The organism is Sulfuriferula sp. (genome assembly GCF_054605375.1).
In genome coordinates this window covers 1-57,671 of sequence record NZ_JBTSEG010000003.1, presented here as the reverse complement: position 1 = coordinate 57,671, position 57,671 = coordinate 1, and the positions used below count along the sequence as shown (strand labels likewise).

Genomic DNA, 57,671 nt, shown 5'->3' with positions numbered 1-57,671 from the left:
GTCGTAATCACGAACTGAATCGGCAAGCCGCGTGCGCCGGGCAAGGGTGGCGGCTGGAAGATGGCATTCTGGGTACCGGCAATTTTGCCCAGATCCTTTTGCACCAAAGGTTGTAACTGATTGGTGGTTCTTGTACGTTCATCCCAGGGTTTGAGCACCATGCCGGTAATCGCCTGCGTCGGCGAATTCAGCTGGAATATATGGCCGGTTTCGGGAAAGCTGTTGAACACATTCCGAACCTGCGCGCCATACATTTCGCGCTGTTTGAGCGTGGCATCGGGCGCATTGAATGAGGCGGAAATCAGGATGCCCTGATCTTCCTGGGGCGCCAGCTCGGACATCGAAGTCGTATAGAGAAAATAGATGCCACCCAACACGATCAGCGCAAATACCGCGATCACGGAAACATAATTGAGCACGCCATGCAGTCTGCGCTGGTAACGCACATGCAGACGCTCAAACTGTTTATCCAGCCATATCACCAGATGATCCTGCCAGTTGCCGCCTTCGAGCTTGGGCGCACGCAACATGCGTGAACACATCATGGGCGAAAGCGTCAGCGCAATGATTGCGGACATCGTCACTGCGCCGACCAGCGTAAATGCAAACTCGGTAAACAACGCACCGGTCAGCCCGCTCATGAAGCCGATCGGCACGTAAACCGCGATCAGCACGATGGTCATCGCGATAATGGGATTGGCCAGCTCTCGTGCGGCTTTAATTGCCGATTCGTATGGCGACAGCCCTTCTTCCAGATGCCGGCTGACGTTTTCCACCACAATAATGGCATCGTCCACCACCAGCCCGATGGCGAGCACCAATGCCAGCAACGTAAGCAGATTGATTGAATAACCCAGCGCCAGCATCACCGTGAATGCCCCGATCAGGGACAGTGGAATCGCAATAATCGGTATCAGAACCGCGCGCAGCGAGCCCAGAAAGACGAATACCACCACCATTACAATCAGGATGGCTTCTACCAAAGTCTTGACCACTTCGTGTATGGATGAATTGACGAATTTGGTCGAGTCGTAAACGATATTGCTATTTAAACCCTGAGGCAATTGCGCCTCGATTTCCGGCATGGCCTTGCGCACGCGTGCAACCACATCCAGCAGGTTTGCTCCAGGTGCAACCTGAATGCCGACATACACTGCCTTTCTGCCATCGAACGACACACTGGATTCATAATCGTCGGCACCCAGCGTGACGTTGGCCACATCGGACAAACGCACCACCGACTCACCCTGCTGCTTGATGATCATCTGTTTGAATGCATCGACCGAATGCAACGCGGTCGATGCATTCAGGTTGATCTGAATCATTTGCCCCTTGGTTTGCCCGCTGGAAGACAGAAAGTTATTCGCCGCCAGGGCGCTATACACATCTGCCGCAGTCAACCCCACCGAAGCGAGCTTTTGCGGATCCAGCCAGGCGCGCAAGGCGAAGTTTTTCGCCCCCAGCAATTCCGCTGTCTGTACACCATCAATCGCCTGCAACTTGGGCTGGACCGAACGTACCAGATAATCCGTCACCTGATTCGGCTTGAGCACATCGCTGTAAAAACCGATGTACATTGCATCAATGGTCTGTCCGATGGCGACTGACATCACCGGTTTTTGCGCTTGCGGCGGCAGCTGGTTGAGCACCGCGTTAACCTTGGTGTTGATTTCAGTCAGCGCCTTGTCCGGATCATAATTGAGGCGCAAGTTGGCGGTGATGGTGCTGACCCCCTGAATACTGCTGGAGGTCATGTAATCAATACCATTCGCCTGGGATACCGCATTTTCCAGCGGCGTGGTGATAAAACTCGCCACCAGATTGGCGTCGGCACCGGGATAGGCTGTGCTCACTGTCACGACCGCATTCTGGGTATAAGGAAACTGCAGCACGGGCAACGACCCCATCGAACGCAAGCCCAGCACCAATATCACCAGACTGATAACCGATGCCAGTACCGGACGTTCGACAAACAGATCGGTGAATTTCCGCATCGTGGTGCTCACGGCGGTACTCATTCGTTGCCCACTTTCGGATCGGGATTGTTCGCTACTGGCACGCTGTTATTTACAAATACGGGCGCACCATTATGCAGTTTAAGCTGACCCGTTGTGACGACCGTTTCACCCGCTTTAATGCCGGTGAGTACCGCCACCTGATCGCCGCGCGTCGCACCGGTCGTCACAAAGCGTTGCTCGACTGACAACTTGGGTTTGCCGTCCTTGTCCTTGCCTGCATCCTTGACGATATAGACCGTACTGCCGTATGAATTGTAGGCTATCGCCGAATTGGGCAAAGTGATGTATTGCCGTTTGCCACCCTCGTCCACCTGAGCTGTTGCAAACAGGCCCGGCAATAGTTCACTTTTTGGATTGGCAATCCGGGCACGTATTTTGAGGTTGCGTGTTGCTGTATCCACCTGCGGCTCTATGGCGGAAATAATGCCGTTGAAAGTCTTGCCCGGCAAGGCACTGGTTTGTACCGTGATTTTGTCGCCCACATGAATCAGGTCTATTTGGCCTTGGGGTACACTAAAGTCCAGATACATGGGGTCCAGTTTCTGCAAGTTGACGATCGTCGTCCCGGCAGCCAGATATTGACCGAGATCTATCTGACGTATGCCCAGTTTTCCGGAGAAAGGCGCACGTATCGATTTCTGGGCAATCGTAGCTTCCTGGGTTGCCACTTGCGCCTGTGCGCTTTTCAGATTGGCTGCATCGGTATCAACTGCTGCCCGGCTGATTGCCTGAACCTTGAGCTGCGCCGAATCGCGTTCGTAATTTTGTCTGGCCAGTGCCGCTGCTGCCTTGAGTTGTTCGAGCTGCGCCTTGAGTGGCCCGGCATTCAATTCCACCAGCAGTTGCCCTGCCTTGACCGTTTTACCCGAATCGAAATGGATTGCCGTGACCAGTCCGCCCACTTCGGCAGCAAGATTGGCACCGCTTGCGGCACGTAAACTGCCGACAGCCTCGATGCTGGGCTGCCATGCCGATGGCTGCGCGACAATCGTCGACACAGCTTGCGGCGGCATGCCTTTTCCACTGATTGCCTTCTGTATCATTTTGTTGCGGAATTGCTGGAAGCCGTATATACCGCCAAATACCAATGCAGCAAACAGCAGCATGATGACCATCCGCTTGGTCGTTCCCTTAGTCATAAAATACTCCGTGCATCAGTGTTGAGTTTGAGACGCGATTGGCATTCAATCAAACGCCGCTTAATCAGCTGCCGTACTGACAGATTTGGGCGTCGTTGCATTCTGATTAACATTCGCCACCCAGCCACCCCCCATGGATTGATAAAGCGCTGCGGTATCAGTCAAACGCTGGGTTTGCGCAGCGATCAGGTTGATACGTGTTTGTTGTGCCTGCTGTTGCGCGGTGAGCAGCTGCAAATAACTTGCACCGCCCAGCTGATATTGTTGTTGCATGAGATCAAGCGCTGTTTGTGCAGCGTCATCGGCAGCGGCCTGCGCCTGCAAAGTTTGCGCATCGTTGTCCAGCGCGCGCAGCACATCGGCCACATTCCGCAAGGCTTGCAGCACTGTCTGCCGGTAATTGGCGGCCGCTGCATCCAATCCGGCCTCGGCGGATTTCACGCCAGCCTTGAGGCCCGCGTTGAATAGCGGTTGCGCTATCTGACCGGCCAACCCCCATATCATTGAGCCGGCGCCAAACAGGCTCGACGCAAGCAATGCTTGTGAGCCCAGCGTTGCGGACAAGTTGATCTGCGGATAACTATTGGAAATCACCACACCGTATTGCGCGCTGGCTGCATGCAGTAACGCCTCTGACGCCTGAATATCCGGGCGCTGGCGTACCAGCTCGGAAGGAATGACGATCGGCAAATCGGCCGGAAGCGTGAAATCGGCAAGGGTGAATTGCGGCACTTCCCCCGCACCGGGCGCCTGTCCTGCCAGCACGGCAAGCAGATGATTGGTTTGATCCAGCTTGTTGCGGATCGGAGGAATACTGGCGCGCGTTTGCTCGACCTGCGTTTGCAAAGTGAGCACCTCGCTACGCGCAATCGCACCCAGCTCAAGCCGTTGCCGGGCGATGCCGAGCTGCTTCTGCTGGGCCGCCAGAATCGCCTCGCTGGCGCTGATTTGCGCGCTGTATTGCGCCTGCATCATGGCAGCCGTGACCACATTTGCAGCCAGCGTCAGTCGCGCGCCTTCAAGCTGATATTGCTGATAATCAGTCTGCGCGGCATAGGCTTCAAGTGCACGGCGGTTACCGCCGAACAGGTCCAGCTTGTAGCTGACTTTCACGCCCGCGTTATACAGCTCGAATACCCGATCGCCTCCGGTCAAACCCATCCCGGAGTTATTGGTGCCGGTCCGTTGCGCGCCCAGGTTCGCATCCACTTGCGGATACAGGCTGGAACCCGCCTGCGCTGCATAGGTTTGCTGGGCCTGGCGCAGCGTCGCTTGAGCGGCTTCCAATGACGGGCTGCTGTGCAATGCCTGTTCAATGAACGTATCGAGCTTGGCAGAACCGAAATTTTTCCACCATGTCGCTGGCACGGCTTGCCCAACCATAAAACGCTGCGATCCGCCCATATTTGTATCGGGTGCCGTCGCAGTTTGAACGGGCAAATTTTGTGTGGTGTAACCATTTACTGCTGGCGCTGGGGGCCGCTTGAAATCCGGGCCGGCACTGGCGCAGCCAAACAGCGCTAAAGTACTGATCGTCAGCAGCAAAGTATGGGCCGGGATTAATCCAGTAAAAACAGAAGTGCGCGTCATAATTCTGGCTTTCATTTCCGATGACTGGATTTGACGCTATCGGTGCATGGCGCACATTCGATAGCTGGATCCGGCACGCCGCTCAAATTGGATATTGAATCCATTAACTTGTACTGCAGCGCTTGCATTTTGCCTTTTTCGGCCAAGCTGAAATCTTTCCAGAGGGCTTGGTAAACCGCCCACTGCCTGGGCATGATCGTTTCAACCAGCTTGGTGCCTGCGTCGGTCAGGCTTAAAACGACTTTGCGTCTGTCGGTTTCATGGCCTTTCCGGCTTACCCAGCCTTTTTTCACCATTTCGTCAGCAAACCGGGTGATATTGGTACGGGAAGACACCACAATGTGGCTCAAATCGCTCGGGTAAATATAACGGCCGGGGCTGGAATACAGCATGATTAATGCAGTCCAGATCGTGTCGTTAATCCCGTAAGGCTGCAGGCTCTGATTCATCAACTCCTGCAATTTCTTGAAGATCATAAACTGCATGCGTGACAGCATTACTTCCTGGCGAGGCTGACCGGATATTTGGCTGTCTATGGCATCCAGACGCTGTTCAAAAACGTTAAGGCATTCCTTAACCATAGTTGTGGACACAAAAATAATAACGTGAAAAATAATAACTTGCGTTATTACTTTTAGTCAACATGACAATTTGGGCTCTCGATCACAAGGGCTGAGAATAATTTATCGGCGGCTGGCGCGGAGGCGTAGATGCTCTCACGCTTTGGTCAGATGCAATGACACATCCAGTCGAGGCTTGTCGGCAAGATGTGCTTGCGGTTTCGTCATGACGGCACATCATTCAGCCGCCACAGGCTCCACTTTGAATTTCACCATCAAAAACCAATCCTTCACCCAGCTGGTTTTTTTCGCCTGCACTGTGCAGTGCATCTCCCATGAGATGATGGATGGTAGAAATACAAATTCACGCGCCAGTCTGTGCCAGGCATACCTGGTCGCGCCCTCCGCGCTTGGCCTCGTACATGGCGGTATCGGCGGCGCGGATCAGATCCTCGGCTGTGGTGCCGTGTTCCGGGAACATGGCAACCCCCATGGAGATGCTCACCGGACCCAGCGGCCGCCCCTGTTGGTTGACCTGCAATTGGTGTACGGCTGTTCGCAATTCCTCGGCGCGCTGGCGGGCGGTTTCGAGAGCTGTATCAGGCAGCAGCAGAACGAATTCCTCGCCGCCGTACGGCAGGCGACATCGCTGCCGCGCATGTGGCTGAGCAGCAACCTGGCCAAACCCTGCAGCACTACGTCACCGGCCTCGTGTCCGAAGGTGTCGTTGAAGCGTTTGAAGTGATCGATATCCAGCATCATGACCGCGAGCGGCAACTGCTTGCGGGCGGCGCGCGACAGCTCGCGCAGCATGGTTTCTTCCAGATAACGCCGATTGTACAGTCCGCTCAAGGGGTCGCGGATCGCCTGCTGCCGAATCGCATCACGCAGTCTGAGGTTGGCGAATACCATGGCCAGCTGTTTGGCAAGCATGGCGGCAAGCACCTGGTCGGAAGCCGGAATCGCATCATCACTTGTCTGTTCATCAGGTGCCGGGAACTCCAGGTAGAGCGTGCCCAGCGTATCGCTTTGGGCCATCATCGGCACACACAGGTAGGGGCGCAGTTCCACGCCCGAACTTTCCACGTGCGGGCAGACCAGCCCGGTGTGCGGATCGACGACGCAATGCAGCTGGCCGCGCCGCATCGCCCAGCATTCCTGGACCGCGAACATCGGTGCCCTGGCCATCGGATCACCCCATGTTGCGACCGCTTCCAGATGGTTGCGCGACGCCTGCAGCAAATAGAGATGTCCTGCCGCAAGGGGAAACAGCTGCTGGCTGAACCTGGGGACGGCCTTGTAGGCCTCTTCAAGCGTGAGGCAGGAAAGCAGGACGTCGCCCATTTCCCGGAGCAGGGAGATTTCCCGGTTGTGCCGCTCGAGCCCGGCGTTGGCGTCGCGCAGTTGTGCGGTGCGTTCGGCGATACGGTGTTCCAGTTCGGCGTTGATCTTGTTGATCGCTGCTTCGGCCTGTTCGCGCTGGCGTATCTCGCTGTGCAAGGCCTGGTTCGTCGTGGCCAGTTCCGTGGTCCGTTGCTCGCGCGTACGGGCCGCTTCCTGCAGCGCGTCGGTCATGTTGTTCAGGGCGTTGGCCAGCGTACCGAATTCGTCGCGGCCGCTGCGCTGCATGCGGCCCTGCAAATCGCCGCGCGCCACGCGCCTGGCGAAATCCACGCATTCCTGCACCGGTTTGGCGATACCACGCGACACCAGCCATGCCACCAGCAGCACGAACAGAATCGCACCCAGGGTGATGCCGATCACGATGCGCTCGGCCATATGCAATGTTTCGTGGGCGCTGTCGCGCTTTGCTTCGTCTATGGCCGCCGCCTCCATGCTCAGATTTTCCAGCAGCGGAACGAACGTTCGCACCGCAGCGAAATACTCATGTTTTTTGCCGTCGATCTGGTGTTTGATCTGCACGTATTTCAGGAACAGGGGCTGGTATTCATCGGCGAGCGCGCGCAGTTCGTTCTTTCGATTGTCGGGCAGCGTGGAATGCGCCAGATCGGTCTTGAACCCGGCTATGGCCTCTTCAATCCGTTGCACATCCACCTCCAGCCCGCGCATGATGTAGTCCTTCTCCGCGCGGCGCATGACCAGCAGATCGAGCATGAGCCGCTCCTGCCGGGTGTCCTTGAGCAGTTTCTCCATCTCGTGCGCGCGGTCGCGGAATTGCCCTTCCAGGCCGGTATCGACGAAACCCAGTTGACCATACAGGTCCACCATATCGAGGAAGGATGATTCGTAGCGATCGACGGCCTGCTCGATGGCCTGCGTTTGTTGCACCATGTCCGGTCTTGTCATGAAACGGCGCATTTCCGCCAGATTCTCGCGCACGTCGGCCAGATCGGTACGCAGCAGGGTCACATAACGCGACCTGGCTTCGTCAAAACCGAATTCCCGATAGAACAGCAGAAAATTTTTCTCGTGGCGGCGCGCATCGAACATTAACGCATCGCTGCGCAAACTCAGCGCCATGATCCGCGCATCGGTGTCGAGCATGCGGTCGGCCACGGTCAGCATCCGGTTCTGGCTCACCAGTGCAATGATACCGACCAGCAGCATCAGGCTCGACACGGCGACGGCTCCGCTCACCAGCATGGCGCGCAGACTCGGCCGGCTTACCCATTGGATCATTCGTTGCGGCACGTTCATGGGTGTCAATCTTCGTAAGGGACGAAGCCGTTTTCCTCGATGAGACCGGTGACCTGCGGAGACAGGGAGAACGCGATGAACGCGCGCGCCAGCCCCTTGGGCAGATCCTTGCTCACCAGGGAAAGCGGGCGCGACAAGGGATAGTTGCCGTTACGCACAGTTTTGCTGGAAGCCGCCACGCCGTTCAGCGCCAGCAGTTTGATGGGCGTGCCGGCCTGCGCCCTGCGCTCCGCTTCACCGAGAGAAACGAAGGTGACGGCATTGGGGTTGCGGGCGACCGCATCGATGGTGGGCTGGTTGTCGCCCGTTGTCATTGCTGCCCGGATATCGCCGTACGCAAACTTGAAGTAGTGGGTGAACAGCTCTGCCTCGCTACGGCCCTGTTCGCGGTTGACGACCACGATCGGCGCATCGCGGCCGCTCAATGCCTTCCAGTTGCCGATCCTGCCGGTGAAAATGTCGGTAACCTGCCGATCGGTGAGCGTGGTTAGCGGGTTGTCCTTGTTGACGATGATGCCCACGCCGTCGCGTGCCATCAGAAAGCCGTTCAGGCCGCGCTCCCTGTCCGTCAGAGCTTGCGACGCCATGCCGATGTCTGCCTTGCCCGCGCGGACATCATGGATGCCGCGGCTGGAGCCGCCTGTCAGTATCTGGATTTGCACGCCCGGATGCTGCGCCCGGAAACGCTCGCTTATGGCCCGCATGAGCGGCGCCATGGTGCTCGATCCGGTCAGCAGGAGCTTGCCGGCCGGATGAACAGAGAACGTGCCGTCAAAGCGTTTTTCCATATGCGCATCGTGCTTGGAGCAAGCCAGCAGCAGGGTGCAGAGTGCGAGCACAAGGACTGGTTTCCAATGCTTAAACATACTTTCTCCTGTGCCGCCCCGGAGGCTGATATTCGGCAGCGGCGTTCCGGCTACGCTTGCCTAACACCGTTTGCATTTTATACCGGTATTGACGCCATTTTGACACAGAATCAGACTTCCGCAGTGCATGACTGGCTATACGCAACTGACAGCTGGCGAGGTGCCCGGGCACATCATTCAGCGACCATTGATTCCACTTTGAATTTTACCGGGGCCAGCACGCCCTTGCGGGCGCGGTGCAGGACGTAATCCTGCAATGCATTCCAGCCCAGCAATTGTTCCGAGCGTTTGCCACCCCTGCCCTGACCGAGAATTTTCACCGTGCCGCCTTCGCGTACCGTGGCGGCGGACAGCATGGTCTCCCCTTCCCCCACGCCCAGCACGATCACGCCCTTGCCGCCTGACAGCACTTTCATTTCGCTGACCGGGAAGGCAAGCAGCTTGCCGTTGCTGCCCAGCGCGGCGATCAACACGCTGTCGCCGGCTTCAACGGGTGGCAACAGGACATCCTTCTCGGCGATGTTCATGAACGCCTTGCCGGCTCTCTGCCGCGACACCAGATCCTTGAGTACGGCGATAAAGCCATAACCGGCCGAGGTGCTGAACAGGTATTGCGTATCCGGCGCCGCCGCACACATGGCGACAATTTTCGCCTTGGCCGGCAAACCCAGCAGGGAAGCCACCGGCACGCCATCGCTGCGGCCGCCCGGAATATCGGACGAGGCAACGGTGTAAGCGCGCCCACCACTATCTAGCAATACCACCGGATGCACGGTGCGCGTCTTGCAGAGCGCAAGCAGATCATCGCCGTCCTTGAAAGTCAGGGTGCCGGCGTCAGTGTCATGGCCGCTGCGCTGGCGGATCCAGCCGTTCTTCGACAGGATTACCGTGCAGGCTTCATCGGGGACAGCGATGGCTTTGGCGGTAATCCGCTCCGCTGCCTCGATCAGCGTGCGCCGCTCATCGCCGAATTTCTTCACGTCGGTCTTGATCTCGCTCACGATCAGGTCGCGCATCACCTTGCGGCTGCCCAGCACCTTGTTCAGGCCGTCTTCTTCCGTCCGCAATTCGCCGATTTCTTTCTCGATGCGGATGGCCTCCAGACGTGCCAATTGCCGCAAGCGGATTTCCAGAATGTCCTCAGCCTGGATTTCACTGAGTTTGAAATGCATCATCAAATCGCTTTTCGGTTCATCCGATTCGCGGATCACGCGGATGACTTCATCGATGTTGAGCAGCACCGCCATCCGGCCTTCCAGGATATGCAGCCGCTTTTGCACCTGAGCCAGGCGCGTCTCGCTTCGGCGCGTGACGGTGGTGTAGCGAAACGCGATCCATTCGGACAATAGATCGAGGATATTCTTCTGGCTCGGCCTGCCATCCAGCCCGATCGCCACCATGTTGGCGGATACGGTTGTCTCCAGGCTGGTATGCGTCAGCAACAGCGTGGTGAATTGCTCCAGCGGCATGCGCGAGGAACGCGGCTCCAGCACGATACGCACGCTGGCATCCTTGCCGGATTCGTCGCGCACCGTTTCCAGCGCATCGAGGAACAACTGCTTCATCGCCTTCTGCTCGGGGCTCAGGTCTTTCTTGCCTGCCTTCACCTGCGGGTCGGTGTATTCGCCGATTTCCTCCAGCACTTTTTTTACCGAGACGCCGTGCGGCAGTTCGTGGATCACCATGCGCCACTGGCCACGTGCCTGCTGTTCGATGGTCCAGCGCGCGCGTACGCGCAAGCTGCCGCGACCGCTGGCATAGGTGTCGCGGATGTCCTTCGGGCTGGAAATGATGTGACCGCCACCGGGGAAATCCGGCCCCTTGATGTGTTCCAGCACGCCATCCACGCTGAGGGCCGGGTCGCGCAACAAGGCCACCGCCGCTGCGCCCACTTCGCGCATGTTGTGCGGCAGGCATTCGGTCGCCATCCCCACCGCGATACCGGATGCGCCATTCAGCAACAGGAACGGCAAGCGCGCCGGTAAGTCCACCGGCTCCTGCTCGGAGCCGTCGTAATTGGGGCGGAAATCCACCGTGCCTGCGCCCACTTCGGACAGCAGCAGCTCGGCATATTTGGTCAGCCGCACTTCGGTGTAACGCATGGCGGCCGCGGAGTCGCCATCGCGCGAACCGAAATTGCCCTGCCCGTCGACCAGCGGATAGCGCAGCACGAAATCCTGCGCCATGCGCACCATGGCTTCATACGAGGCGGAATCGCCATGCGGGTGGTATTTACCGATCACATCGCCGACCACGCGCGCCGATTTCACCGGCTTGGCGCCGGGCATCAGGCCCAATTGGTGCATGGCAAACAGAATCCGGCGCTGCACCGGTTTTTCGCCATCCGATACGGACGGCAAGGCGCGACCCTTCACCACGCTGATGGCATAGCGCAGATACACCTGATGGGTATATTCACCGAGCAGAAAACGCACATCCCCGTCTTCCGGCGGCGCCGCGGATGCGGGCGGCGGCTGATCGCCGTTACCGCCGCCCGCGGAGGCTGCCGGCAAATCACTCATCCCGGAAAATAAATCTGTTGGTTTGTTCATGTTAAGTCCTGATTTACAGCTCGAATAAAGCACGCGCCATGGAGAGCGCTGGGAAAGATAAAACTCAAGCTTAGTGGAGTCCTTGCCTTTTGCCTTTTGCCTTTTGCCTTTTGCCTTTTGCCTTTTGCCTTTTGCCTTTTGCCTTCCCGTTAAATATCTGCCTCGACTTCATTGCCATGCACGGAAATCTGCTCCTTGCGATACGCGGCGTTGGCCTTGCCCATCAAGTTATCAAAGATGCTCAAAGTGCCGGGCAGATCGTCGCCGACCTCGACCCGCACCAGTCTTCTGGTATCCGGGCACAGTGTGGTTTCCCATAGCTGGATCGCATCCATCTCGCCCAGACCCTTGAAGCGCGATACTTGCCATGCGCCTTCCTTGACGCCTTCCTGGCGCAAGCGCGCTTCCAGCACCGTCAGTTCCGTCTCGTCCAGCGCATACAATTTGCGCGGCGGCTTGCCCTTGCCCTGCGCGGGAACGTCGACGCGGAACAGCGGCGGCTGGGCGATGTAGATATGTCCATGCGTGATCAGCTGCGGGAAGTGGCGGAAAAACAGCGTCAGCAACAGCGCCTTGATATGCTCGCCGTCATCATCGGCATCCGCCAGGATGATCACTTTTCCGTAGCGCAGTTCGTTCAGGTCCAGCGTGCTGTCCAGGCTATGCGGGTCGATGGCCAGCGAGACGGCGATGTTATGGATTTCCTGATTGGCGAGGATCTGCGAGCGCTCCACTTCCCAGCTGTTCATGCCCTTGCCGCGCAATGGCAGCACCGCCTGAATCTCCTTGTCGCGGCCGGCCTTGGCCGACCCTCCGGCGGAATCGCCCTCCACCAGAAACAGCTCAGTGATGCGATTGTCGGAGGATTCGGCGTCGCTCAGTTTTCCCGGCAACACCGCCACGCCCGAACTCTTGCGCCGCTCCACCGCCTTCGACGACTTGGTGCGCGCCACCGCCAGCTTGATCGCCTGCTCGGCAATGCGGGTGGCCTCCGCCACATGTTCGTTGAGCCACAGATCGAAGGTGTCCTTGATGGCCGCACCGACCAGCTTGACCGCCTCGCGCGAGGACAGCTTTTCCTTGGTCTGCCCGGCAAAACTCGGATCGACCATGCGCACCGCCAGCACAAAGCGCAGCCTGGCCCACACGTCGTCGGCGGCAAGCTTCACGTTGCGCTGCATCAGCCCGTGCTGTTCGGCGAATATGCGCACGCTGTTGAACACCGTGTCGCGCAAGCCGGCCTCGTGCGTGCCGCCGCCCAGTGTCGGGATGAGGTTGACGTACGATTCCCCGCCGCCCGATCCCGCCACCCACGCCAGCGCCCATTGCACCCCTTCGCCATTGGAAAAGGATTCGCTGCCGCTCAGATAGCGCTCGCCGCAAAATGCCGGTGCGATGGGTTCGTCCTCGGCAATCATCTGGTCGAGATACTGCGCCATGCCGCGTTCGAAATGCCATTCCTTCACATCCGTGCCGGATGCGGTTTCGATGTTGAGCGTGACGCGCACGCCGGGCAGCAGCATGGCCTTGGCGCGCAGCAGGTGTTCCAGCTCGCTGCGCGAAACGCTGGGCGAATCGAAATATTTCGGGTTCGGCCAGATGCGAATTGCCGTGCCGGTGTCTTTCGCCGCACAGTTACCGGTGATGGCCAGCGGTTCGACCACCTCGCCTTCGGCAAAGCTCATGCGGTGCAGCTTGCCTCCGCGTTTGACTTCGACTTCCAGCCGCGAGGACAGCGCATTGGTGACCGAAACCCCCACGCCATGCAGGCCGCCGGTGAATTTATAGCTGCTGTCCGTATCGCCTTTGGCGAATTTCCCGCCGGAATGGATGACGGTAAACACCACCTGCACCGTCGGCACCTTTTCTTCGGGGTGGATGCCGGTTGGAATACCGCGCCCGTCGTCGCGCACCGACACCGAGGCATCGCGATGCAGGGTGACGTCGATATTTTTCGCGTAACCCGCCATTGCCTCATCCACGCCGTTGTCGATGGCCTCCACAATGATGTGGGTAGGATCGTTGGTGCGGGTATACATGCCGGGGCGTAACTGGATCGGCTCCAGTTTGCGCAGTACGCGGATGGAAGATTCGTCGTAATTCTGTTTTGCCATGGGTGTGTTGCCGTATATATTTTATTCAGGAATGCGCTATAGACTAACAAGAATGCGCGCAAGCATAAATCGGTAGATGGTAATTCCCGGGAGGATTATCGTGCAAACCAGTCCGATAAACCTCTTCCTCTTGAAAAATTTTCACTCGCCCCAATTTGATTACCAGCTTTTTTACCCTACTAACCGGAGAATCCACACCATGACCGTAGAGGCACACAAGGAAACCCTTGGCTTCCAGGCTGAAGTCAAGCAGTTGCTGAACCTGATGATCCACTCGCTGTACAGCAACAAGGAAATTTTCCTGCGCGAACTGATTTCCAATGCTTCCGACGCAGCCGACAAGCTGCGCTTCGAAGCGCTGTCGGACGACGCGCTTTGGGAAAACGACCCGGAGCTCAGGATTCGTATCGCTTTCGACAAGGATGCCCGTACCGTCACCATTTCCGACAACGGTATCGGCATGAACCGCCAAGAGGTGATCGAGCATATCGGCACCATTGCCAAATCCGGCACACGCCAGTTTTTCGATGCCTTATCCGGCGACCAGGCCAAAGACTCCCACCTGATCGGCCAGTTCGGCGTGGGCTTCTATTCCGCCTTCCTGGTTGCCGATAAGGTTACCCTGATCACGCGCCGCGCCGGGCTGGGTGCCGAGCATGCGGTGCAGTGGGAATCCGCAGGCGAAGGCGACTACACGCTGGAAACCGTGGAAAAATCCGGCCGCGGCACTGACGTTATCCTGCATCTGCGCGCAGACGAGGATGAACTGCTGTCCAGCTACAAACTGCAATCCATCATCCGCAAATATTCCGACCATATCACCCTGCCCATCGTGATGAAAAAGGAAGAGTGGGACGCGGAGAAAAAAGAAACCGTGGTCAAGGACGAGGAAGAAGCCATTAATCAGGCCTCCGCGCTGTGGGCCCGTCCCAAGAGCGAAATCACGCCGGAACAGTACGAAGAATTCTACAAGCATGTGGCGCACGATTATGAAGCGCCGCTGGCCTATATACATGCCAAGGTGGAAGGCAAACAGGAATACACCCAGCTGCTGTATATCCCCGCACACGCCCCGTTCGATCTGTGGGACCGCGAGCAGCGCCACGGCATCAAGCTCTACGTGCGGCGCGTGTTCATCATGGACGACGCCAAGCAGCTGATGCCGACCTACCTGCGCTTCGTGCGCGGCGTGATCGACTCCAATGACCTGCCGCTCAACGTATCGCGCGAAATACTGCAGGAGAGCAAGGACATCGAAGCCATACGCGGCGGCTCGGTGAAGAAAGTGCTCGGCATGCTGGAAGACCTGGCCCAAAACCAGCCGGAAAAATACGCCGCTTTCTGGAAGGAGTTCGGCCGCGTCATCAAGGAAGGTGTGGGCGAGGATTTCGCCAACAAGGATCGCATCGCCAAGTTGATCCGCTTCTCTTCCACGCACAACGACAGCGAGGAACAAAGCGTCTCACTGGCCGACTACATCAGCCGCATAAAGGAAGGCCAGGACGCGATTTACTTCGTCACTGCCGACAGCTTCGCCGCCGCCAAAAATAGCCCGCACCTGGAAATTTTCCGCGCCAAGGGCGTGGAAGTGCTGTTGCTTGCCGATCGCGTGGACGAATGGATGATTTCCCACCTGACCGAGTTCGACGGCAAGAAACTGCAATCCGTGGCCAAGGGCGACCTCGATCTGGGCAAGCTGGCGGACGAGGAAGAGAAACAGGAACAGGCGCAGCAAGCCGACGCCTTCAAGGACCTCACCGACAAGATCAAGGAAGCGCTGGGCGAACAGGTCAAGGAAGTGCGCGTCACGCACCGCCTGACGACATCCCCGGCCTGCCTGGTGGCGGGCGAACACGACATGGGAGGCAATCTGGAACGCCTGCTCAAGGCGGCAGGACAAAACGTGCCGGGCAGTAAACCCATCCTGGAAATCAACCCCAGGCACGCCCTGGTGCAGCGCCTCAAGGACCAGGCCGACAGCGACAAATTCAGCGACTGGAGCGCCATCCTGTTCGATCAGGCGCTGCTGGCCGAAGGCGGCCAGCTGGAAGACCCGGCAGCTTTTGTGCGACGGTTGAACGGGTTGTGGCTGGCGATGTAATCTTGTACAAACCAATGAAACAGGGCGCGTAGAGGCGCCCTTTTTCATTGGTGTGCGGGATATGCTGCTGAAGACAGCGAAGACTTGAAGGGTGGGGCCGGTATCAGCTATTAACCTTCACTGTTTGTTAAAAAACCAATGCATGGTCACCCGGGAGAGGTTCACGCACGCCCAGCTTCACTGAGTTTTTTGATGCCCACACCCTGCACCGGATCGGCCAGCATGAAGCCTTGAGCTTGTCTGCCGCCGCAACTTTGTCCTTCACTCTGACGCCCGCGCTAGGTACCAAATCTGCAATAGCTTCTCCGCGATTGGTGATGGTAAAGCTTTTGCCGGCTTTGACCTGACGCAGCAATTCAGCGAGCTTTGTTTTTGCTTCATACAAACCAATTTCGATCTTCATGACTTTCTCCTGCAAGGCGAACTTACTGTAGACCAGGGTATAGACCAGCCTACTTAAAATCAACCCAGAAAAGCAGTTGAAGCCACAGAGACCACAGAGACCACGGAGTTGGCGCAGTCTGGAAGACCCGGCGGCTTTCGTGCGGCGGCTGAACCAGCTGTGGCGGGCGATGTAATCAGCGCAGCAGAATAAAAAAAGGACGCGTAGAGACGCCCTTTTATGGGTATCCGGGATATGCTACTGAGGACTGCGAGGAGGTCGAGGGTGGGGCCGGTATGTGCCAGGAGCGGGCGTTCGCCTGTCAGCGCTATTGGTGATGATATTAGGAAGGCGGACAATCAAGATCGTTGCATATCAAAAATATTCAACGCATTATGCAGCCATAATGTTAAAAGGGAGTCATGACATGAAATTGATTGTATCCATGAGAAATCTGATGTTGTCAGCGACGCTTATAGCGTTAACAGGATGTGCCACAAATCAATCACCAGAGATGCTTGCCAAACAAGCAGAGTTTAATCGTACCATTCCGATTTGCACAGATGAAAAAGACTGCAACGCAAAATGGGAAGCAGCTCAACTTTGGGTAATCCATAACGCTGCCTTCAAGATTCAAACAGCCACTAACGTACTAATCGAGACCTACAACGCAACTGATAGCACTCCGAGTATTGCGGCTCGTGTAACGAAAGAACCAATGGGCGGCGGGAAATATCAATTCATAGTCAGCGTTTGGTGTGACAACATATTTGGTTGCCAGCCGAACTCATGGGACGCAGCACTAAACTTCAATCGAACAGTTGGGGCAGTAACTCCCTGAAATAGAAAGACCAGCTCAGAGCCGTTGCACCGCGATAGGATAATCGGCTGCGCCAACAATAGGAGAGCGGCTCACAGCAAGTGGGGATTAAGCAATTGTCCAAGGAAATCGCATGATGAAAATCACTGAGCTATGGCGCTCGACTGACCCACTGGTGTGGGAACAAGCCCTTCAGCGCTATTGGCAGTTTGTTCAGCCTCGGAACATCGAACTGGAGCAGGCATTCGAAGCATTGGACGTGCGAAGACTTCAAAGCCTCAGCCCACAAGGTTGGTACGATTTTCTCCACGATGAGTACTTCCGCTGGAAATACACCGCTCCGTATCGCTACGCTACTACCACTATCCAGCTCAGAAGGTACGTCGACGGTCACGAATTGGATGAATTGGATAATCTTCGACAACAACTCCTCAACCTAGACCTCAACGAGGTTCACGTAGGGCTGAAAACCGCGAAGAAGATACGAGGGTTAGGAACGGCCGGTGCATCGGGATTGCTGGCGCTGATGTACCCCGAACACTTCGCCACCGTCGACCAGTTTGTGGTTAAGGCCCTCTGGCAGGTCGGCGGTCTCCCCGAGGCGGAGGCTCTTTCCAAGATGAAGCCGGAAAATCTGAGTGTCGCTAATGGCGTCCTTCTCAACGGCATTCTCAAGCGAAAAGCAGAGGATAACAATCGCCAGTTTGGTACGACAGCCTGGACACCACGCAAAATAGACATGGTACTTTGGACCTATGGTCGGTGAAATATCCATGTTAAGCAGCCCAGCCTATACTTCCACAAGTACCCCGCAAACCGACTCCATGTACGATTTTTCCGTTTTGTGATCTGACCCCTAGTTGGGGCAACCTTCCGTCCTTGAGTTCAAAGGTTTTCGAGTAAAGGAGAGGCAATGAGCCAGTTGGAAAATGACTTCGAGGCCAGAATTAGAGCCGCGCTTCTTGAATGCCATCGACTTGGGTATCACCCGAGCGACTTTGAGGGAATGCTAGCTAATGCTAGTGCTGCTCATGTCACAGAGAAACTCGTGACGTCTGGAGTGCTACAAGCCGGTTTCAAAAGGCTGGCCAAAATGGGCCGATTGGATTTGTCAGTTGAATTCATCATGCTTGAGCCTCAGTTTGAGTCACTATTCAGCAATAAGCAGCTTCGTGAGGCGGCTCAGTGGCGCCTAAACGAAGTAATACAGCACTGATGGGATGGGTGTCCGCTTTGGAAAAGATCGACTGGCTGTTCCGGGTCGGAGCCGGACGTTCGCGAATGTTGGCATGAGCACCAAAGGTCGCGTCTCGTATCTTGTATTTCCTGGCCGCTTGAAACTCTTGCCTATTTTTGTGGCTGGCGTCACGCTCGATGCCGGTTCATATAGCAGGTTCCCTCTCCCCAGCCCTCCCCTAGTGAAGGGGAAAGGAGTGTTTTGCGCAACCTGTCAGAGAAACCGGTCAAGCAGTTTGCGGCTGGCCTTGTCCAGAGCATTCAGGTCGCGAATCAGGAATTGGATGCCGTGGCTGTCTGCGATCAGCAGGCTGGATGCGCCGAGCCGGCGAATATCGTCCTCGCCTTTCAGCACGAAACTGGTATCGCCGCGGTCTGTTTCCACCGCCCATGTCGATGGTGTGGCAAAGCTGGAGACATGTTGCAACCGGCGAATTTCGGGCACGAATTCTCGGCTGGCCAGCTCTTCTTCCACCAGCATGCGTGCGTCCTCTGGTAAATCAGCCAGCTGCGTTATCCATGCCAGTTCGTGACCCTCCGAACTCAACAAGCTGATGCCTTCCTCCGGTGCGGCGATGGGAAATGCCCGTACCGGCACCACATTTTCATGGACATTGCCATCGGCCGCGGTGAGAACCAGCTGACCGAAGGGATTGCGGCTTATGCTGAAATCGAACATGCGGTCTCCTGCAGGTATCATGATTTGGCCAATCCATCGCTCACCACGATTGCGTTATCTTCATCCACATCGTCCAGATCGGTATCCACGTTACGTGCCTGGGCCTGATACAGACGATAGTAGGCACCTTCGCGGGCCATCAGATCTTCGTGCTTGCCCACCTCGACAATCTGGCCGCGATCCATGACCACCAGCCGGTCGGCACGACGCAAGGTGGATAAGCGATGGGCGATGGCGATCGTGGTGCGCCCGAGCACCAGATTGTCCAGCGCCTTCTGGATTTCCTTTTCGGTTTCGGTATCCACCGAGGAAGTGGCTTCGTCGAGGATGAGTATGCGCGGGTCGATGAGCAGCGCCCGGGCAATCGAGATGCGCTGGCGCTCGCCGCCGGACAGCCCGTGGCCACGCTCGCCGACCAATGAATCGTAGCCTTGCGGCAGCCGTAGAATGAATTCGTGGGCATGGGCGGCGCGCGCTGCGGCAATGATCTGGTCGCGCGAGGCATCCTGTTTGCCGTAGGCGATATTCTCGGCAATGGTGCCGAAGAACAGGAACGGCTCCTGCAGTACCAGGCCGATGTTGCGCCGGAATTCGGCCACCGGCAGAGAACGGATATCCACGCCTTCCAGACGTATCGAGCCTTCGGTCACATCATAGAAACGGCAGATGAGATTGACCAGCGTGCTCTTGCCCGACCCGCTATGCCCTACCAGTCCGATCATCTCGCCGGGTGCGATGGCGAGATTGACGCCGCGAATCACCGCGCGGTTGCCGTAGCGGAAACCCACGTCCTGCAGTTCGATGCTGCCGGCCACCTGCTCCAGATGCACGGGTTTGGCCGGCTCGGGAACGCTGGACACATGATCGAGGATATCGAAAATACGTTTGGACCCGGCGGCGGCTTTCTGCGTTACCGAGACGATGCGGCTCATGCCGTCAAGCCGGGTGTAGAAGCGGCTGATATAGGCCAGAAAAGCGGTCAGCACGCCCACCGTGATCTGATTATTGGAAACCTGCCAGATACCGAATGCCCATACCACCAGCAGACCAATTTCTGTCAGCAGGGTCACGGTCGGCGAGAATAGCGACCAGATCTTGTTGATACGATCGTTGACAATCAGATTATGTTTGTTGGCTTCGCGGAAACGTGCCGCTTCACGTTTTTCCTGGGCGAAAGCCTTGACCACGCGCACGCCGGGAATTGTATCGGCAAGAATGTTGGTGACTTCTGACCAGACGCGGTCGATCTTCTCGAAGCCGGTGCGTAACCTGTCGCGTACCAGATGGATCATCCACGCGATGAACGGCAACGGCACCAGCGTTACCAATGCCAGCCACGGGTTGATCGAAACCAGAATCGCCGTGGTCATGATGATCATCAGGACATCGGTGGCAAAATCCAGCAGGTGCAGCGACAGAAACACGCAGATACGATCGGTCTCCGAACCAATGCGTGCCATCAAATCACCGGTGCGCTTGGCGCCGAAGTATTCCAGCGAAAGTTGCATCAGGTGTTCATAAGTCGCGGTGCGCAAATCGGCACCGATACGCTCGCTGACTCGCGCCAGAATATAAGTGCGCGCCCAGCCCAAGCCCCAGGCGAGCAGCGCCGAACCAAACAGCCCGGCAAGATACAGCGCAACCAGATGCACATCAATTCGCGCACCATTCTGGTAAGGAATCAGCACGTTATCCATCAGCGGCATGGTCAGATAGGGGGGCACCAGGGTCGCCGCAGTCGATGCGAGCGCCAATACAAATCCTGCCAGCAATTGAATCCGGTAGGGTTTGGCAAAACGCCATAAGCGGAACAGCGTCCAGGTTGATGGCGGCACATGCGTGGCTTTGGCACAGATAGCGCATTCACCCTGGCCCGGTTCGAGCGCCGCCTTGCAGTTGGGACAAAGCGCCACAACTTCCCGTTCGACCGGCTGGCCGGATAGATAGCTAGTAAGCTGTAACTCGAATTCGGCGATCAAATGCAATGCAGCCAAATTGCGTGCCAGGGTGTAGCGCCAGCGTGCCAGACGCCCTTGATCATCCCGCAACTCAAGGGTGCCAACACCGGCATGATCATGGTAAGCAAGCATCAGCCCGGCACGATAAGGCCAGCTATCCCATGGACCCGCTCCACCGGAGCTGGCTAGTATCCGCAGATTGGTGACAACAATAAGACCTTGCGAAAACCGTAGCCGGGTATCGAGATCAAGTTCCATCCACGCCAAGACCTTTTCCGTGCTGGTCAGCATCGCAGCGATATCGTCGCGCCAGCGTTCAGGCGGCATGGTTTGCATGGAAGTCACATTTTGTGATCGGCTTGTCATCGTAAAAGTACACTGGAACGTTAATCACGGTGATAAGGCTGGTACGCTAGCAAAATAGGTTGCGCTTTATGCGCACGCTGGGTTGGCGCCATGTTTGGTCGAGTAGAACACAATAAACGTTTAAACTATTAAAATTCCGGACGCAGCAATCGCCTGATGGCCTGCTGATGCCGAAACCGTAAATTATATCCTAGCCTAGAGAATAAACTGGCCGGACTCACCCAAAAACGGCCTGAATCCGACCATATCACCCGGACATGAAAAACAAAGACATTCGGTTCCTCCGCATTACCCATCTGTCCGGCCCGAACATATGGACTTATCGCCCGGTACTGGAAGCCTGGGTCGACATCGGCGATCTCGAAGATTGCCCTTCCAATACCATTCCCGGTTTGTACGAACGGCTGACGGCGTGGTTACCCGGCCTGATTGAGCACCGCTGCGGCGTAGGTGAGCGTGGCGGTTTTCTGCAACGGCTGCGTGAAGGCACCTGGCCGGCCCATATTCTGGAACATATCACGCTGGAACTGCAGAATCTGGCCGGGATGAAAGTCGGCTTTGGAAAGGCACGTGAAACCCCGGTGCGCGGCGTATATAAAGTTGCCGTACGCACCCGCAACGAACAGGTGGGCCGCGCCTGCCTGCAGGATGCACGCGACTTGCTGATGGCCGCCATCGAAGATCGCCCTTTCGATATGGCCGTCACGATAACGCGATTACGCAACCTGGCCGACACGCTTTGCCTGGGACCCAGCACCGCCTGCATTGTCGATGCAGCAACCGAGAGTCACATTCCTTCTATCCGTCTGACCGACGGTAATCTTGTGCAGCTCGGATACGGTGCGCGCCAGCGCCGTATCTGGACTGCAGAAACCGACCAGACAGCGGCCATTGCCGAATCAATCGCGAGTGACAAGGATCTCACCAAAAGCCTGCTGGGTTCATGTGGCGTACCGGTACCCGAAGGGCGCATTGTCGACAGCCCGCAGGATGCCTGGGAAGCAGCCGAAGATATCGGTCTGCCGGTAGCAGTCAAGCCGGTGGACGCCAATCACGGACGCGGCGTATCGCTTGATCTGATGACGCAGGCTCATGTTGAGGCCGCCTATGCAGTTGCCCGGGCGGAAAGCCGCAAAGTAATTGTTGAACGCCACATACCCGGGCACGAGCATCGTTTGCTGGTGGTAGGAGGACGTCTGGTCGCGGCCGCGCGCGGTGAAATGATATGGGTAAAAGGCAATGGCCATTCAACCATCACCGAACTCATCGACACGCAGTTGAATACCGATCCACGCCGCGGCATCGCCGAAGATTTCCCTCTCAGCATCATCCTCATTGACGAAGAACCGGCAATCCGTCTGGAACTCGCGCGCCAGGGCCTTAACCCCGAGTCGATTCCAGCGGCTGGTCAGGAAATCCTGGTCCAGCGTAACGGCAATGTCGCCATTGACGTCACCGACTCAGTCCATCCGGAGGTTTCCGCAATGGCCACCCTCGCCGCCCGTATTGTCGGCCTGGATGTGGCTGGCGTCGATCTCGTGGCCGAGGATATTGCGCGTCCGCTCGATCAGCAACGTGGCGCTATCGTGGAAGTGAATGCGGGCCCGGGCTTGCTCATGCACCTCAAACCCGTGCAAGGCAAACCACGTCCGGTCGGTCGTGCCATTGTCGACCATCTGATTCCGCAGTCTGAAAATGGCCGTATCCCCGTGGTCGGTATCAGCGGCGCCAATGGAACCCTGATCGCCCGACTGGTCGCATCACTGCTACACCTTTCCGGCCGTTATGTCGGGCTTGCCTGCAGCGACGGGCTGTACATGAATCAGCGCCAAGTCGAGCGGGGTGATTGCAGCACATGGCAAACCGGCCAGCGGCTGCTCATGAACCGTGCTGTCGAAGCGGCCGTGTTCGAGCATCCGGCAACCGCCATCCTGCGCGAAGGGTTGCCCTACGACCGTTGCCAGGTTGGCGTGGTGACCGAGGTCAGCGGCGCCGACACCCTTGGGGAGTTCTATATCAGCGAACCCGAGCAACTCTACAACGTGTTGCGCACACAGATGGATGTGGTGCTATCCGATGGTGTCGGCATACTCAATGCAGACGATGCGCGGGTAGTGGAAATGGCCTCCCTGTGCGACGGGGCAGTGATTTACTTCGGGCTGGACCCGCATCAACCTGCCATCACCGGGCACCGGTCAAAAGGGGGCCGGGCAGTATTTGCGCGCAACGGACAAATCATCCTGGCAAGCGGCCCGAACGAAATTGATTTTGCCAGTCTGGCGGTGTTGCCACTGACCCGACCCGGGCAACCGAACCAGCATACGGTCAGCCTGCTGGCGGCGATTGGCGCGGCGCTGGCACTCGGCATTGCACCGGAACTGATCCACGCAGGGATTGAGACATTTGAAATGGGGCAGCCGGTTAAACCGCTGTTCTGATCCATCACACAAATCATTAAACGGCGTCGAAGAACGCCCAAAACTGAAGGAACACCGGTCCATGGAAGTGAAACGCATCCGCGCACTGCGCGGCCCCAACTTGTGGAGCAGGCATACCAGCCTTGAAGCACTGGTCCGATGTGCTTCCGAAGAGTGCCATAGCGCGCAAAAGTCCGGTCTGGAGGCACAACTGCGGGCGCGCTTCCCGGAGATTGGCGCATTACGTTCCTTAGGAGCCGACAACGAGATTTCAGTCGCGCATGCTATCGCCTTCGCCGCCCTTGGATTGCAGGCTCAGGCGGGTTGTCCGGTGACCTTTACGCATATTGCGCCTACGCTGGAGCCCGGCCTTTATCAGGTCGTTGTCGAATATACCGAGGAAGCGGTTGGACGTCTCGCTTTCGAACTCGCCGAGACACTTTGCCGCGCCGCAGCTCAACAATTGCCCTTCGATCTCGCCGCTGCCCTGACGCAATTGCGGGAGCTGGATGAGGATGTCCGCCTCGGGCCCAGTACCGGTGCCATCGTCCAGGCCGCAGTCACGCGCGGCATTCCCTATCGCCGCCTGACCGATGGCAGTCTGGTACAGTTCGGCTGGGGCAGCCGTCAACGCCGTATCCAGGCTGCCGAAACCGATCACACCAGCGCCATTGCGGAATCCATCGCGCAGGATAAGGAACTCACCAAAAAGCTGCTGCAGGCAGCCGGTGTCCCGGTACCCGTTGGCCGCACCGTATCCAACCCTGGCGATGCCTGGGCTGCCGCCTGTGACATCGGACTACCGGTGGTGGTCAAACCGCGCGACGGTAACCAGGGCAAAGGCGTCACCGTCAATATCGTTGCCCGTGACCATCTTGAAATCGCCTATGCTGCCGCCGCTGAAATCAGCGATGAAGTCATGGTGGAGCGTTTCATTCCCGGTCATGATCATCGCCTGTTTGTCGTCGGCAAACACGTGATTGCCGCTGCGCGGCGCGAACCGCCGCATGTGATCGGCGATGGCATCCATAATGTGAAAGAACTTGTCGATCAGATCAACAGCGATCCGCGCCGTAGCGAGGGGCATGCAACTTCGTTGAGCAAGATTCATCTGGACGATATCGCCATGGCACGTCTGGCTGTCCAGGGCATGGATGCAAACTCTGTCCCCACTATTGGGGAGCGCGTCACGCTGCGTACCAATGCCAACCTGAGTACCGGAGGCAGCGCTACCGACGTAACCGACGATGTCCATCCGGAAGTTGCGGCCCGGGCTGTGGAAGCAGCACAGATGATAGGGCTCGACATCTGTGGTGTCGACGTCGTCTGTGAAAGCGTACATAAGCCGCTCGAGGAACAGGGCGGTGGTATTGTTGAAGCCAATGCCGCACCCGGTTTGCGCATGCACCTCTACCCGTCGTTCGGCAAGGGCCGCCCCGTCGGTGAGGCCATTATCGCGTCGATATTCCCGGACGGCGATAACGGCCGTATCCCACTGGTGGCTGTTGCGGGTACCAATGGTAAAACCACCACAGTGCGCCTGATTGCCCACCTGCTTACACTCAGCGGCAAGCGTGTTGGCATGACCAACTCGGACGGTATTTACATTGAAAAACGCCGTATCGATACAGGTGACTGCAGCGGACCGAAAAGCGCCCGCAACGTGCTGCTGCATCCGGATGTCGATGCCGCCGTATTCGAAACCGCCCGTGGGGGCGTACTCCGCGAGGGACTGGCATTCGACTATTGCGATGTCGCAGTCGTGACGAATATCGGCATGGGTGATCATCTCGGCCTCAATTACATCACCACGGTGGAAGACCTTGCCGTGGTCAAGCGCGTCATTGTGCAAAATGTCACCCCCAACGGCACGGCCGTTCTCAATGCAGCCGATCCGATGGTGGTGCAGATGGCCGCATACTGTCCCGGCTCGGTTATATTTTTTGCCCGTGATTTGCTCCACCCGGTGATTGCTACACATCGCGCGCAAGGCCATCGCGCCGTCTTCGTTAACGACAATACCATTGTTGCTGCGCAAGGCCATTTTGAATGCAGGATTCCTTTTACGGATATCCCGCTCACTCGCAATGGCAGCATCAGCTTCCAGATAGAAAATGCAATGGCCGCCATCGCCGCCGCCTGGAGCCTGGGTATTTCCTGGGAGATGATCTGCACCGGACTGGGCAGCTTCATCAACGATGCTGCAACCGCGCCCGGGCGCTTCAACATGTTCGATTATCGCGGCGCAACCCTGATTGCCGATTACGGCCACAATCCGGATGCCATCCTCGCGTTGGTGAGCGCCATCGAAACCATGTCGGCCAAACGCCGCCTGGTAGTGATTAGCGGCGCAGGCGACCGGCGCGATGAGGATATCCGTCAGCAGACAAAAATTCTGGGCGATGCGTTTGATGAAGTCATCCTGTATCAGGATCAGTGCCAGCGCGGCCGCGCCGACGGTGAAGTGCTGGCCCTGCTGCGTGAAGGCCTGGCCGATGCGAAACGTGCGGTCAGTATCGATGCAATCAACGGCGAATTTCCCGCTATCGATAATGCGCTGGCACGTCTCAAGCCTGACGATTTATGCCTGATCCTGATCGATCAGGTGGACGAGGCGCTGGCGCATATTGCGCAGCGCATCGCCGAGCTGCACTGATCCAGCGAGGCCGTCTGTAGCTGTTACGGTGCAGCCAGCCCATCGAGTATCGGGCAGTCCGGGCGCTCGTCACCGCGGCAGTGCTTGACGAGGCGTTCCAGCGTCGCTTTCATGGCCTGCATTTCTGCAATTTTTTCATCCAGTTCCTGAATGTGTTGCAGTGCGACGCTTTTTACTTCGCGGCTGGGCCGTTCACGGTTTTGCCACAGACTAAGCAGCACGGAAATCTGCTTCATGGAAAAACCAAGTTTGCGCGCCTGTTTGATAAAACGCAGGGTGTGGATATCGCGCTCTGAATAAGTACGGTAATTTGAAAAAGTACGCGCAGGTTTGGTGATTAATCCGATCGCCTCATAATGGCGAATCATCTTGGCCGAAACACCCGAAGCTTGCGCGGCACCACCGATATTGGTGGATATGGAATCCATATTCTGCCTCCAATTAATCCTGGTTGTGCTGTCCGGCCGGCCGCCAGCGCCGCAGCAACAACGCATTGGACACCACGCTGAAACTGCTGAACGCCATGGCCGCCCCGGCGATGACCGGATTGAGCAGGCCGAATGCCGCCAGCGGGATACCGACCAGGTTATAGATAAATGCCCAGAACAGATTCTGCCGGATTTTACGATAAGTCCTGCGCGAAATATCGAGCGTATCCGCTACAAGCCGGGGGTCGCCACGCATCAATGTGACGCCGGCGGTATGCATGGCCACATCGGTGCCGGTGGCCATGGCGATACCCACATCCGCAGCAGCCAGCGCCGGCGCATCGTTGATCCCGTCGCCGACCATCGCCACAATGGTGCCGCCGGCTTTCAAATCGCTTATCGCCTGCGCCTTGTCGGCAGGCAGGATTTCGGCTTTGAATTCATCTATGCCCAAGGCGCGCGCCACCGCCTCGGCACTGCCTTTATTGTCGCCGGTGAGCATGACCGTACGCACATGCTGTGCGCGCAACTGCGCAACCGCTGCCTGTGCTGAAGGCTTGATGGTGTCGCCAAATGCCAGCAGCGCAAGTAATGCACCCTGCCCGTCCTTACTCTGTGCCAACCAGGACACGCTACGCCCGGCTTGTTCGTGGCGCGCCGCACTGGCTGCAAGCGGTGTCATATCGATACCCAGATTCTGCATCAGACGGCTACTCCCCAGCGATAAAGTAGCGCCGTCAATCTGCGCTTCTATTCCCAGTCCTGGCAACGCTTTGACCCCGCTCGCGCTGGTCAAATCCAGATTTTTCCCGGTCACCGCGCGCATGACTGCCCGTGCCAGCGGATGTTCGCTGCCCTGCTGTACCGCGGCGGCCAGACGCAACATGTCATCAGCGCTCCCCGTTGCCGGCTCCAGTGCAACCATATCGGGATGGCCCATGGTCAGCGTGCCCGTCTTGTCGAACACCACGCAACGCACTGCATGCGCCACTTCCAGCGCTTCGGCGTCCTTGATCAGGATGCCATAACGCGCAGCAATGCCCGTGCCGACCATGATGGCCGTCGGCGTTGCCAGACCCAGCGCGCACGGACAGGCGATGACCAGTACCGCAACCGCGTTCAGCAATGCCTGTTGCCAGTCACCCGTGGTAAAGCCCCAGCCCAGCAAGGTGACCAGCGCGATGACCAGCACCACCGGCACAAACACCTCGCTCACCTTGTCCACCAGTCGCTGAATCGGCGCCTTGGCTGCCTGTGCGTTTTCCACCATGCGGATGATGCGCGCCAGCGTGGTTTCCGCACCCACCACCAGGGTTTCCACCAGCAGCAGACCGTCGCCATTCACCGAGCCGCCGGTGACATGGGCATCGGGGCCTTTGCTGAGCGGCAGGCTCTCGCCGGTGATCAGCGATTCGTCCACCTCGCTGTGGCCTTCGCGTATCGCACCATCCACGGCGATACGCTCGCCCGGACGCACCACGACCAGGTCGCCGACCTGCACGCTCGCCACCGCGACTTCGACTTCCTTGCCATCGCGGCGCACTCGTGCGGTATCCGGGCGCAGCGCCTGCAATGCGCGAATGGCGGCGGCAGTCTCGCGCTTGGCGCGAGTTTCCAGCCATTTACCCAGCAACACCAGCGTGATCACCACGGCGGATGCCTCAAAATACAGGTGTTGCATATGACCAGCCGGCACAAACAGCAGATAAACCGACAGTCCATACGCTGCCGAGGTCCCCAGCGCCACCAGCAAATCCATGTTGCCGGCACCCGCCTTGACTGCCTTCCATCCCGCACGATAGAAACGCCCGCCGAGCCAGAATTGCACCGGCGTCGCCAGCGCCCATTGCACCCATCCGGGCAAAGCCCAGTGCTGCCCGAATAGCAAGCCGAACATCTGCGCAATCAGCGGCAAGCTCAATGCAGCCGACAGCGCCACCGGCCACCATTCCGGCAATCGGGATTGTGGTGTCTGTGTGCTCGCACTCTCGACTGAAGCCGCCACCTCATAACCGGCATCATGCACAGCCTGCTGCAATGATTCCGGCGGCGTCCCTGCATTGACCTCGATACGTGCCTGCTCGGTCGCCAGATTCACGGATACAGAGCGCACCCCCGGGATCTTGCTCAGCGCTTTTTCCAGCCGCCCTACGCACGATGCGCAGGTCATACCCAGAATACCAAGATTGATTTCCTGCACAGCGATGTCGTACCCGGCTTGCTGTATTGCCGCCACCAGATCGGTTGTGGAAACATCCGTATTGGCCGTGATACTGGCTTGCTCCGTGGCGAGATTCACACTGACGTCATTGACGCCGGGTACTTTACGTAAACTTTTCTCCACCCGTGCCACGCATGAGGCGCAGGTCATGCCGGTAATTTTCAGTCGTTGTACCTGCGTGGTCTGTTGAACCGGGCTTGTCGCTGGCATGGCTGACTCCTGTTAATGACGGTTACAACCATGTTAAACCTTACCATAATAGGAAAGTCTAGTTATTTCGACTACCTGATAAAACAGCCATACTGTCAAATTGGAACGATTCGACTAATATAAAAAAAGCATTTTGTTTGCTGCACCCGCATCAACTCGCCTTAATCAAACCCAAATATCCAATTCATCATGACTAATCGACTTGCCCAGCAAACCAGCCCCTATTTACAACAGCATGCCGAAAATCCCGTCGATTGGTATCCGTGGAGCGAAGAGGCGCTGCGTCTTGCACGCGAGCAGAATAAGCCGATCCTGCTGTCGGTCGGCTATTCCGCTTGCCACTGGTGCCATGTGATGGCGCATGAATCGTTCGAAGATGCCGAAGTCGCAGCGGTCATGAATGAACATTTCATCAATATCAAAGTGGATCGCGAAGAGCGCCCCGACCTCGACCACATTTATCAGACCGCCCATTACATGCTGACTCAACGCAACGGCGGCTGGCCACTCACACTGTTTCTGACACCGGATCAAACACCGTTTTTCGGCGGCACCTATTTCCCCAAACAGGCGCGCCACAATCTGCCCGGCTTTATATCCTTGATGGAGCGCGTGACCGAAATCTACCGTACCCGCCAGGAGGATATCGCCACCCAGAATGCCTCGCTGCTGCAAGCGTTTGACACTACTCTGCCCACCAGCCCCCAGGGTCAACCCAGCTTCAGCACAACACCGCTGGACGATGCCTGCAGCGCCTTGCAGCAATCTTTTGACGCTGTTTACGGTGGCTTTGGCAACGCGCCAAAATTTCCGCGCCCGACCGATATGGAATTTCTGCTCAGGCATGCCGCACGCGGCGGCGACCCCAACGCGCGCCACATGGCGCTGCATACCCTGCGCAAAATGGCCGACGGCGGCATTTATGACCAGTTGGGCGGTGGCTTCTGCCGCTACAGTGTGGACGAGCGCTGGGCCATCCCCCACTTCGAAAAAATGCTCTACGACAATGGCCCGCTGCTGGCGCTGTACACCGATGCCTGTGTGCTGACCGGCGAGGCTTCGTTCCAGCGCGTGGTGCACGGCATCGCAGGCTGGGTAATGCGCGAGATGCAGGCGCCGCAGGGCGGCTACTATTCCAGCCTGGACGCAGATTCCGAACACGAAGAAGGCAAGTTTTACGTGTGGACGCCGGAACAGGTTCGCAGCCTGTTGAGCGAGGAGGAATACGCCATTGCCATGCCCTACTATGGGCTGGATCAGCCGCCAAATTTCGAGAACAAGCACTGGAACCTGATTGTTGCCCAGCCTTTGTCCGCCATTGCAGAGGCGTGCCAGCAGCCGTTGGAGCGCGTTGAGCCCCTGCTCGCCAGTGCGCAACAAAAACTGTTTGCCGCGCGCGCCAGCCGGGTGCGCCCAGGGCGCGACGAAAAAACCCTGGTGAGCTGGAACGCGCTGATGATCAAAGGCATGGCGCGCGCCGGGAGAATACTGGACGAACCGGCGTGGATTACCTCGGCGCAGCGGGCAGTCGATTTCATCCATACCGACATGTGGCAGAACGGTCGTCTGCTGGCGACGTGCAAGGACGGCAAGGCACATCTGAATGCCTATCTGGACGACTACGCATTCATGCTCGACGCCTTGCTGGAATTGCTGCAGGCGCAGTTCCGCCTGGCTGATCTGGAATTTGCGCGCGCACTCGCCGACGTACTGCTGAAACAATTCGAGGATAGCCAGGCGGGCGGATTCTTCTTCACCAGCCACGACCACGAACAGCTCATCCATCGCCCCAAACCCGGCCATGACAATGCCATGCCGTCGGGCAACGGCATCGCCGCCTTCGCCCTGCAGCGCCTCGGCTATCTGCTGGGGGAAGTGCGTTACCTCGATGCCGCCGAACGCACGCTGGCGCTTTATTATCCTGCGCTGATGCACCAGCCATCGGGCTACACCAGCCTGTTGATGACCTTGCAGGAACATCTCACCCCGCCGCAAATCATTATCCTGCGCAGCGCGCCGGGGCAGAGCGGCGACTGGCGCCGCCAACTGTTCCGGCACTATGCGCCGGATAAGCTGATTCTGGCGCTGGAAGGCGAGCTGGCCGGACTGCCGGAGGCGCTGGCGAAGCCGCTGTCGCCAGGTATCAGCGCCTATATCTGTCAGGGAACACAATGTTTACCGCCACTCTTCGCTTGCCAAGACTTGCTGGATCAATGTTTTCAAACGAATGAATCCACAGGCTGACAGAAGTGAAAAAGAAGACGCAAAGAACATATTACAAATATGTTTTTGGATTCCAATCTTCTCTCATGAAAAGAAAACGAGTATCAATCCACATCCTTGATATTTTGGATACTTTTAAGGTCGGGAACTAACTGACAGCGTGCGCATCGTACTGATGCGAGAGAAAATCTCCCTCACATTGCATCCGTTTCATTCACGAACGTGATCTTTTCACGCACTTAATGGCGGAAGTCCATCTGCATCTCGAATTCTTGTCTCAAGGAGCATTAAAAAATGAAAAGAACCTTACAGTTTTCCAGCCTGTTGTTCGCCGGCCTAATTGCAGCTGGCGTATCAGCAGCCTACGCACAAAATAATGCAGATACAGTTTCGTCACACGTCCTGGCTGGGGCGTTTCCAGCGCCGCCAAAGGGCGCTGGGCCAGGCAAACTGACCATGATGCATTTGCCCCATGGCGCTGTCCAGGTAGTCAGTTTCGGCCAGGCCGGGACACCTGCTGGAAACAGCTTTTACGTCGCAGCCGATTCAAGTAACCAACAGCTTTTCGTACCTACCGTCGAAGGTGTGACCAACATCCTTGATCTTCGTACCGGCAAGCTCATACGCCATTTCAACAGCATTCCGGGTGGACGGGTCGCAATCGTATCTCCCGATCACAACACGGTTTACGTGCTCTCAGGCAAGGCCCTCGCTGCCTATTCAACCAGTGACGACACCCTGCGCTTTCAGGTAGCGGTTGGCGGCAACGCCATGGCATTCAATACGGATGGGAGCCACTTATATATAGGCGGCAACATGAATAAAACTATCGCCGACATCGACCCGGCGACCGGCCATACCTTGCAGGAAATTCCCATTGGTCATACGGGAGATCTGGCATGGGCACATGGCGTGCTTTTTTCTGCGGACATAAAGAGCGGCGTGATGAGCGCTTATAAACCCGAGACCAATCATATTTACAGAATGGCTACCAACGAAGTGGATCCCGATTTTACCTACAGCAAGATTCCCGCTGCCACCGCAGGCTTCATGCAACTGGCAGTGAGCCCGGATCAAAACACAGTCTACGCCGCTGGTTTTTCTGGCCACATCCTGCGCTTCTCGGCAGCCGATCCGACCTATTTAGGGCAAGTCAAGGTGTCGGGAGGCAAGACCGGACCCAACAAGCTTAGCGGACTGGCCATGATGCCAAATGCTGGTCAGGCCATCACCACCATTGAAAATCGTCGCGAATCCGTCGTGGTCAATTTACACACTGGCAAGGTGCTCAAGCGCATGCCTAATGTCGCCAGCAACCGTTGGGTGTTGGCTCATTGAACCAAGAATTAGTTCAAGCACCACTGGCTAAATCAGACCGACACCCTCTAGAGACTAAAGGAAACTCGACCGTGTAGCGGGCGAAGATCGGGCGCGATGTCTTTCAGCGCCTCGATTATCCGTTCTCCGGCCTGACCGTCAATTTCCTTGAGCTTTTCTCAGTCGCACTTAATAACGATTGGATTCCATGAGTCACACCAGCGATGGTGTTAATCAACATGCGTGCTATCCGCGCTTGTCTGGATTAAATCAATCTGGGCAATATCCGCCAATGCAGCCAGAACTAAAGCCAATGCGTCGCGCGCCATGCTGAGTGGGATAAACGGCGTAGCCAGCCATTGCTTTTGTGCCTGGATAGGTAACGCTGGTATATGCATGAAACCGCACTTCAAGTTCAATCCTTCTGTATGTGCATGATGCAGCCCATGGTAAAAAATTTGATTGCAGAGATGATTCCCGCCGTGGTTAGAAAAAGCCGCAGGAATACCATTGTCATTGAGTCGCTCAACAAGCCGTTCCTGATGAGGAAGATTGCTCCAGTAAGCAGCATTGCCGTCTGCTTCGATACAGTCGCCATGCGGTTGATTACCCTCTCCATCGGGTGAGCCGAAATCCTTGAGATTGGTTGCCAGCCGCTCAAGAGTGACTTTGTTTCTGCCGGGAGCCTGGCCGGTAAAGATGCAATAGGCCGGTTTGTACCGCGATATATGTTCCAGGATGACGGTGCGGAGCTGACTGGTGCTTGATGGCAGGATCAAATAGTGAACAGGCTGGCTGATACTCAAAAGCGTATCCGGTGGATCATCGCGTAGCGACTCAACCAGGATTTTTGAGGCATTCAACCCATCGTCGTTGGGTTCAAATCCTGTCACTAAAATAGCCTTGTTGTGTTTCATGCGACAAACCTCTTTTCTCACTCTGCTACTTATTAATTAGGTATGACTGCCAAAGCAATTTATTTTCTGATATTCACCTTGAGATCTACTCAACCCTACAATCCCCTGACTGCCTGGCGATGAATAAGACGACGATCAGCAGATTGCACCCCCATCGACCACCATCACTGTGCCAGTGGTATATGCGTTAGCAAACAAGTACAGATAGGCCTCGGCAATTTCATTTGCTAAACCAAGGCGATTTAAGGGCAAACCAGGTGACAAAACCTTGATGTGACCGGCTCGTCCAGATGTTGGTGGCTCGGTCTCTATAAAACCCGGACACACTGTGTTGACCCTAATAGGAGCAAGCTCGATAGCAATTGCTTTGGCAAGTGCTTCTGTTGCAGCATTGATTGCACTCACTGCCGAGTAGCCAGGATAGCTACGACGCGAAGCAATGCCTGAAGTAAATGTGATAGAGCCATTTTTTTGGATATATTTAACCCCATGCTTTGCCAGCCGATACTGCCCCCAGAATTTGGTATCAAAGGCGGCCATAACCGCATTCATTTCATTTTCGAGAAACTGTTGCGCAGGTAAATGCGGTTTAATCGTTATAGCCAAATGGTCGAAATTACCCACACGCTGAAAAAACGCTGCGACGGACTCTTCGTCCGAAGCGTCAACCACTTCCATCTGAACAACATCGCCAAGTTTTTTCGCTGCCGAACAAAGTCTCTCTTTGGATCGAGAGGCGATAACAACCTGAGCGCCCAAATTCAACGCCTTTTGTGCCACTGCATAACCAATCCCGGAGCTACCGCCCACAACCACAATTTTTTTGTTTTTGAACACGGTGTCTCCCCCAAAGAAAATGTATTAACACAATTTCAGGCTCTATATTTAGCTTGATCAGCGCTGAGTCGCGCTTGCACTTCAAACCAATTATTCCAATACGCGTTGTTTCCGCGTACCCATTGATAAAGACTTGAGGCCGGATAAGCCAGGAAGAACAATAAACCCCAACGCTCATATTGCCTGACGTGTTCATGCTCATGGGCACGTAAACATTCAAGATGGTGCTCAGATAGACCGATGACAACATGACCAAAAGTGATGGCACAAAATGGTAACTTCTGTAACAGATATGCACCGGGTTTATCTTGTTGCGACAACGCAACTTCCAGCACGCCAAAAACTTTTTTGTATCGAGCGCCGACAAGGGTCATTGGCAATGCGAGTGCCAAGCCAACTATGGAACACGGTGCTGCCCAGATATAGCGCGTCAGGCGAGTAAGAAGCTTAGTGACGTGGAGCATGATAGGTTTAATATTGAATTAACTGGCCTACGGATTTTCCGTACAAGTCCATTGGAATGATGGGGTGGGCGCCTTAGAACGGTAAGTCATCGGCTACGTCATTCCAGTGTCCGCAGAGCTTGCACGCTCCCGTTGATGGATTTACCGCAAGCGCATGACAATAGTCACAAAGGAAATTCGATTCACCCACAGCCTGAGCACGGTTTTCGTACCGCTCACGGAAGGATTTTGCGAATTCTGGATTGGATTCCAGCAACAGATCAAATGTGTCGTCCTTCCGCGTGTCATAACCAAAAAAATCGTGACCCAATTCATCTTTTGCAAAATGAAGAGCAAACCCTAAAGCCTGACCGACGATTCTATCAGCCTCTTTTTTCGTAGTGCTCCACGCGTAATGTTCTATGGCATTCCGAGTATCTCTCAGCGACTTGATCAGGTCGGCGTCATCTTCTAGGAATACGAGCCCTCCTATCTTACATAAGCGGCTAAGGGCGACATCTACTGTTACCGTTCTCGCACTCAGGCTAGGAAACTTATCAACGTTTTCCCAAATCAAAACTGGGTGAACTTTCCGAAGCCGTTCTTTAAGTAAAAGTTCCACGCCATGAGCGACAGCCAAAACCGCTTGCTTTAGGCGCCTGGCGTCATTTGATTCATCTTGCCAAGCCAATAGCTCTATGGCTTGCGAGATCGAGTCAGCAGCATTGGCGAGTAGATCAAATTCAATTTTCAATCGTGCACCTCTGACGGCTTGGATGCCTAGTAGTTATTGGCCTGACGCTTGCGACTGGCCAATAAATAATATGCTGGATGTTAATAATGCCACCGCAATTGCTTGATGCACAATGAAATTGGAATTTCTGTGCCCGTATATTCATATTTAAGAGGTCGACAATGCTACAAGGCGGTACCAACCTCGGTTTCTAATTCCGCGCAGCTTGACCTTCCTATGCACGGAAGGTTTATATTACAAACTTACCAACCAATATAGTCGGAGTAAACCATGATTGAATTCAAAGTTGATGACATGACCTGCGGACACTGTGCTGGCGTCATTACCAAAGCGGTCGCTGCGGTGGATGCGAAAGCCAAGGTCGCCATTGATATCCCCAATCACAGTGTGCGCATTGACGGCAGCACCCAGCAACAGGCGCTGCAGGATGCGATTACCGAGGCGGGCTATACTCCGGTTCTGGTCGCATGATTCAGGAACGCCAGCAATTTGTCGGCGTGGCGTTCCAGTTCAGCGGAGGAATCATGTTCACCCGGCAGGATCAGCAATTTCACGACGTCGCTGCGACGTTGCGCATGGATTTCAAGTGCCTCGCTGACCGGGATAGTGGTGTCTTCGCTGCCGTGGACCAGCAGCACCGGACAAAGAATTTGAGTAATGGTATGGCACGGTGCGATAGCATCGAAACGATGGCCGATGATGTGTTGTACGTAGCGTAAGACATACCAGCCGAACGGCAGGTAGGGCACATGACGGGCGGCCAGGAAGCGCCGCATCATGTTGGCTGGGTGCGAAAACGCTGCAACGCTGATCACAGCCGCCAGATCTTTGCGGCGTGATGCCGCCAGCAGCACCGCGCCGGCGCCAACCGAGTGTCCGAGCACGGCAATTTTTTCCGCATCCACTCCCGATTGCTGTACCAACCACGCCAGCGCGCAATCCAGGTCTTCGGCAAAACGTGGCAGCGAAGCAAAGTTGTCGTCATCGCTGCGTCCATGACAGCGCGCATCGAACAACAGCACGGCATATCCCGCCTGATGCAATGGCATCGCTACCGGCAACATCATCTCGGCGTTACTTCCCCAGCCATGCAGCACGACCACTGCCGGCGCGGGTGGCTTATCGATTGCGGGAATGTACCAGCCGAATAATTGTTTGTTGCGCACAGTCGGGATAGAGACCGTTTGGTAAGTCAGGCCGTGTTGCGCAGGTGAACCCTGCTCTGGGATGCGCGGCGCGCGCAGGCAGTACCGAATCAACCAGTTCAACCCTGCAATGGCAATCACGATTGCCAGCAGCACCCATACTATCGATGAGAGCGACATGAAAGTCTCGTTTAGTCGTGCTCTTCGACCCCGAATAGCGCCAGTTTGAGCTTTCTCAGCTGGTCGCGCAGTTCAGCGGCACGCTCGAATTCAAGATTTCTGGCGGCCGTCAGCATGTCCTTTTCGATACGCTTGAGGTCACGGGTGAGGGTCTTTTCGTCCATCGCCTTATAAGTGGCCAGGTTTTGCGCGGCCTTGAGTTCCTGGCGTGCGCTATCCATATCGTATACGCCGTCGATGATGTCCTTGATGCGCTTGACCACGCCGCGCGGGGTAATGCCATGCTCCAGGTTGAACGCGATCTGTTTGTTGCGGCGGCGCGCAGTTTCATCTATGGCGCGACGCATCGAGTTGGTGATGCGGTCGGCGTACAGAATCGCGCGGCCATTGAGGTGACGCGCGGCGCGGCCGATGGTCTGGATCAATGAGCGTTCGGAACGCAGAAAGCCTTCCTTGTCCGCATCGAGAATGGCCACCAGCGAAACTTCCGGGATATCCAGACCTTCGCGTAACAGGTTGATGCCCACCAGCACGTCAAATAAGCCCAGGCGCAGGTCGCGGATAATTTCCACGCGCTCCACTGTATCGATGTCAGAATGCAGGTAACGCACCTTGACACCGTGCTCGGCCAGATAATCGGTGAGATCTTCCGACATGCGTTTGGTCAGCGTCGTTACCAGTACGCGTTCGCCCAGTGCCACGCGCAGGTTGATCTCGGAAAGCACATCGTCCACCTGACTGGTTGCCGGACGCACCTCGATCTCCGGGTCAACCAAGCCGGTAGGCCGCACCACTTGTTCGACCACCTGGCCTTGATGCTGCTGTTCGTAATCCGCTGGGGTGGCTGATATAAATACGCTTTGGCGCATCACTTTTTCGAATTCATCGAAGCGCAACGGCCGGTTATCCATCGCCGAAGGCAGACGGAAGCCGTAATTAACCAGGTTTTCCTTGCGCGCGCGATCGCCCTTGTACATGCCGCCGATCTGCGGAATAGTGACATGGGATTCGTCGATAAACATCAACGCATGGGGAGGCAGGTAATCAAGCAGCGTCGGCGGCGGTTCGCCCGGATTGCGCCCTGACAAATGGCGCGAGTAGTTCTCGATGCCCTTGCAAAAGCCCAATTCGTTCATCATTTCCAGATCGAAGCGGGTGCGCTGTTCCAGACGCTGGGCTTCCACCAGCTTGTTTTCCTTGTAATAAAACTCCAGGCGCTCGCGCAATTCAATTTTGATCGCCTCGATGGCGCGTAGCGTCGTGCTGCGCGGCGTAACATAATGGCTGGATGGATACACCGTATAGCGCGACAACTTGTGCATCAGGTGGCCGGTGAGCGGATCGAACAGCGTGATCGACTCCACCTCGTCGTCGAATAGCGAGATGCGCACTGCGTGTTCGGCGCTTTCCGCCGGGAAGATATCCAGCACATCGCCGCGTACGCGGAACACGCCGCGCTTGAATTCGATCTCGTTGCGGTCGTATTGCATGGCAATCAGGCGCTGAATGGCGTCGCGCTGGCCGAGCTTTTCGCCCTGATGCAAATGCAGGATCATGCCGTGATAATCGACCGGATCGCCAATACCGTAGATGGCGGAAACCGTCGCCACAATCACGCTGTCATTGCGTTCCAGCAGCGCCTTGGTGGCCGACAAGCGCATCTGCTCGATGTGCTCGTTGATGCTGGAGTCTTTTTCGATGAACAGGTCACGCGCCGGCACATAGGCCTCAGGCTGATAATAATCGTAATAAGAGACGAAATACTCGACCGAGTTTTCCGGAAAAAACTCGCGCATCTCCGAATACAGCTGCGCTGCCAGCGTTTTGTTGGGCGCCATGACGATGGCCGGACGCCCGAGCCGGGCAATCACATTGGCCATGGTGTAGGTCTTGCCCGAACCGGTCACGCCAAGCAGGGTCTGGAACGCCAGGCCATCGTTAATGCTTTCCACCAGTTTCTCAATCGCAGCGGGCTGATCGCCGGCCGGCAGGAATGGTTGATGAAGACGAAAGGGGCTATTGGGAAAAGTAGCAATCACAGGTAAAATTCGCGCTTTCAAGTAGCCTGACTAACATTACATCCTAACACGCCAGTTGCACCCACCCTAAGGACCCAAGTTGGAACTCTCGAAGCGCGTACAGGCCATCAAGCCCTCCCCCACCCTTGCGGTCACCGCCCGCGCAGCCAAATTAAAAGCCGAAGGCAAGGACATCATCGGTCTTGGCGCCGGTGAACCGGATTTCGATACCCCGCAGCACATCAAGGATGCCGCCGTCGGCGCCATCGCACGCGGTTTTACCAAATACACACCGGTGGGCGGCACGCCGTCCCTGAAACAGGCGGTCATCAACAAGTTCAAGCGTGACAATGGGCTGGACTACACCGCCAAACAGATACTGGTGTCATGTGGTGGCAAGCAAAGCTTTTTCAACCTGGTTCAGGCGCTGATCAACCCCGGTGATGAAGTCATCATCCCCGCGCCGTACTGGGTTTCCTACCCCGATATCGTCATCCTGGCCGGTGGCAAACCGGTCATTATCGAAGCTGGTATCGAGCAGGGCTTCAAGATTACAGCGCAGCAATTGGAAGCATCACTCACAGCCAACACCCGGCTGGTGGTACTCAACAGCCCCAGCAACCCGTGTGGTGCGATATACAACCTGGATGAACTGACTGCCCTGGGCGAGGTATTACGGCGCCACCCGCAAGTCGTCATCGCCACGGATGACATGTACGAGCATATCCTGCTTCAGGATATGCCGTTCGTGAACATTCTCAATGCCTGCCCTGATCTTTATCCGCGCACCATGGTACTCAACGGCGTATCCAAGGCCTATGCCATGACCGGCTGGCGCATCGGCTATTGTGCCGGGCCGGAAGCGCTGATTACGGCAATGGAAAACGTACAGTCGCAGTCCACTTCCAACCCCACCTCGATCTCGCAGGTTGCGGCTGAAGCGGCGCTGAATGGCGATCAGGACTGCATCCAGCCAATGCTGACCGCCTTCCGTGAGCGCCATCAGTTTGTTGTCAAAACACTCAACGCGATCCCGGGCGTAAATTGCCTGTATGCCGGCGGCGCTTTTTATGCTTTTCCGGATATGCGTACAGCGATAGCCAAACTGCACCGTGAAGGTAAACTCGCCAACGCCAGCGATGTCACGTTTAGCGAATACCTGCTGGAACAAGGTGGTGTAGCAGTGGTTCCTGGTTCAGCTTTCGGCGCCGAAGGCTATATCCGCCTGTCGTTTGCCACCTCAATGGATAATCTCAAGGCAGCGCTGGAACGCATACATAAGCTGCTCACCTGACACGACCTGCCCTCAACAGCATAAAAAAAGGCCGGAAACCGGCCTTTTTTTATGCTCGTAAACAATGCGTTAAAAGCGATGATTATATTGCACGCTCAGGATATCAACACTGTTGCTGTAGGTTCCCACCAACTTGCCAGTGGTTCCCGAATTGATTGAGGAATTATCCACAAAAATGTGTGCGTAGCCGGCATCCAGCGAATCTGCCTGCGACAGTTTGTAGCTGGCACCGAATGTCAGCCAAACACGGTTTGCGTCCGGTATGCGCGCAGTACGGTATTGATCAGATACCGGGGACTGGTCATAGGCTACGCCGCTACGCAGCTTCAGCTTGTTCGTGGCCTGGTAATTGGCGCCCACCGCATAACGCATCGTGTCTTTCCAATTTTCCGGCGTGAGGCTGACCAGCGCACCCGAGTCGCGCACAATGCGTAATTCCTTGAACCGGCTCCAGCGCGTCCAGGTCGCGTCAGCCATGACCGCCCATTGTTCGTTGATCTGATGAAACCCGCTTAAGGAAACCGTTTCCGGCAAGGTCATTTCAGCACTGATCGGGCCATTCGCTAGCGGCACGCCACCGCTGAATGTCACATCACCCTCAAGCTTGTGCCGCACATCAGAACGATAGGCCAGACCAAAGCGTGTCGCCGGATTCATTTCGTACAACACACCCAGATTGTAGCCAACACTCCAGTCATTACCTTTTATCTGAGCAAAACCCGCTGGGGTCAAGTAAACGGCATTGGTCAGCATGGCTTCGATGTATTGCGCATCCAGCCCTGCCCCCACCGACCATTGGTCGTTAATTTTATACGCCAGCGATGGATTGATATTGATGGTTTTCAAATCGGATTTGATTGCCAGAAAACGTCCCATCCAGTTTGAGTCATAGTCTGTTTTAAGGCCGAACGGTGAAGAAATACCCACACCCGCACGTAATTTCGGACTCAATTCCGCCACATAATATAAATTGGGTACCGCTGCCCAGTGCCCGGCATCCCCTCCACTATTACCCAGCGAACGACCCGGCGCCGCAGTACTGGCTGTATTGGAAAATTCAACCGTGGGCTTGATCGCATGTAGCACCAGCGACATTTGCTGGCCTGATAAGCGCGTCATACCTGCCGGATTAAAAAACAGGGTGCTGGTATCCTCAGCGCTCGCAGCACCACCTGCAAACGCATTACCCATACCGCTGGCGCTCTCCTCAATCAATGCAAATCCGGAAGCATCAGCATGATTAGCAACTGTCAAGCCGAACCCACTTATTAACGCTGCTGATATCGCTTTTTTAATTGCCATCTCTTCTCCCCTCCATGGATTTACAAACAAACTGTCAAGCAATCAACCCGTTACCCATGCTGAAAGCAAGCATCGTGCAATTATACCCTCCCGTCTTTTCGAGTTTGGCAATCAGATGACAAAATCAATGCGTTTTTATGACGTCAGTATCAGCCGAATGACCAATACGAACGCATAACACTGTTGACCAAACGCCCTGCTTACTTTAACATTCGCGCTTCTTAATTCCCTGATAGCTCAGTTGGTAGAGCGACGGACTGTTAATCCGCAGGTCGTAGGTTCGAATCCTACTCGGGGAGCCAGATAAAACAAAGACTTAGGCTTTACGGCCTAGGTCTTTTTTAATTTCCGGGGCACTCTTGGGGCACTTGCGGAAAACAAACAGCAATAAATCCCTTCCTGCCTTCCAGCTTCAATCTTCCATAACGCCCAACAAAAGCCACAAAAAGCCCCTGTTTTTTCCCAGAGTGCCCCTTGTTTGCCCCATGTTAAAAACACCAAGTCATAGAACATTGATAAATAGTAATAATTTAAAACATAACTGCTGATTATATATCCGCTGTTGCTTGTTATTGCCCTTTGTTGTATTCTGTTTCCAGTGGTTAATCACTTGAAGGGGCAATCATGGCAAATATCGAGAAGCGCGAGACTGGGGACGGTAAAACATCCTACCGCGTGAAAATCCGGCTGAAAGGTTATCCCGTTCAATCCGCTACGTTCGAGCGCCTGACCGATGCCAAAAAGTGGGTTGCTTCCACTGAATCAGCAATCAAGGAAGGCCGCCACTTCAAAACAAGCGAAGCCAAGCGCCACACCCTGGCCGAACTGATAGACCGCTACATTAAGGACGTATTGCCCACCAAGCCAAAAAACATCCGTGTCCAGACACAACAGCTTGAATGGTGGCGCGACCAGATGGGCAGCTATGCCCTTGCAGACGTAACCCCTTCACTTATTGCCGAATATCGGGACAAGCTGGCCGCTGGTATCACAGTACGCGGCACACAGCGCAACCCGGCCACAGTGGTGCGCTACCTTGCCGCTTTGTCTGTTGCCTACACGCAGGCCGTGAATGAATGGGGATGGATTGATGCCAGCCCAATGCGGAAAGTCAAAAAGCCAACCGAATCACGCGGACGGGTGCGCTTCCTCGCCGATGATGAACGCGCCCGACTATTGAAAGCCTGCAAGGAATCAAACAACCCTTACCTTTACCCCGTAGTGGTGCTGGCACTGTCCACCGGAATGCGTCAAGGCGAAATCATGGGCTTGACGTGGGACGTGGTGGACTTGAACCGGGGGCGGGCAATCCTGCATGAAACCAAGAACGGCGAGCGCCGCGCCGTGGCAATTACTGGCCATGCTTTGGACTTGTTGAAAGAACTGGGCAAGGTGCGAAGGATAGACAGCAAGTTGATTTTTCCTTCTAAGGAAAACGCACCACAGAAGCCACAAAAGTCCATTGATTTGCGGGCACCTTGGGAAGCCGCCGTCAAGAAAGCCGAGCTTGAAGACTTCCACTTTCACGACTTGAGGCACAGCGCCGCGTCATACCTTGCCATGAACGGTGCCAGCCTTGCCGAAATTGCCGAAGTGCTGGGACACAAGACCTTGCAGATGGTAAAGCGTTACGCCCACCTATCTGAAGGGCACACCGCCCGCGTGGTGGAATCCATGAATAACAAGATTTTCGGATAGAGGGCAACGCATGAAATTTATCAGCGGAGAAATTATCGCGCATCAATTGGCAGACAAACTTTGTGAGTTAAACGGCTGGGCGTCTAGGTCAGGACAACACAACATCGCAGAAATACGTTTCCGAGAATGTATAGAACGCGGAATTGCAGCAGAGAAAATTACAGCATACTGCCCGGTTACCTTCACAAAATTGAGCCTTGAAAATCGTTTGTTTGAAGACGCAACATTTTCAGAACAGGAAGTCATGGATTATCTGAATAGCGAATTACCGCGCAGCAACGAATGGCACGGAAGTCCTGATTGGCTCCACTGGGTGAAAGTGGGCTATGTTGACGCATGGCAAGGCACAGCATTAGCGCATAACCTTGACCCTGTGACCTACACCGAGCCTATCAATACGAATCAGCGCGCAGTTTTTACCAGCATATTACCGCCTGATATTCACGGGAAATACAAGGCAGCAAGGCAGCATTTTGGCGACAGAGAGCTAATGCCACTGAGAGAGTTTGCGGCATGGGCGCAGTCCGAAGGCTGGGCTATACCTTACTTGCTGGGGCAATTCACTGGCATAGTCACGCGGACACCCGCGCCCCTGTTTGGCTATGGATTCAGCGAAGAAGCGCAAAAGATTACAACACTCACTAAATATCTTGAACTTGAAACTTGGACGCCGATAGAAGCGGCTATGCTTGTTTGTGGCTTGCAACCCCCGCAGGATTGTCACGAAATACCCCAGGGGGCTATGGGCTTAGATAATGCTTGGGTAATGCCAAACGCAGATAAGTTTCACCACGCAAAGCGAGTGTTGCAACTTTGGAACAGCCGAGAAAATCCGCCCGATAAAATTCGCCCGGCGGACTTTGTGGCGTGGTGCAATTCCAAAGGGATAAATACAGACTGGCTACGCGATATTGAAGCCGCAGCCCCACAGACCGAGACAGTACAGGATGGGAAGAGTCGTAGAGATAAACAGATTGCCGCAATACTCAAACATGGGAAAAGCCTTGGCTATAACATGAAATTAGTCCCATATGGCGGAAAAGCTAAAATTGAAAGTCTATGTCTTAAAGAACCCGCGCAATTCACCAAAGACAGCTTCAAGAATGCATGGCAGGAAGCAAGGAACAGAGATTTACTTGATGTTGAAGGTGTGGATAAATACCGGAAACCCGCATAAAACCTACTGGGTAGCAAAAAGACTCAGGTTCCCACTCTAGCCACCCACTACCCCACCCTGTCCAGAATCCTTACCAGAACAGCCCATTACATAGCAATACCGCGCCGTAATGGGTGACACTGAAAAGGATTTTGACCATGAATCAAACGGCAACCGCCCAAGCAATATCCCACGCTTTTTCTGCACCACAACAGCAGCCCCCGGTTCTTCTAACTGTTCGACAATTCAGCGAAGCACACCCCGCCTTTCCACAAGGTAGCCTTCGCAATCTAATATTCCTCGCAGAGAGCCGCAAGACAACCAAGGGCACCATTACCGGCAACGGCCTTGATGGTGCGCTGGTGCGAATTGGCCGAAAAGTGCTGATTGATGAATCCAAATTTTTTCAGTGGATTGACGCACAACAAGGGGGGCAACAATGAACGCGCCCGCCTGCCCGAACGTCGGGACACTATCGAGCCGCGCACTTGCCCTGCTATTACAAGGACAGGCAATCACGCACCGGGATTTTTGGCTACACGCCGGGACGTATCGACTGAGCGCCGACATTCACCTATTGCGTGAAATGGGCTGGGATATACGGGACACCCCGGAAACGGTGCCCACGTCCGACCCGACCAAACGCCGCGCACATATCAAACGCTATCACTTGCCTAATGAAGCAATCAGCACCGCCAGTGAAGCTGGGCGCGACTATGTGCGAAAGGTTCAGGAATGGGAGCGAAAACGAGCGGTGGGAATGACTGGGACGGCGGCAACCGCCCCAGCCGATAAAGCAGCCGGAACACTTGGACAAGCAACCGACCAGGCGAAGGTTAGCACGGGGGCGGGCTTATGAAAACCGCCGTGCAGTTGCTTCAAAACGTGAAGGCATATATTCCGCCTGCCGACTTCTACCGCGCAGAATTGCCAGCTATGCCCGTGCCTCGGGGGGGCGGCTGGCGCGAAGGTGGTTTGTGTCCATTCCATGCTGACAAACACGCGGGCAGCTTTCGGGTGAATCTGGAAACCGGCGCTTTCGTGTGTTTCGCGTGCGGCACCAAAGGCGGGGATATTGTCGCCTTCATTCAGCAACGCGACGGCCTGAGCTTTCCCGATGCCACGCGCAAACTTGCCGAAGATTGGGGGATTGCATGATGCAAGGCATACCCCTGACATTCAACAATAAGCCGCGCCGGTTCACTTGGGAATACCGCAGCGCACAAGGCGAGCCGCTGGGCTTTGTTGCCCGCTTTGATGCTGACGGAAAAAAGGAAGTGGTGCCCTATTTCAAGCGCATGAACGGGCACGGCTGGCAAAGTGGCAGCGCTACCGAGCCGCGCCCGCTGTTTGGCCTGGACGTGCTGGCACAAGCTGACATTGCCCGCGCCGTGTTCGTAGTGGAAGGCGAAAAATCAGCCGCCGCGCTGCAATCGCTGGGACTGGTGGCCATAACGTCACAAGGTGGCAGCAATGCCGCAGCAAAAGCGGAATGGAAGCCACTGGAAGGCCGTCAGCACGTTTATATACTGCCTGACCATGACGAACCGGGGGAAGGCTATATCAAGGCCGTAACAGCCATATTAAGCGGTTTGGACAAACCGCCCGCCGTGTCAGTGGTGCGCTTGCCGGATTTGCCACAAGGCGGGGACGTGGTGGACTGGATAGCCGCCCGCATTGAGGATGCTTTTCTGGAATGGGACGGTTTCCAGCCGGTGCCGGAAAGTGGCATTGACGTTAAGGCATTGAAGGATGAATTTCAAACTACGGTAAAGGCACACAGAGAGCCGGTGCCCGATGAATGGACGGCAGCCCCAGCCGAGAGCGTAACCGGATGGCAAGCGCCTATCAGTCTCGAATCCGCCGCGCTTCCACCTTGGCCGGATGATGTATTCCCAGGCAGCATTCAGGACTTTGTAACCGCCTTGAGTGCGTCCACCGAAACGCCGCCGGAACTGTCCGCAATGATGGTATTGGCGGCAATCAGTGCCGCCGCACAAGGCAAGTTTAGGGTGCGCGTGAAGCCGGATTATTTCGAGCCGGTGAACGTGTGGACATGCGCCGCACTTCCACCAGGCAGCCGGAAAACCGCTGTGCAATCGGCAGCAACCGCGCCCCTGACGGCATGGGAAAGGGTACAGCGAGATATTGCCGCGCCTGCAATCAAACAGGCGCAAGCCGATGATGCCACTATCCGCGAACAGATAAGCCACTTACGCAAACAGGCCAGCAAGGCCAAGGGTGCCGAGTTTGAGCAGGCGAAGCGAGAGATTGCCGACATTGAAGCCAGCTTGCCGGAAATCCCCACCGCGCCGCAAGTGTGGGCGCAGGATGTTACCCCGGAAAATCTTGGCACAATCATGGCAGACAACCATGAGCGCATGGCGGTATTGAGTGACGAAAGCGGCATTTTCGACATACTGGCGGGGCGCTATTCCGGCGGGGTGCCGAATCTGGATTTATTCCTGCAAGGCCACGCGGGAAGTCCGGTCAGGGTGAACCGTGGCAGCCGCCCGTCAATCTTCATGCAAGCGCCCACCCTGACCCTTGGACTATCGCCACAGCCTGACGTATTGCGCGGACTGACCGACAAGCCGAGCTTTCGCGGACGTGGGCTATTAGGCCGCTTCCTGTACACGCTGCCATGCTCAAACTTGGGTTATCGCACCTTGGATGCCCGCCCCATGCTGCCCGACTACCGCGCCCGTTATGAAGGCATTTTAACGGCGGTACTGAATAACAGCATGGCAAGCGATGATGACGGCAACCGGTGCCCGCACATTCTCAAAATATCAGATGACGCGCTGCAAGCCTGGCAGACCTTCGCCCACAAGGTAGAAGCCGGAATGCGTGAAGGCGGAACCTATGCCCACCTGACCGACTGGGCGGGTAAGTTCCCTGGTGCCGTGGCACGGATTGCCGCCTTGCTGCACATTGTCCGCCATGCGCTGGTAAGGCCGGGGGACAAGGAAATCAGCCTTGCGGATATGAGCGCCGCGCTACGCATGGCCAATGCCTTGAGCGCCCACGCCTTGGCCGTGTTCGACTTGATGGGAGCTGACCCGGCGCTGGATGGTGCCCGCGTAGTGTTGCGCTGGATTCAGAGAGATGACAAAGCGGAATTTACTTTCCGGGATTGCCACTACGTCCACAAGACACGCTACAAACGCGCCGCAGACCTTGAACCGATTATTGATGTTCTGATTGAGCGCCACTTTATCAGGCCACGAGTGGCGAAGGTGGCACACAGGCCGAGCCGGATGTTTGAAGTCAATCCGTCGATTCTGGGGGGTGCGCTATGAGTAGCCTTTTGTGGCTTTTGTGGTCAATTTTCTATAGGTGGAAAAAATGAATAATGACCTGAAAGAGAATCAGCCTGTAACCATTGATGGGGCAAGCCTTCACGTGTTGCCTACCCCCCAGGTTATCCACCTGAAAACGGCGGATGACGTACGCCTTGAGATGGCGAAAGTTTACCGGGACATGCGACAAGGCCGGGTGGAGATGGCGGACGGCACCAAGCTGGCCTATGTACTGGGACAGCTTAACAAGGCAATCGAAACCGGAATCATCGAAGCCCGCATGGAAGCATTAGAACGCACCCTGAAAGGACGCAAAGCATGAATAAGCTATCAAAGCATTACGACACACTAACGGCATTAGAGCGGCTAATTTTGGCAATTGATGCGATGGCCAGAGATGACCAACAGGAAGCGAATCTGCTAGGTGAGACATGCCCTAAATTCCAATACAGAGAACAGCGCGACCTTGCCTACACGGGCAAATATCAGGACTTGCAGACGATGGCATTACTCCACGCCGCGATATTTTACGAGGTGCGGGGGACGATGTTGGCAGCGATGATGCTTAATCTCTTCATGCCTGATGGAAACACAAAAGCAACCTACAAAAGGTGGCGTGCTGAATTGATGGCGTATATCGCTGCATGGCAGCGGTTTTGTGATTACGCTGGCTTTGACCCTGACACCACGCTAAAGGCTTTTGGTTTCACACTCGACCCCATGCTGGAAGATACACCGGCGGTTGATGCGCAACCGGACGAAGCAATGATTGATGAGATTTTCCAGTCTCATTTAAAAATCTGGCAATCATGATGCAACAAGGCGCGTTTAGGTGCAGGCGTGGCGCGGCTTGTGTATCGGTTTTTTCAATCGAAGTATTCAAAGGGGCGTGAATGCCTAGATGGACACCGGAAGCGCGGCAACGGCAAGCGGAACTTATCCGCACCTGGCAGCCCTGGACTAGAAGCACTGGGGCTAAGACAATGGAAGGTAAGGCAGCAAGCAGCCGGAATGCTTACCTTACTGGCTGGTATGCAAAGAATGAAGGCGTGGCCATGCGTGCGCGATGGGTGCAATTCGACAGGCGCATAAGGTGCCTGCTTAGGCGCTTGAAACGGCTTAAGGCGAAGAAAACACCACGCACCTGAATACACAGGGACACCGCCCCTTTCCTTCATTTTGTGGGGCACTTGTCGCATGGGGCAATAGTGGGGCACTGACGGATAAAACAAGGCAATAAATGGCAACAAGGCACAATAAATGCTTTGTCTATAACTGATTGAATGCTTTGCTTTAGTTTGTTGCGGTTTGTTGTATAATGCTAATCGTTAAGGTCTGTTAATCCGCAGGTCGTAGGTTCGAATCCTACTCGGGGAGCCAGACATACCAAGCAATCAGGCCATCCTCCGAGATGGCTTTTTGCCTTTCCGAGTGTTCTGTATTGACTCGATGCCTCACCTTGGGTCACACGCTCATCCTCACGTCAAAGGAATCGACATGCAGGCAGACCAAGTTCTAAGCCACTTGAAGAAACATGGGCAGCTTCTCGACCTGGAGATCGCATCAGCAACCGGGATTACGCTAGCTCAAGTACGCAAGACACTGGCTGACTTAGCAGCGCGGGGAGAAATATCCCAGTGCAGCGTTACCCACTTCAATGGTAACAAGCGGGTTGATAGTTTTCAGTGCAGGATTTCGGGCTATGTGCCGCCCGTCGCGCCAGGTCGAAAGGCCGGGCCTGCCAAAAACACCTCATCGAATTAGAAACGAAGCAGCCATTGAGGGTACGTCAGTTTGAAGCGGAACAAGCTTCCTGACCACCAGCGACGATGAGTACAAGCATGAACCCGGGCGCAAGACGTTTTCGCTTCGGAGCTGTCTTGGCAGTCCAGGAGTCCAGCGGGTGATCCCTTCAGCGAGGGGCGATCCCAGTGGGTTTCAACCAATATTAAGGAGCATTACGTGACCAACGCACAACGCAGAGCAGCCGCCGCCCGCATGGCTGAAATGAACCCGTTAAACGACAGCAAACCTGAACCAACGCACAGCAGCGCGTTCTGCCCTCATGAGGCAGGCGCGTATTACATTGCTACGGTGGGGACTATCGGCACGGTCAAGCTATTCGCCAAGGACCTCAAGCCGCCCGTTTACACCTACGGCATCACCACCATTCGTTTTGAACTGAATCCTGATACCGGCAAATGGATCTGGTTTGATGGCGAGAGAGATCAATCCCCACGCAAGAATCAGGATGGTTGGCGTCTAGGCAGCAAGAAATTACATGACACACGCGAAGACGCAGAAGCCGAGGTTCAGCGCGAGATGGTCAAAAACGGCGACCGAGTGACCAAGGTGTATGACCTGCCCGACGATATGACGGCGCTGAAAAAAATCCGTAGCGCCCACCATCCAGACCGCAACACCGATGTCGACCAGGAACTCTATCAGGCTGTGGTCGAGAAGCTGGACAGGATGCGCACGGCGACTCAGTGAACCATTCCGGAGCCTGACAGAGCCCAGACCCGCACAACCCACCCTTGCCCGGTGGGTTTTTTGCATTTCAGAGGTCTGAATAGTGTCGGTATTGAGTGCTGACAGTCTTTTTCGACATTCTGGGCTGCGGTGCCCAGCCGGACGGCAGTTCCGAGAAACAGGCCGCGCCGCTCGGCGTCACTGGCGGCAATGACATCGTGGAAGGACGGGTTCAACCGGTAACCTTCAGGTGTTTGGCCAAGCGGCGGCGGATCGCTGGCTGCTTTGTGCCGTTATGCGGTTGCGGTGTCTTGGCCGCTGTAAACTGCTGATCACAGCCGGGCAGTTCACGAACCAGGCTTTGCATCCACGCGGGCATCGCGCCAAAGCCATCGATCAAGTCCTGGCGGATCACGGCACCGTGGGTTGGGCCTGCTAATCGGCGCAGGATACGGTCGCGATCAGAAACCAAGGTGTCTTTCAGCCAATGCAGCGCCTGCACGACGCGCATGGCGGGACGCCCGGCCCAGTAGAGACGGCTGGGTGCGGTTTGCTTGAAGTCGATGGTCAGCTTGTCGAGCTGGATGGCGCGGCGGCGGGCATCGGTGTGGATGGTGACGCGGGCCGGCACAGCATCGGTCAAGCCAAGATCGTTGGCGGCGGTCATGCCATCCACCAGCAGACGCAACTGATCGCGGCGGGCGATGGCTTCGACCACGGCGCGGTAGTCTGGAGTGGTGGGTCGCTTCGTCAGCCGGTTGAGCGTCGGCTTGTCATATAGACCCCGGTCGATACGGCGCAGATCACCGGCCTGAACCATGCGTTGCAGGGTTTTGTCGATGGCGTCGCGGTTGCCGAGTTGAGCGAAGTCGGTCGGTACCCAGACCTGGCCTGGGCCGGCAGCATCGATTTGCGCAGCGATGATGGATTTGAGATCAGACATGATTTTATCCTGCCCGATATTTGTATATGTCTTCCGGACTGATGACAAGCCCGTTTGTCCGAAAAGTGTAGTTTTATTTCGGACACCTGCACCCAAAGCAGTCTGGCGTCCCGGCACATGGTGCCCGGGCGCGCGGGCGTTGCCCCACGCCTCATGCCGAGTCGCGGCCATGCGGCTTTGATTCCTGACGCCTGCGCGCTTCGCCTGCCCAAGAAGCAGTGGAGTGTGTGGAAAGGCGGCCTTGCTTGTTGAAGCCGAGTTCGTTGAGAATGGTCGAACCGGTACGGCGAAGATCATGCACGCTGAAGCTTTCGATGGGTAGGCCCTTCGCTTTCGACCGCTCGACGACTATCTGCGCGACGCGGTTCAGTGTGGCGTTCGACATGCACTTGTCGCCGTCATAGCGCGAGGGCAGCAGGTACTTCGAACCACCGGCGCAAGTGCGCAGCGCGATCATGATGTCGAGCGCCTACTGCGACAGGTAGATGTTGTGGGCCTTGGCAGCTTTCATGCGCGCTTTCGGAATGGTCCACAGCGCGTTCTCGAAGTCGATCTCGTCCCACGTCGCGTGGATGAGTTCGCCCTTGCGCACCAGCGTGAGCAGGATCAGCCGCAGTCCCAGTTTGATGGTCGGGTACGAAGCGACGTACTCCAACTGCTTGAGCATGATGCGTATCTCGGACGGCGACAGCGCTCGATCCCGTGGCACGAAGGTGGCGATCGACGATGGCCCAACGTCGTCGGCAGGGTTGGCCACCTTCTCGCCATGCAGGATGGCAAAACCGTAGATTTGCTTGATGATGTCGCGGACATGGATTGCCGTTGCTGGCGCTCCCCTGCTCTTCACCTTGTTGCACAGATCGCGCAGGTCGTCAGGGCTGATCTCGCTCAGCAGGCGGCTCTTGAACACCGGCAAGATGTCCCGGTCAAGGATGCTCTTGCGCATCGACCGCGTGCTGTCGGCCATCCGGGCACCCTCGTACCACTTGTCGGTAAATTCCTGGAAGGTTTGGGCTTCCGACAGGCGCCGTTTCTCGCGCTGCTTTTCCTGCGCCGGGGACTGGCCTTCCGAAACGGCCCGCTTCGCGTCGATGCATTTTTCGCGCGCCCGAGCCAGCGACAGACCGCCCGGCCCGTAGCGCCCAATCGTCAGCGTCTCGCGCCTGCCGTTGATCCGGTAGTCATAGCGGAACGTGACGGTACCCGCCGACGAGACCGTGACGTACATGCCGTCCCGATCCGTCACCTTATAGGGTGCGTCCTTGGGCTTGAGGCTCTTCAGTGTAGTGTCGGTAAGCATCGGTTCTTCCTCCTGATAACGGAAATTTTACCGTCAACGGCTTGAAAGTAACAGGATGCTCTGAAACCCCTATGAATACTATATTTTAACGCTATTTTTTACCGTCATCACCGAAATCAGTCAGACGGTAAATATTTTCAGATGGTCTGTCTAACTTTCCTTACCGTCAGGATTACCGACAAAAAGTTTTGCTTGCCGTCGATAGATGTCGGTAGGTAACGAGGAATATAATTATACGAATCAATAAGTTATGTTTTTTTCGATGGTGCGCGAAAGCTGCCGAAAGACCTAAAATCATTCCCACTCAATCGTCGCAGGTGGTTTCCCGGAGATATCGTAAACTACGCGGTTGATACCGCGGATTTCGTTAATGATCCGGTTGGAGACTTTGCCAAGAAGGGTATAAGGCAATTCGGCCCAGTGTGCTGTCATGAAATCCTGAGTTTGCACGGCGCGCAGTGCAACCACGTAATCATAGGTGCGGCCATCTCCCATTACACCGACGGATTTCACCGGTAAAAAAACGGCGAATGCCTGCGAAGTTTTTTCATACCAGCCACTTGCGCGCAATTCTTCAATAAAAATTGCATCTGCACGCCGCAGCAAATCGGTATATTCCTGCTTCACTTCACCAAGGATGCGCACCCCCAGGCCCGGGCCCGGGAAAGGGTGACGGTAGACCATGTCATGTGGCAGGCCAAGCGCAATACCCAGCTCGCGTACTTCATCCTTGAACAGTTCACGCAATGGTTCAAGTAATTTCAAGTGCAAGGTATCCGGCAAGCCGCCCACATTATGATGTGATTTGATGGCATGCGCTTTTTTAGTCTTGGCGCCGGCAGATTCGATCACATCCGGATAGATTGTGCCTTGGGCCAGCCATTTGGCATTCGGAAGCCGGGCCGATTCACGCTGAAATACTTCCACGAATTCGCGGCCAATAATCTTGCGTTTCTGCTCGGGCTCGGTAACGCCGGTCAGATGTTTCATGAATTCCGCGCTGGCATCGACATGGATGACTTTGACGCCCAGATTCTTGGCGAAAGTATCCATCACTTGCTCGGCTTCGTTCAGGCGCAACAGGCCGTTATCCACGAACACGCAGGTAAGCTGGTCACCAATGGCACGATGTAGTAGCGCCGCGACAACTGACGAATCCACACCTCCGGACAAACCGAGAATGACTTCGTCGCTGCCGACCTCCGAGCGTACCCGGCCAATCGCTTCTTCAACATAGTCAGGCATGTTCCAGTCATGCCCGATACCACAGATGTCATGCACAAAGCGGGCGATGATGGCTTTGCCCTGCAGGGTATGGGTGACTTCTGAATGGAATTGCAAACCGTAGAAACGGCGCGTTTCGTCTGCCATGCCGGCAATCGGCGTAGCAGCGTTGCTGGCGATGATCTTGAAACCTTCGGGCAATGCGGTGACCTTGTCGCCATGGCTCATCCACACATCAAGCAGGCCATGGCCGGCCTCGTTAACCCGATCATGAATGTCGCGAAGCAACATTGAGTGACCTTGCGCGCGTACTTCCGCGTAACCAAATTCGCGTTGCTGGGAGCTTTCGACTACGCCGCCAAGCTGGGCAGCCATGGTTTGCATCCCGTAACAGGTACCCAGTACAGGCACCCCGAGTTCAAACACGACCTGCGGTGCACGCGGCGTTTCTTCCTCAATAACCGAAGCAGGACCACCGGACAGGATGATGCCCGACGGATTAAAAGCGCGAATAAACGCTTCGTCGACGTCACATGAATGCAGTTCGCAATAGACGTTGGTTTCCCGAACACGACGCGCGATCAGTTGGGTGTATTGAGAGCCAAAATCGAGAATCAGTATTTTTTGGTGAGTCATGGGAATTTTTACAATGCAAATACAGGGAGCCGGATATACACAGGAAATTGAACGCTCATGTGCTTCCGGGGAAATTATGAGTCTATGCGATAGTTAGGCGCTTCTTTAGTAATCTGCACATCGTGGACATGCGATTCACGCACGCCCGAAGACGTGATTTCCACGAATTCAGCACGCGCATGCATATCAGCTACCGTGGCACAGCCCAGATAACCCATGCTGGAACGGACACCGCCCATGAGTTGATGAATCACCGCAAGCATGCTTCCTTTGTATGGCACCCGCCCCTCGATACCTTCCGGCACAAACTTGTCGGCGTTGGCTTCGTTATCCTGAAAATAACGATCGCTGGATCCCTTTTGCATCGCTCCCAGCGACCCCATGCCACGGTAGGATTTGTATGACCGCCCCTGAAACAGTTCAATCTCGCCCGGCGCTTCTTCGGTACCGGCGAACAAACCACCCAGCATCACCGTGTGAGCACCAGCGGCAAGCGCCTTGGCGATATCGCCGGAATAACGGATGCCGCCATCGGCAATCAGTGGCACGCCACTGTCCTTCAATGCTTCAGCCACATTGTGAATCGCCGTAATCTGTGGAACACCCACTCCGGCAACGATACGCGTGGTACAAATCGAACCCGGGCCGATACCCACCTTGACCGCATCCGCACCATGATCAACCAACGCCAGCGCAGCTGAGGCAGTAGCGATATTGCCACCAATCACCTGGATGTGAGGAAAGTGGGTCTTGACCCATTTGACCCGGTCCAGAACACCCTTGGAATGACCATGAGCTGTATCCACCACGATCACATCCACACCGGCCTCGGACAATGCTGCGACGCGTTCTTCCGTACCTGCGCCAACACCGACCGCTGCGCCCACGCGTAGATGACCCAAGCTGTCTTTGCAAGCGTTGGGGTGCTCGGTGGATTTCTGAATATCCTTTACCGTAATCAGACCACACAATTCAAAGGCGTCGTTGACCACCAGAACGCGTTCCAATCGATATTTGTGCAGCAAGGCGAGCGCTTCTTCGCGACTTGCACCTTCTTTGACGGTCACCAAACGTTCACGCGGCGTCATTACCTTATTGATGTCCTGGTCGAGATTGGTCTCAAAGCGCAAGTCTCGATTGGTGACGATGCCGACGACCTTGCCGGAGGCATCCACCACAGGCAGGCCGGATATGCGATGACGACGAGTGATTTCCAGCACATTGCGTACGCTCATATCCGGCGAAATGGTGACCGGATCCTTAACCACGCCGGATTCAAACCGTTTGACGCGGGATACTTCCAGTGCCTGCAATTCAGCCGTCATGTTTTTATGCACGATACCCAAGCCACCTTCCTGTGCCAGAGCGATGGCCAGACGAGCTTCGGTCACTGTATCCATGGCCGCAGAAACGAGAGGGATATTCAACGTGATGCTACGCGTCAGGCGGCTTTGCAGGCTAACATCACGAGGCAGAACATCGGAGTGCGCGGGGACGAGCAGAACGTCGTCGAAGGTAAGCGCTTTTTGTACGACACGCATAATTATTATGTTCCTATCCAAAGCGCTATTATACGGCAACTCGATATTATGGGGTAAGCCCGGGGCCGCACAATTGTGGTAAAAACCTACCAAATTGTCTAAAAGCATTTGACGTGAGGCGCGTGAATGGCTATGTTTGCAACAACTGGCGTAGGGCTCGGTTAGATTCGCTAAGTTACAAACCAGATAGCAGAGGAGATTCGAAGATGACTAAACTATTAATTGCTTTGGCGAGTGCAGGTTTATTGGTGCTGGGCGGCTGTGCAGGCACCACCGGCGGAACCAGCGGGACTCAGGCATCCGCCGGTACGGGTATCAGTTCTGAAGCCCAATCTGCCTTAAAGCAGGCGGAAAACGATGTTGCAGCCTCCAAAAAAGACGAGAATGAATGGACAACGTCGGCTGCTGTTTTAAAGAAGGCCCAGGAAGCCGCCAAAAAAGGGGATAGCAATACCGTGCTGAAAGATTCAAAACTTGCCAGCGAATTGGCCAAGATCAGTATCGAGCAATTAAAATATCCTACGACTGATGTGTTTAAATAAGCACTACAGTGATCAATAAAAAAGGGCGCAATGGCGCCCTTTTTTATTGATCCTGGCCCACAGCCATGCATCGTTCATTCCAGTTCTCCCCCGCCTTTCTTCATTGCTTTTCCCTCTTCAGCTCGCTGACGCCGCACTTCCTTGGGATCCGCAATCAGTTTGCGATATATCTCCACACGATCCTTGTCGCGCACAACCGTTTCAAGCTTTGTCAGCTTGCCAAAAATTCCAATCTTGTTTTGTTTGATGTCTATTTCCGGAAACTTCTCAAGAATGCCGGATCGTTCAATGGCCTGTATAGCCGTAGCACCGACACCCAGCCTGACAGACATAATCACCTGGGTGTCAGATCTTGCATAGGCAATTTCTACCGTAATCTGGTTGCTCATGATGCTCCATATACCTGGTCGGCCCGCTGAATAAAGGCTTCGACGAAACTATTGGCAATATAGCTGAATACCGGGCCGAGTACCGTATCCAGAAGTTTATTGGAGAATTCATAGTTCAGCATGAATTCAATTTTACAGGCGTCCTCGGTCAGGGCTTTAAAACGCCATTCACCATCAAGTTTTTTGAAGGGGCCATCGACCAGACTCATCGTGATCAAATCCGGCGGCTGATTACTGTTTTTCGTTGTGAAGTGCTGCTTGATATGCATGTAGTCGATATAGATGGTAGCCACAGTGGCATGACTGTCACGTAGTTGTACCTCGGTGCCACCGCACCAGGGAAGAAATTCACGGTAATGTTCCACCCCGTCCACCAGTTCGAACATTTGCTGCGCAGTATGCCCAACCAGAACACTTTTGTTTACAACTGCCATCGTCTGTATTGCTCGCAAAAACTGGTAAAATACACGATTGACGCTGGAAAAACCAATGAGCATCGCGCAGAACAAAAAAGCTTTCCACGAATATTTCGTCGAGGACAAATACGAAGCAGGTCTGATGTTGGCAGGCTGGGAGGTGAAAGCCATCCGTGCTTCACGCGTGCAGCTCAAGGAAGCCTACGTTGTTATCAAGAATGGTGAAGTATTCCTGATCGGTGCGCATATCAGTCCGCTGGCAACGGCGTCGACCCACGTACACCCCGATGCCACTCGCAGCCGCAAACTATTGCTGCACGCAGAAGAGATCAGCAAACTTATCGGCAAGGTGGAACGCGCCGGGTATACCCTGGTACCACTCGATTTGCACTACAAACGCGGCCGCATCAAGCTGGAAATCGGCCTGGCCAAAGGCAAGAAACAGCACGACAAACGCCAGAGCGCAAAAGAACGCGAAACCGATCGTGAAGTACAGCGCGCCATGCGCAACAAGATCTAACCTTACAAAGTCCAAGAACTTATCCGTAAATAATATTCACATCCAGCTTGATTCCCCTGAATGTCAGGATAGCTGCGGCCAGATGATTTAACGCGAGGAAGCTGCGCTCCAGTTTCTCGTATCGCACCAAC

General features: G+C 55.6%; 47 protein-coding genes, 1 tRNA gene and 2 pseudogenes (1 of these 50 running past the window's edge). 22 read left to right on the top strand and 28 right to left on the bottom strand.

Translation table 11 applies throughout. From position 1 onward, the window contains the following. The 8 genes and pseudogenes from ACYCZJ_RS03005 to ACYCZJ_RS02970 form a co-directional block, all read right to left on the bottom strand. On the bottom strand, positions 1 to 2,006 hold the 5' portion of the coding sequence (locus ACYCZJ_RS03005) for an efflux RND transporter permease subunit (RefSeq protein ID WP_461552744.1). Its footprint begins 1,081 nt before the window's first position; the window shows 2,006 of its 3,087 coding nt (coding positions 1-2,006); the start codon lies at positions 2,004 to 2,006; its stop codon lies off the left edge, out of view. 8 nt (positions 2,007 to 2,014) lie between these two features. Continuing rightward, a complete protein-coding gene (locus ACYCZJ_RS03000; RefSeq protein WP_461552743.1) occupies positions 2,015 to 3,157 on the bottom strand; it encodes an efflux RND transporter periplasmic adaptor subunit in 1,143 nt (380 codons plus the stop codon). Positions 3,158 to 3,217: 60 nt separating this feature from the next. Further along, positions 3,218 to 4,762, bottom strand: a complete 1,545-nt coding sequence (locus tag ACYCZJ_RS02995) for an efflux transporter outer membrane subunit (RefSeq protein ID WP_461552742.1) — start codon at positions 4,760 to 4,762, stop codon at positions 3,218 to 3,220. Further along, positions 4,759 to 5,232, bottom strand: coding sequence for a MarR family transcriptional regulator (locus ACYCZJ_RS02990; RefSeq protein WP_461552741.1), 474 nt, complete (start codon positions 5,230 to 5,232; stop codon positions 4,759 to 4,761). Before ACYCZJ_RS02990 ends, ACYCZJ_RS02995 begins: the two co-directional genes overlap by 4 nt. 439 nt (positions 5,233 to 5,671) lie before the next feature. Continuing rightward, a pseudogene (locus tag ACYCZJ_RS02985) lies at positions 5,672 to 7,086 on the bottom strand (diguanylate cyclase). Positions 7,087 to 7,970: 884 nt separating this feature from the next. Further along, positions 7,971 to 8,831, bottom strand: coding sequence for a phosphate ABC transporter substrate-binding protein (locus tag ACYCZJ_RS02980; protein WP_461552740.1), 861 nt, complete (start codon positions 8,829 to 8,831; stop codon positions 7,971 to 7,973). Between the two features lie 173 nt (positions 8,832 to 9,004). Continuing rightward, positions 9,005 to 11,383 (bottom strand): DNA topoisomerase IV subunit A, encoded by a 2,379-nt coding sequence (gene parC, locus ACYCZJ_RS02975; RefSeq protein WP_461552739.1) that lies wholly within the window; start codon positions 11,381 to 11,383, stop codon positions 9,005 to 9,007. A 149-nt stretch (positions 11,384 to 11,532) separates the two neighbouring features. Further along, positions 11,533 to 13,497 (bottom strand): DNA topoisomerase IV subunit B, encoded by a 1,965-nt coding sequence (locus ACYCZJ_RS02970; RefSeq protein WP_461552738.1) that lies wholly within the window; start codon positions 13,495 to 13,497, stop codon positions 11,533 to 11,535. 199 nt (positions 13,498 to 13,696) lie between these two features. On the opposite strand from ACYCZJ_RS02970, the gene htpG reads away from it, so the two are divergent. Further along, positions 13,697 to 15,598 carry a molecular chaperone HtpG gene (htpG, locus tag ACYCZJ_RS02965; protein ID WP_461552737.1) on the top strand — a complete coding sequence of 634 codons (1,902 nt, stop codon included), beginning with the start codon at positions 13,697 to 13,699 and terminating at the stop codon, positions 15,596 to 15,598. A gap of 127 nt (positions 15,599 to 15,725) precedes the next feature. Here the strand turns inward: htpG and ACYCZJ_RS02960 are convergent, their stop codons facing one another. Next, positions 15,726 to 16,001, bottom strand: a complete 276-nt coding sequence (locus ACYCZJ_RS02960; protein ID WP_461552736.1) for a type II toxin-antitoxin system Phd/YefM family antitoxin — start codon at positions 15,999 to 16,001, stop codon at positions 15,726 to 15,728. Between the two features lie 406 nt (positions 16,002 to 16,407). On the opposite strand from ACYCZJ_RS02960, the gene ACYCZJ_RS02955 reads away from it, so the two are divergent. From ACYCZJ_RS02955 to ACYCZJ_RS02945, 3 genes are all read left to right on the top strand, one after another. Beyond that, positions 16,408 to 16,821 carry a hypothetical protein gene (locus tag ACYCZJ_RS02955; RefSeq protein ID WP_461552735.1) on the top strand — a complete coding sequence of 138 codons (414 nt, stop codon included), beginning with the start codon at positions 16,408 to 16,410 and terminating at the stop codon, positions 16,819 to 16,821. 112 nt (positions 16,822 to 16,933) lie between these two features. Further along, positions 16,934 to 17,566 carry a hypothetical protein gene (locus tag ACYCZJ_RS02950; protein WP_461552734.1) on the top strand — a complete coding sequence of 211 codons (633 nt, stop codon included), beginning with the start codon at positions 16,934 to 16,936 and terminating at the stop codon, positions 17,564 to 17,566. A gap of 147 nt (positions 17,567 to 17,713) precedes the next feature. After that, complete coding sequence (locus tag ACYCZJ_RS02945) at positions 17,714 to 18,016, top strand: hypothetical protein (RefSeq protein WP_461552733.1); 303 nt, start codon at positions 17,714 to 17,716, stop codon at positions 18,014 to 18,016. 234 nt (positions 18,017 to 18,250) lie between these two features. Here the strand turns inward: ACYCZJ_RS02945 and ACYCZJ_RS02940 are convergent, their stop codons facing one another. Continuing rightward, positions 18,251 to 18,715 carry a cyanophycin metabolism-associated DUF1854 family protein gene (locus tag ACYCZJ_RS02940; RefSeq protein WP_461552732.1) on the bottom strand — a complete coding sequence of 155 codons (465 nt, stop codon included), beginning with the start codon at positions 18,713 to 18,715 and terminating at the stop codon, positions 18,251 to 18,253. Between the two features lie 17 nt (positions 18,716 to 18,732). Beyond that, the gene (locus ACYCZJ_RS02935; RefSeq protein ID WP_461552731.1) at positions 18,733 to 21,039 is read right to left on the bottom strand and encodes a cyanophycin metabolism-associated ABC transporter; all 2,307 of its coding nucleotides are present in this window, start codon (positions 21,037 to 21,039) and stop codon (positions 18,733 to 18,735) included. A gap of 257 nt (positions 21,040 to 21,296) precedes the next feature. On the opposite strand from ACYCZJ_RS02935, the gene ACYCZJ_RS02930 reads away from it, so the two are divergent. Together ACYCZJ_RS02930 and cphA are read left to right on the top strand one after the other, a co-directional pair. Next, positions 21,297 to 23,477 carry a cyanophycin synthetase gene (locus ACYCZJ_RS02930; RefSeq protein WP_461552730.1) on the top strand — a complete coding sequence of 727 codons (2,181 nt, stop codon included), beginning with the start codon at positions 21,297 to 21,299 and terminating at the stop codon, positions 23,475 to 23,477. A 61-nt stretch (positions 23,478 to 23,538) separates the two neighbouring features. Then, positions 23,539 to 26,112 carry a cyanophycin synthetase gene (gene cphA / locus ACYCZJ_RS02925; RefSeq protein WP_461552729.1) on the top strand — a complete coding sequence of 858 codons (2,574 nt, stop codon included), beginning with the start codon at positions 23,539 to 23,541 and terminating at the stop codon, positions 26,110 to 26,112. A gap of 23 nt (positions 26,113 to 26,135) precedes the next feature. Here cphA and cueR read toward each other — a convergent pair whose 3' ends face one another. Both cueR and ACYCZJ_RS02915 read right to left on the bottom strand, forming a co-directional pair. Continuing rightward, a complete protein-coding gene (cueR, locus tag ACYCZJ_RS02920; protein ID WP_461552728.1) occupies positions 26,136 to 26,540 on the bottom strand; it encodes a Cu(I)-responsive transcriptional regulator in 405 nt (134 codons plus the stop codon). Positions 26,541 to 26,553: 13 nt separating this feature from the next. Continuing rightward, a complete protein-coding gene (locus ACYCZJ_RS02915; protein ID WP_461552727.1) occupies positions 26,554 to 28,971 on the bottom strand; it encodes a heavy metal translocating P-type ATPase in 2,418 nt (805 codons plus the stop codon). Positions 28,972 to 29,160: 189 nt separating this feature from the next. On the opposite strand from ACYCZJ_RS02915, the gene ACYCZJ_RS02910 reads away from it, so the two are divergent. Further along, positions 29,161 to 31,215 (top strand): thioredoxin domain-containing protein, encoded by a 2,055-nt coding sequence (locus ACYCZJ_RS02910; protein WP_461552726.1) that lies wholly within the window; start codon positions 29,161 to 29,163, stop codon positions 31,213 to 31,215. 273 nt (positions 31,216 to 31,488) lie between these two features. Beyond that, a complete protein-coding gene (locus ACYCZJ_RS02905) occupies positions 31,489 to 32,532 on the top strand; it encodes a YncE family protein (RefSeq protein WP_461552725.1) in 1,044 nt (347 codons plus the stop codon). Positions 32,533 to 32,741: 209 nt separating this feature from the next. Here ACYCZJ_RS02905 and ACYCZJ_RS02900 read toward each other — a convergent pair whose 3' ends face one another. From ACYCZJ_RS02900 to ACYCZJ_RS02885, 4 genes are all read right to left on the bottom strand, one after another. After that, the gene (locus ACYCZJ_RS02900; RefSeq protein WP_461552724.1) at positions 32,742 to 33,428 is read right to left on the bottom strand and encodes a pyroglutamyl-peptidase I; all 687 of its coding nucleotides are present in this window, start codon (positions 33,426 to 33,428) and stop codon (positions 32,742 to 32,744) included. 135 nt (positions 33,429 to 33,563) lie between these two features. After that, complete coding sequence (locus tag ACYCZJ_RS02895; RefSeq protein ID WP_461552723.1) at positions 33,564 to 34,265, bottom strand: SDR family oxidoreductase; 702 nt, start codon at positions 34,263 to 34,265, stop codon at positions 33,564 to 33,566. A 35-nt stretch (positions 34,266 to 34,300) separates the two neighbouring features. Beyond that, positions 34,301 to 34,729, bottom strand: a complete 429-nt coding sequence (locus ACYCZJ_RS02890) for a hypothetical protein (protein ID WP_461552722.1) — start codon at positions 34,727 to 34,729, stop codon at positions 34,301 to 34,303. Positions 34,730 to 34,802: 73 nt separating this feature from the next. Then, positions 34,803 to 35,462: a hypothetical protein gene (locus ACYCZJ_RS02885; protein ID WP_461552721.1), complete on the bottom strand. Its 660-nt coding sequence runs from the start codon at positions 35,460 to 35,462 to the stop codon at positions 34,803 to 34,805. 270 nt (positions 35,463 to 35,732) lie between these two features. Here ACYCZJ_RS02885 and ACYCZJ_RS02880 point away from each other — a divergent pair, with 270 nt between their 5' ends. Next, a complete protein-coding gene (locus ACYCZJ_RS02880) occupies positions 35,733 to 35,933 on the top strand; it encodes a heavy-metal-associated domain-containing protein (RefSeq protein ID WP_461552720.1) in 201 nt (66 codons plus the stop codon). On the opposite strand, the gene ACYCZJ_RS02875 is transcribed toward ACYCZJ_RS02880, so the two are convergent. Both ACYCZJ_RS02875 and uvrB read right to left on the bottom strand, forming a co-directional pair. After that, positions 35,909 to 36,787 (bottom strand): alpha/beta hydrolase, encoded by an 879-nt coding sequence (locus tag ACYCZJ_RS02875; protein ID WP_461552719.1) that lies wholly within the window; start codon positions 36,785 to 36,787, stop codon positions 35,909 to 35,911. The genes ACYCZJ_RS02880 and ACYCZJ_RS02875 overlap by 25 nt on opposite strands. Before the next feature lie 11 nt (positions 36,788 to 36,798). Then, positions 36,799 to 38,826, bottom strand: a complete 2,028-nt coding sequence (gene uvrB / locus ACYCZJ_RS02870) for an excinuclease ABC subunit UvrB (RefSeq protein ID WP_461552718.1) — start codon at positions 38,824 to 38,826, stop codon at positions 36,799 to 36,801. A 79-nt stretch (positions 38,827 to 38,905) separates the two neighbouring features. Here uvrB and ACYCZJ_RS02865 point away from each other — a divergent pair, with 79 nt between their 5' ends. Next, positions 38,906 to 40,099, top strand: a complete 1,194-nt coding sequence (locus ACYCZJ_RS02865) for a pyridoxal phosphate-dependent aminotransferase (RefSeq protein WP_461552717.1) — start codon at positions 38,906 to 38,908, stop codon at positions 40,097 to 40,099. 69 nt (positions 40,100 to 40,168) lie between these two features. Here ACYCZJ_RS02865 and ACYCZJ_RS02860 read toward each other — a convergent pair whose 3' ends face one another. Next, entirely contained in the window at positions 40,169 to 41,353 is a 1,185-nt protein-coding gene (locus tag ACYCZJ_RS02860) for an OmpP1/FadL family transporter (RefSeq protein WP_461552716.1), read from the bottom strand. A 274-nt stretch (positions 41,354 to 41,627) separates the two neighbouring features. Between ACYCZJ_RS02860 and ACYCZJ_RS02855 the strand changes: the two genes are divergently transcribed. From ACYCZJ_RS02855 to ACYCZJ_RS02810, 10 genes are all read left to right on the top strand, one after another. Continuing rightward, positions 41,628 to 41,703 (top strand) — tRNA-Asn (locus ACYCZJ_RS02855). A gap of 322 nt (positions 41,704 to 42,025) precedes the next feature. Continuing rightward, positions 42,026 to 43,099, top strand: coding sequence for a tyrosine-type recombinase/integrase (locus tag ACYCZJ_RS02850; RefSeq protein ID WP_461552715.1), 1,074 nt, complete (start codon positions 42,026 to 42,028; stop codon positions 43,097 to 43,099). A gap of 10 nt (positions 43,100 to 43,109) precedes the next feature. Beyond that, positions 43,110 to 44,276 (top strand): hypothetical protein, encoded by a 1,167-nt coding sequence (locus ACYCZJ_RS02845; RefSeq protein ID WP_461552714.1) that lies wholly within the window; start codon positions 43,110 to 43,112, stop codon positions 44,274 to 44,276. A gap of 137 nt (positions 44,277 to 44,413) precedes the next feature. Continuing rightward, positions 44,414 to 44,698, top strand: a complete 285-nt coding sequence (locus tag ACYCZJ_RS02840; RefSeq protein WP_461552713.1) for a hypothetical protein — start codon at positions 44,414 to 44,416, stop codon at positions 44,696 to 44,698. After that, positions 44,695 to 45,114, top strand: coding sequence for a helix-turn-helix domain-containing protein (locus tag ACYCZJ_RS02835; protein WP_461552712.1), 420 nt, complete (start codon positions 44,695 to 44,697; stop codon positions 45,112 to 45,114). The genes ACYCZJ_RS02840 and ACYCZJ_RS02835 overlap by 4 nt, the downstream gene beginning before the upstream one ends. After that, positions 45,111 to 45,413: a CHC2 zinc finger domain-containing protein gene (locus ACYCZJ_RS02830; protein ID WP_461552711.1), complete on the top strand. Its 303-nt coding sequence runs from the start codon at positions 45,111 to 45,113 to the stop codon at positions 45,411 to 45,413. The genes ACYCZJ_RS02835 and ACYCZJ_RS02830 overlap by 4 nt, the downstream gene beginning before the upstream one ends. Beyond that, on the top strand, positions 45,410 to 47,557 hold the full coding sequence (locus ACYCZJ_RS02825; RefSeq protein ID WP_461552710.1) for a YfjI family protein: 2,148 nt from the start codon (positions 45,410 to 45,412) through the stop codon (positions 47,555 to 47,557). Before ACYCZJ_RS02830 ends, ACYCZJ_RS02825 begins: the two co-directional genes overlap by 4 nt. Positions 47,558 to 47,603: 46 nt before the next feature. Further along, positions 47,604 to 47,879: a hypothetical protein gene (locus tag ACYCZJ_RS02820; protein ID WP_461552709.1), complete on the top strand. Its 276-nt coding sequence runs from the start codon at positions 47,604 to 47,606 to the stop codon at positions 47,877 to 47,879. Further along, the gene (locus ACYCZJ_RS02815; RefSeq protein ID WP_461552708.1) at positions 47,876 to 48,370 is read left to right on the top strand and encodes a hypothetical protein; all 495 of its coding nucleotides are present in this window, start codon (positions 47,876 to 47,878) and stop codon (positions 48,368 to 48,370) included. Before ACYCZJ_RS02820 ends, ACYCZJ_RS02815 begins: the two co-directional genes overlap by 4 nt. A gap of 1,149 nt (positions 48,371 to 49,519) precedes the next feature. Further along, the gene (locus ACYCZJ_RS02810; protein WP_461552707.1) at positions 49,520 to 50,050 is read left to right on the top strand and encodes a hypothetical protein; all 531 of its coding nucleotides are present in this window, start codon (positions 49,520 to 49,522) and stop codon (positions 50,048 to 50,050) included. Positions 50,051 to 50,261: 211 nt separating this feature from the next. On the opposite strand, the gene ACYCZJ_RS02805 is transcribed toward ACYCZJ_RS02810, so the two are convergent. From ACYCZJ_RS02805 to guaB, 5 genes are all read right to left on the bottom strand, one after another. Then, the gene (locus tag ACYCZJ_RS02805; RefSeq protein ID WP_461552706.1) at positions 50,262 to 50,972 is read right to left on the bottom strand and encodes a DUF6088 family protein; all 711 of its coding nucleotides are present in this window, start codon (positions 50,970 to 50,972) and stop codon (positions 50,262 to 50,264) included. A gap of 151 nt (positions 50,973 to 51,123) precedes the next feature. Continuing rightward, positions 51,124 to 51,429, bottom strand: coding sequence for a hypothetical protein (locus ACYCZJ_RS02800; protein WP_461552705.1), 306 nt, complete (start codon positions 51,427 to 51,429; stop codon positions 51,124 to 51,126). Between the two features lie 12 nt (positions 51,430 to 51,441). Further along, positions 51,442 to 52,272, bottom strand: coding sequence for a tyrosine-type recombinase/integrase (locus ACYCZJ_RS02795; RefSeq protein ID WP_461552704.1), 831 nt, complete (start codon positions 52,270 to 52,272; stop codon positions 51,442 to 51,444). Between the two features lie 294 nt (positions 52,273 to 52,566). Then, entirely contained in the window at positions 52,567 to 54,132 is a 1,566-nt protein-coding gene (guaA, locus tag ACYCZJ_RS02790) for a glutamine-hydrolyzing GMP synthase (protein WP_461552703.1), read from the bottom strand. A 74-nt stretch (positions 54,133 to 54,206) separates the two neighbouring features. After that, positions 54,207 to 55,673: an IMP dehydrogenase gene (gene guaB, locus ACYCZJ_RS02785; protein WP_461552702.1), complete on the bottom strand. Its 1,467-nt coding sequence runs from the start codon at positions 55,671 to 55,673 to the stop codon at positions 54,207 to 54,209. Positions 55,674 to 55,879: 206 nt separating this feature from the next. Between guaB and ACYCZJ_RS02780 the strand changes: the two genes are divergently transcribed. After that, positions 55,880 to 56,215: a hypothetical protein gene (locus ACYCZJ_RS02780; protein WP_461552701.1), complete on the top strand. Its 336-nt coding sequence runs from the start codon at positions 55,880 to 55,882 to the stop codon at positions 56,213 to 56,215. Between the two features lie 74 nt (positions 56,216 to 56,289). On the opposite strand, the gene ACYCZJ_RS02775 is transcribed toward ACYCZJ_RS02780, so the two are convergent. Beyond that, positions 56,290 to 56,604 carry an RnfH family protein gene (locus ACYCZJ_RS02775; protein ID WP_461552700.1) on the bottom strand — a complete coding sequence of 105 codons (315 nt, stop codon included), beginning with the start codon at positions 56,602 to 56,604 and terminating at the stop codon, positions 56,290 to 56,292. Beyond that, complete coding sequence (locus tag ACYCZJ_RS02770; RefSeq protein WP_461552699.1) at positions 56,601 to 57,038, bottom strand: type II toxin-antitoxin system RatA family toxin; 438 nt, start codon at positions 57,036 to 57,038, stop codon at positions 56,601 to 56,603. The genes ACYCZJ_RS02775 and ACYCZJ_RS02770 overlap by 4 nt, the downstream gene beginning before the upstream one ends. Positions 57,039 to 57,093: 55 nt before the next feature. Between ACYCZJ_RS02770 and smpB the strand changes: the two genes are divergently transcribed. After that, entirely contained in the window at positions 57,094 to 57,540 is a 447-nt protein-coding gene (smpB, locus tag ACYCZJ_RS02765; protein ID WP_461552698.1) for an SsrA-binding protein SmpB, read from the top strand. A 19-nt stretch (positions 57,541 to 57,559) separates the two neighbouring features. Here smpB and ACYCZJ_RS02760 read toward each other — a convergent pair. Further along, positions 57,560 to 57,671, bottom strand: a pseudogene (locus tag ACYCZJ_RS02760) (IS5/IS1182 family transposase); the annotation flags it as partial.

Bases quoted from the DNA above. Each gene is read 5' to 3' on its own strand.
- ACYCZJ_RS03000 (WP_461552743.1), bottom strand. From the start codon at position 3,157: ATGACTAAGGGAACGACCAAGCGGATGGTCATCATGCTGCTGTTTGCT.
- ACYCZJ_RS02995 (WP_461552742.1), bottom strand. From the start codon at position 4,762: ATGAAAGCCAGAATTATGACGCGCACTTCTGTTTTTACTGGATTAATC.
- ACYCZJ_RS02990 (WP_461552741.1), bottom strand. From the start codon at position 5,232: ATGCAGTTTATGATCTTCAAGAAATTGCAGGAGTTGATGAATCAGAGC.
- ACYCZJ_RS02980 (WP_461552740.1), bottom strand. From the start codon at position 8,831: ATGTTTAAGCATTGGAAACCAGTCCTTGTGCTCGCACTCTGCACCCTG.
- parC (WP_461552739.1), bottom strand. From the start codon at position 11,383: ATGAACAAACCAACAGATTTATTTTCCGGGATGAGTGATTTGCCGGCA.
- ACYCZJ_RS02970 (WP_461552738.1), bottom strand. From the start codon at position 13,497: ATGGCAAAACAGAATTACGACGAATCTTCCATCCGCGTACTGCGCAAA.
- htpG (WP_461552737.1), top strand. From the start codon at position 13,697: ATGACCGTAGAGGCACACAAGGAAACCCTTGGCTTCCAGGCTGAAGTC.
- ACYCZJ_RS02960 (WP_461552736.1), bottom strand. From the start codon at position 16,001: ATGAAGATCGAAATTGGTTTGTATGAAGCAAAAACAAAGCTCGCTGAA.
- ACYCZJ_RS02955 (WP_461552735.1), top strand. From the start codon at position 16,408: ATGAAATTGATTGTATCCATGAGAAATCTGATGTTGTCAGCGACGCTT.
- ACYCZJ_RS02950 (WP_461552734.1), top strand. From the start codon at position 16,934: ATGATGAAAATCACTGAGCTATGGCGCTCGACTGACCCACTGGTGTGG.
- ACYCZJ_RS02945 (WP_461552733.1), top strand. From the start codon at position 17,714: ATGAGCCAGTTGGAAAATGACTTCGAGGCCAGAATTAGAGCCGCGCTT.
- ACYCZJ_RS02940 (WP_461552732.1), bottom strand. From the start codon at position 18,715: ATGTTCGATTTCAGCATAAGCCGCAATCCCTTCGGTCAGCTGGTTCTC.
- ACYCZJ_RS02935 (WP_461552731.1), bottom strand. From the start codon at position 21,039: ATGACAAGCCGATCACAAAATGTGACTTCCATGCAAACCATGCCGCCT.
- ACYCZJ_RS02930 (WP_461552730.1), top strand. From the start codon at position 21,297: ATGAAAAACAAAGACATTCGGTTCCTCCGCATTACCCATCTGTCCGGC.
- cphA (WP_461552729.1), top strand. From the start codon at position 23,539: ATGGAAGTGAAACGCATCCGCGCACTGCGCGGCCCCAACTTGTGGAGC.
- cueR (WP_461552728.1), bottom strand. From the start codon at position 26,540: ATGGATTCCATATCCACCAATATCGGTGGTGCCGCGCAAGCTTCGGGT.
- ACYCZJ_RS02915 (WP_461552727.1), bottom strand. From the start codon at position 28,971: ATGCCAGCGACAAGCCCGGTTCAACAGACCACGCAGGTACAACGACTG.
- ACYCZJ_RS02910 (WP_461552726.1), top strand. From the start codon at position 29,161: ATGACTAATCGACTTGCCCAGCAAACCAGCCCCTATTTACAACAGCAT.
- ACYCZJ_RS02905 (WP_461552725.1), top strand. From the start codon at position 31,489: ATGAAAAGAACCTTACAGTTTTCCAGCCTGTTGTTCGCCGGCCTAATT.
- ACYCZJ_RS02900 (WP_461552724.1), bottom strand. From the start codon at position 33,428: ATGAAACACAACAAGGCTATTTTAGTGACAGGATTTGAACCCAACGAC.
- ACYCZJ_RS02890 (WP_461552722.1), bottom strand. From the start codon at position 34,729: ATGCTCCACGTCACTAAGCTTCTTACTCGCCTGACGCGCTATATCTGG.
- ACYCZJ_RS02880 (WP_461552720.1), top strand. From the start codon at position 35,733: ATGATTGAATTCAAAGTTGATGACATGACCTGCGGACACTGTGCTGGC.
- ACYCZJ_RS02875 (WP_461552719.1), bottom strand. From the start codon at position 36,787: ATGTCGCTCTCATCGATAGTATGGGTGCTGCTGGCAATCGTGATTGCC.
- ACYCZJ_RS02850 (WP_461552715.1), top strand. From the start codon at position 42,026: ATGGCAAATATCGAGAAGCGCGAGACTGGGGACGGTAAAACATCCTAC.
- ACYCZJ_RS02845 (WP_461552714.1), top strand. From the start codon at position 43,110: ATGAAATTTATCAGCGGAGAAATTATCGCGCATCAATTGGCAGACAAA.
- ACYCZJ_RS02840 (WP_461552713.1), top strand. From the start codon at position 44,414: ATGAATCAAACGGCAACCGCCCAAGCAATATCCCACGCTTTTTCTGCA.
- ACYCZJ_RS02835 (WP_461552712.1), top strand. From the start codon at position 44,695: ATGAACGCGCCCGCCTGCCCGAACGTCGGGACACTATCGAGCCGCGCA.
- ACYCZJ_RS02830 (WP_461552711.1), top strand. From the start codon at position 45,111: ATGAAAACCGCCGTGCAGTTGCTTCAAAACGTGAAGGCATATATTCCG.
- ACYCZJ_RS02825 (WP_461552710.1), top strand. From the start codon at position 45,410: ATGATGCAAGGCATACCCCTGACATTCAACAATAAGCCGCGCCGGTTC.
- ACYCZJ_RS02820 (WP_461552709.1), top strand. From the start codon at position 47,604: ATGAATAATGACCTGAAAGAGAATCAGCCTGTAACCATTGATGGGGCA.
- ACYCZJ_RS02815 (WP_461552708.1), top strand. From the start codon at position 47,876: ATGAATAAGCTATCAAAGCATTACGACACACTAACGGCATTAGAGCGG.
- ACYCZJ_RS02805 (WP_461552706.1), bottom strand. From the start codon at position 50,972: ATGTCTGATCTCAAATCCATCATCGCTGCGCAAATCGATGCTGCCGGC.
- ACYCZJ_RS02800 (WP_461552705.1), bottom strand. From the start codon at position 51,429: ATGATCGCGCTGCGCACTTGCGCCGGTGGTTCGAAGTACCTGCTGCCC.
- ACYCZJ_RS02795 (WP_461552704.1), bottom strand. From the start codon at position 52,272: ATGCTTACCGACACTACACTGAAGAGCCTCAAGCCCAAGGACGCACCC.
- guaA (WP_461552703.1), bottom strand. From the start codon at position 54,132: ATGACTCACCAAAAAATACTGATTCTCGATTTTGGCTCTCAATACACC.
- guaB (WP_461552702.1), bottom strand. From the start codon at position 55,673: ATGCGTGTCGTACAAAAAGCGCTTACCTTCGACGACGTTCTGCTCGTC.
- ACYCZJ_RS02780 (WP_461552701.1), top strand. From the start codon at position 55,880: ATGACTAAACTATTAATTGCTTTGGCGAGTGCAGGTTTATTGGTGCTG.
- ACYCZJ_RS02775 (WP_461552700.1), bottom strand. From the start codon at position 56,604: ATGAGCAACCAGATTACGGTAGAAATTGCCTATGCAAGATCTGACACC.
- ACYCZJ_RS02770 (WP_461552699.1), bottom strand. From the start codon at position 57,038: ATGGCAGTTGTAAACAAAAGTGTTCTGGTTGGGCATACTGCGCAGCAA.
- smpB (WP_461552698.1), top strand. From the start codon at position 57,094: ATGAGCATCGCGCAGAACAAAAAAGCTTTCCACGAATATTTCGTCGAG.